53 protein-coding genes and 1 riboswitch (2 of these 54 running past the window's edge) are annotated in these 55530 nt (G+C 74.5%); of the genes, 9 read left to right on the top strand and 44 right to left on the bottom strand.

Annotated features, from left to right (window positions below; all coding sequences use genetic code 11):
• Nucleotides 1-906, top strand: the 3' portion of a protein-coding gene (locus tag OU787_RS33260; protein WP_268661634.1) for a methyltransferase. It extends 162 nt beyond the left edge of the window; only the last 906 of its 1068 coding nucleotides appear in the window; the start codon falls outside the window, past its left edge; the stop codon is at nt 904-906.
• 61 nt (nt 907-967) lie between these two features.
• On the opposite strand, the gene OU787_RS33255 is transcribed toward OU787_RS33260, so the two are convergent.
• From OU787_RS33255 to OU787_RS33210, 10 genes are read right to left on the bottom strand one after another with little or no spacing between them, the layout of a single operon-like run.
• Nucleotides 968-2332, bottom strand: coding sequence for an acetyl-CoA carboxylase biotin carboxylase subunit (locus OU787_RS33255; protein WP_268661633.1), 1365 nt, complete (start codon nt 2330-2332; stop codon nt 968-970).
• A gap of 9 nt (nt 2333-2341) precedes the next feature.
• Nucleotides 2342-2839, bottom strand: a complete 498-nt coding sequence (gene accB, locus OU787_RS33250; RefSeq protein ID WP_030461209.1) for an acetyl-CoA carboxylase biotin carboxyl carrier protein — start codon at nt 2837-2839, stop codon at nt 2342-2344.
• A complete protein-coding gene (gene accA / locus OU787_RS33245) occupies nt 2836-4524 on the bottom strand; it encodes an acetyl-CoA carboxylase carboxyl transferase subunit alpha (RefSeq protein WP_268661632.1) in 1689 nt (562 codons plus the stop codon). The genes accB and accA overlap by 4 nt, the downstream gene beginning before the upstream one ends.
• A 43-nt stretch (nt 4525-4567) precedes the next feature.
• Nucleotides 4568-4888 carry a TcmI family type II polyketide cyclase gene (locus OU787_RS33240; RefSeq protein ID WP_030461211.1) on the bottom strand — a complete coding sequence of 107 codons (321 nt, stop codon included), beginning with the start codon at nt 4886-4888 and terminating at the stop codon, nt 4568-4570.
• 5 nt (nt 4889-4893) lie between these two features.
• Nucleotides 4894-5352, bottom strand: a complete 459-nt coding sequence (locus OU787_RS33235) for an SRPBCC family protein (RefSeq protein WP_268661631.1) — start codon at nt 5350-5352, stop codon at nt 4894-4896.
• Between the two features lies 1 nt (nt 5353).
• Nucleotides 5354-5608, bottom strand: coding sequence for an acyl carrier protein (locus tag OU787_RS33230; protein WP_030461213.1), 255 nt, complete (start codon nt 5606-5608; stop codon nt 5354-5356).
• Between the two features lie 18 nt (nt 5609-5626).
• Entirely contained in the window at nt 5627-6847 is a 1221-nt protein-coding gene (locus OU787_RS33225) for a beta-ketoacyl synthase N-terminal-like domain-containing protein (protein WP_030461214.1), read from the bottom strand.
• Nucleotides 6844-8109: a beta-ketoacyl-[acyl-carrier-protein] synthase family protein gene (locus tag OU787_RS33220; RefSeq protein ID WP_268661630.1), complete on the bottom strand. Its 1266-nt coding sequence runs from the start codon at nt 8107-8109 to the stop codon at nt 6844-6846. The genes OU787_RS33225 and OU787_RS33220 overlap by 4 nt, the downstream gene beginning before the upstream one ends.
• Nucleotides 8106-8534 (bottom strand): cupin domain-containing protein, encoded by a 429-nt coding sequence (locus OU787_RS33215; RefSeq protein ID WP_030461216.1) that lies wholly within the window; start codon nt 8532-8534, stop codon nt 8106-8108. Before OU787_RS33215 ends, OU787_RS33220 begins: the two co-directional genes overlap by 4 nt.
• A gap of 46 nt (nt 8535-8580) precedes the next feature.
• A complete protein-coding gene (locus OU787_RS33210) occupies nt 8581-9714 on the bottom strand; it encodes a SchA/CurD-like domain-containing protein (RefSeq protein WP_268661629.1) in 1134 nt (377 codons plus the stop codon).
• Nucleotides 9715-9984: 270 nt separating this feature from the next.
• Between OU787_RS33210 and OU787_RS33205 the strand changes: the two genes are divergently transcribed.
• Nucleotides 9985-11643 carry an FAD-dependent oxidoreductase gene (locus tag OU787_RS33205; protein ID WP_268661628.1) on the top strand — a complete coding sequence of 553 codons (1659 nt, stop codon included), beginning with the start codon at nt 9985-9987 and terminating at the stop codon, nt 11641-11643.
• A 30-nt stretch (nt 11644-11673) separates the two neighbouring features.
• On the opposite strand, the gene OU787_RS33200 is transcribed toward OU787_RS33205, so the two are convergent.
• The 7 genes from OU787_RS33200 to OU787_RS33170 all read right to left on the bottom strand — a co-directional run bounded on the left by OU787_RS33200 (nt 11674) and on the right by OU787_RS33170 (nt 20527).
• Entirely contained in the window at nt 11674-13116 is a 1443-nt protein-coding gene (locus OU787_RS33200; protein WP_268661627.1) for an MFS transporter, read from the bottom strand.
• Between the two features lie 93 nt (nt 13117-13209).
• Nucleotides 13210-13665 carry a hypothetical protein gene (locus tag OU787_RS33195; protein WP_268661626.1) on the bottom strand — a complete coding sequence of 152 codons (456 nt, stop codon included), beginning with the start codon at nt 13663-13665 and terminating at the stop codon, nt 13210-13212.
• Between the two features lie 86 nt (nt 13666-13751).
• Nucleotides 13752-16277: a SpoIIE family protein phosphatase gene (locus OU787_RS33190; protein ID WP_030461221.1), complete on the bottom strand. Its 2526-nt coding sequence runs from the start codon at nt 16275-16277 to the stop codon at nt 13752-13754.
• A 150-nt stretch (nt 16278-16427) separates the two neighbouring features.
• A complete protein-coding gene (locus tag OU787_RS33185) occupies nt 16428-17042 on the bottom strand; it encodes a TetR/AcrR family transcriptional regulator (RefSeq protein WP_030461222.1) in 615 nt (204 codons plus the stop codon).
• A gap of 42 nt (nt 17043-17084) precedes the next feature.
• Nucleotides 17085-18686, bottom strand: coding sequence for a 4-coumarate--CoA ligase family protein (locus tag OU787_RS33180; protein ID WP_198545019.1), 1602 nt, complete (start codon nt 18684-18686; stop codon nt 17085-17087).
• 178 nt (nt 18687-18864) lie between these two features.
• Nucleotides 18865-19695: an inositol monophosphatase family protein gene (locus OU787_RS33175; RefSeq protein WP_030461224.1), complete on the bottom strand. Its 831-nt coding sequence runs from the start codon at nt 19693-19695 to the stop codon at nt 18865-18867.
• Between the two features lie 58 nt (nt 19696-19753).
• Nucleotides 19754-20527: a maleylpyruvate isomerase family mycothiol-dependent enzyme gene (locus OU787_RS33170; protein WP_268661625.1), complete on the bottom strand. Its 774-nt coding sequence runs from the start codon at nt 20525-20527 to the stop codon at nt 19754-19756.
• A gap of 167 nt (nt 20528-20694) precedes the next feature.
• Between OU787_RS33170 and OU787_RS33165 the strand changes: the two genes are divergently transcribed.
• The gene (locus OU787_RS33165; protein WP_030464659.1) at nt 20695-21441 is read left to right on the top strand and encodes a phosphotransferase family protein; all 747 of its coding nucleotides are present in this window, start codon (nt 20695-20697) and stop codon (nt 21439-21441) included.
• Between the two features lie 45 nt (nt 21442-21486).
• Here OU787_RS33165 and OU787_RS33160 read toward each other — a convergent pair whose 3' ends face one another.
• The 6 genes from OU787_RS33160 to OU787_RS33135 form a co-directional block, all read right to left on the bottom strand.
• On the bottom strand, nt 21487-22659 hold the full coding sequence (locus tag OU787_RS33160; RefSeq protein ID WP_030464658.1) for an acyl-CoA dehydrogenase family protein: 1173 nt from the start codon (nt 22657-22659) through the stop codon (nt 21487-21489).
• Nucleotides 22660-22781: 122 nt separating this feature from the next.
• Nucleotides 22782-24722, bottom strand: a complete 1941-nt coding sequence (locus tag OU787_RS33155; protein WP_030464657.1) for an ATP-binding protein — start codon at nt 24720-24722, stop codon at nt 22782-22784.
• 344 nt (nt 24723-25066) lie between these two features.
• A complete protein-coding gene (locus OU787_RS33150; RefSeq protein ID WP_030464718.1) occupies nt 25067-26665 on the bottom strand; it encodes an acyl-CoA carboxylase subunit beta in 1599 nt (532 codons plus the stop codon).
• Nucleotides 26662-28476, bottom strand: coding sequence for an acyclic terpene utilization AtuA family protein (locus OU787_RS33145; protein WP_442788662.1), 1815 nt, complete (start codon nt 28474-28476; stop codon nt 26662-26664). Before OU787_RS33145 ends, OU787_RS33150 begins: the two co-directional genes overlap by 4 nt.
• Before the next feature lie 213 nt (nt 28477-28689).
• A complete protein-coding gene (locus OU787_RS33140; protein ID WP_268661624.1) occupies nt 28690-29751 on the bottom strand; it encodes a hypothetical protein in 1062 nt (353 codons plus the stop codon).
• 64 nt (nt 29752-29815) lie between these two features.
• Nucleotides 29816-30385, bottom strand: a complete 570-nt coding sequence (locus OU787_RS33135; RefSeq protein WP_268661623.1) for a TetR/AcrR family transcriptional regulator — start codon at nt 30383-30385, stop codon at nt 29816-29818.
• Between the two features lie 183 nt (nt 30386-30568).
• Here OU787_RS33135 and OU787_RS33130 point away from each other — a divergent pair, with 183 nt between their 5' ends.
• The gene (locus OU787_RS33130) at nt 30569-31585 is read left to right on the top strand and encodes an alcohol dehydrogenase catalytic domain-containing protein (protein ID WP_268661622.1); all 1017 of its coding nucleotides are present in this window, start codon (nt 30569-30571) and stop codon (nt 31583-31585) included.
• Between the two features lie 53 nt (nt 31586-31638).
• Nucleotides 31639-32436 (top strand): HAD family hydrolase, encoded by a 798-nt coding sequence (locus tag OU787_RS33125; protein ID WP_268661621.1) that lies wholly within the window; start codon nt 31639-31641, stop codon nt 32434-32436.
• 277 nt (nt 32437-32713) lie between these two features.
• Here OU787_RS33125 and OU787_RS33120 read toward each other — a convergent pair whose 3' ends face one another.
• The gene (locus OU787_RS33120; RefSeq protein ID WP_268661620.1) at nt 32714-33421 is read right to left on the bottom strand and encodes an HAD family hydrolase; all 708 of its coding nucleotides are present in this window, start codon (nt 33419-33421) and stop codon (nt 32714-32716) included.
• A gap of 205 nt (nt 33422-33626) precedes the next feature.
• Between OU787_RS33120 and OU787_RS33115 the strand changes: the two genes are divergently transcribed.
• Nucleotides 33627-34028 (top strand): hypothetical protein, encoded by a 402-nt coding sequence (locus OU787_RS33115; protein ID WP_268661619.1) that lies wholly within the window; start codon nt 33627-33629, stop codon nt 34026-34028.
• A 35-nt stretch (nt 34029-34063) separates the two neighbouring features.
• On the opposite strand, the gene OU787_RS33110 is transcribed toward OU787_RS33115, so the two are convergent.
• Nucleotides 34064-34258, bottom strand: a complete 195-nt coding sequence (locus OU787_RS33110) for a hypothetical protein (RefSeq protein WP_030464348.1) — start codon at nt 34256-34258, stop codon at nt 34064-34066.
• Nucleotides 34259-34648: 390 nt separating this feature from the next.
• Nucleotides 34649-35650 (bottom strand): phosphatase PAP2 family protein, encoded by a 1002-nt coding sequence (locus OU787_RS33105; protein ID WP_268661618.1) that lies wholly within the window; start codon nt 35648-35650, stop codon nt 34649-34651.
• Between the two features lie 150 nt (nt 35651-35800).
• Between OU787_RS33105 and OU787_RS33100 the strand changes: the two genes are divergently transcribed.
• Both OU787_RS33100 and OU787_RS33095 read left to right on the top strand, forming a co-directional pair.
• Complete coding sequence (locus tag OU787_RS33100) at nt 35801-36433, top strand: TetR/AcrR family transcriptional regulator (protein WP_030464346.1); 633 nt, start codon at nt 35801-35803, stop codon at nt 36431-36433.
• Nucleotides 36434-36575: 142 nt separating this feature from the next.
• A complete protein-coding gene (locus tag OU787_RS33095; RefSeq protein WP_030464345.1) occupies nt 36576-37340 on the top strand; it encodes a glucose 1-dehydrogenase in 765 nt (254 codons plus the stop codon).
• Nucleotides 37341-37437: 97 nt separating this feature from the next.
• Here the strand turns inward: OU787_RS33095 and OU787_RS33090 are convergent, their stop codons facing one another.
• The 18 genes from OU787_RS33090 to tdh form a co-directional block, all read right to left on the bottom strand.
• The gene (locus OU787_RS33090; RefSeq protein ID WP_268661617.1) at nt 37438-38103 is read right to left on the bottom strand and encodes an MBL fold metallo-hydrolase; all 666 of its coding nucleotides are present in this window, start codon (nt 38101-38103) and stop codon (nt 37438-37440) included.
• 66 nt (nt 38104-38169) lie between these two features.
• Nucleotides 38170-39216 (bottom strand): nucleotidyl transferase AbiEii/AbiGii toxin family protein, encoded by a 1047-nt coding sequence (locus OU787_RS33085; RefSeq protein ID WP_268661616.1) that lies wholly within the window; start codon nt 39214-39216, stop codon nt 38170-38172.
• Between the two features lie 95 nt (nt 39217-39311).
• On the bottom strand, nt 39312-40145 hold the full coding sequence (locus OU787_RS33080) for a bifunctional 5,10-methylenetetrahydrofolate dehydrogenase/5,10-methenyltetrahydrofolate cyclohydrolase (protein ID WP_268661615.1): 834 nt from the start codon (nt 40143-40145) through the stop codon (nt 39312-39314).
• Between the two features lie 55 nt (nt 40146-40200).
• Nucleotides 40201-40283: riboswitch (ZMP/ZTP riboswitch) on the bottom strand.
• 69 nt (nt 40284-40352) lie between these two features.
• Nucleotides 40353-41318 carry a Gfo/Idh/MocA family protein gene (locus OU787_RS33075; protein WP_268661614.1) on the bottom strand — a complete coding sequence of 322 codons (966 nt, stop codon included), beginning with the start codon at nt 41316-41318 and terminating at the stop codon, nt 40353-40355.
• Nucleotides 41319-41466: 148 nt separating this feature from the next.
• On the bottom strand, nt 41467-42516 hold the full coding sequence (locus OU787_RS33070) for a phosphatidylinositol-specific phospholipase C (RefSeq protein WP_268661613.1): 1050 nt from the start codon (nt 42514-42516) through the stop codon (nt 41467-41469).
• A gap of 149 nt (nt 42517-42665) precedes the next feature.
• Nucleotides 42666-43625 (bottom strand): urease accessory protein UreD, encoded by a 960-nt coding sequence (locus OU787_RS33065; RefSeq protein ID WP_442788661.1) that lies wholly within the window; start codon nt 43623-43625, stop codon nt 42666-42668.
• Nucleotides 43626-43720: 95 nt separating this feature from the next.
• On the bottom strand, nt 43721-44377 hold the full coding sequence (gene ureG / locus OU787_RS33060; RefSeq protein ID WP_268661611.1) for an urease accessory protein UreG: 657 nt from the start codon (nt 44375-44377) through the stop codon (nt 43721-43723).
• Between the two features lie 22 nt (nt 44378-44399).
• Nucleotides 44400-45137, bottom strand: coding sequence for an urease accessory protein UreF (locus OU787_RS33055; RefSeq protein WP_442788605.1), 738 nt, complete (start codon nt 45135-45137; stop codon nt 44400-44402).
• Nucleotides 45138-45181: 44 nt separating this feature from the next.
• Nucleotides 45182-46906, bottom strand: coding sequence for an urease subunit alpha (ureC, locus tag OU787_RS33050; RefSeq protein ID WP_268661610.1), 1725 nt, complete (start codon nt 46904-46906; stop codon nt 45182-45184).
• Nucleotides 46906-47331 (bottom strand): urease subunit beta, encoded by a 426-nt coding sequence (locus OU787_RS33045; RefSeq protein WP_268661609.1) that lies wholly within the window; start codon nt 47329-47331, stop codon nt 46906-46908. The genes ureC and OU787_RS33045 overlap by 1 nt, the downstream gene beginning before the upstream one ends.
• A gap of 55 nt (nt 47332-47386) precedes the next feature.
• On the bottom strand, nt 47387-48244 hold the full coding sequence (locus OU787_RS33040; RefSeq protein ID WP_268661608.1) for a cobalamin biosynthesis protein CbiX: 858 nt from the start codon (nt 48242-48244) through the stop codon (nt 47387-47389).
• 3 nt (nt 48245-48247) lie between these two features.
• Nucleotides 48248-48553: an urease subunit gamma gene (locus tag OU787_RS33035; RefSeq protein ID WP_030463673.1), complete on the bottom strand. Its 306-nt coding sequence runs from the start codon at nt 48551-48553 to the stop codon at nt 48248-48250.
• Between the two features lie 155 nt (nt 48554-48708).
• Nucleotides 48709-49680, bottom strand: coding sequence for an urea transporter (locus OU787_RS33030; RefSeq protein WP_051817892.1), 972 nt, complete (start codon nt 49678-49680; stop codon nt 48709-48711).
• Nucleotides 49681-50038: 358 nt separating this feature from the next.
• Nucleotides 50039-50437, bottom strand: coding sequence for a type II toxin-antitoxin system death-on-curing family toxin (locus tag OU787_RS33025; protein ID WP_063759741.1), 399 nt, complete (start codon nt 50435-50437; stop codon nt 50039-50041).
• The gene (locus OU787_RS33020) at nt 50434-50565 is read right to left on the bottom strand and encodes a hypothetical protein (RefSeq protein WP_255358162.1); all 132 of its coding nucleotides are present in this window, start codon (nt 50563-50565) and stop codon (nt 50434-50436) included. The genes OU787_RS33025 and OU787_RS33020 overlap by 4 nt, the downstream gene beginning before the upstream one ends.
• Before the next feature lie 124 nt (nt 50566-50689).
• The gene (locus OU787_RS33015; protein ID WP_030463676.1) at nt 50690-51610 is read right to left on the bottom strand and encodes a LysR family transcriptional regulator; all 921 of its coding nucleotides are present in this window, start codon (nt 51608-51610) and stop codon (nt 50690-50692) included.
• A gap of 262 nt (nt 51611-51872) precedes the next feature.
• On the bottom strand, nt 51873-53072 hold the full coding sequence (locus tag OU787_RS33010; protein ID WP_030463677.1) for a glycine C-acetyltransferase: 1200 nt from the start codon (nt 53070-53072) through the stop codon (nt 51873-51875).
• A gap of 91 nt (nt 53073-53163) precedes the next feature.
• Nucleotides 53164-54195 carry an L-threonine 3-dehydrogenase gene (gene tdh, locus OU787_RS33005; RefSeq protein ID WP_030463678.1) on the bottom strand — a complete coding sequence of 344 codons (1032 nt, stop codon included), beginning with the start codon at nt 54193-54195 and terminating at the stop codon, nt 53164-53166.
• 481 nt (nt 54196-54676) lie between these two features.
• Here tdh and OU787_RS33000 point away from each other — a divergent pair, with 481 nt between their 5' ends.
• A protein-coding gene (locus tag OU787_RS33000; protein WP_268661607.1) for a fibronectin type III domain-containing protein crosses the window boundary here: on the top strand, nt 54677-55530 show its start. The gene runs 1105 nt beyond the window's last position; the window shows 854 of its 1959 coding nt (coding positions 1-854); it begins with the start codon at nt 54677-54679; its stop codon lies off the right edge, out of view.

The raw sequence follows: 55530 nt of genomic DNA, 5'->3' as shown, positions 1-55530 counted from the left end.
CAGGAGCCCGCCACCGCCGAGGAGTTGGCCGGGCGGCTGGACGTCGAGCCCGGCCCGCTGCGGCGGCTGCTGCGCGCGCTGGCCTGCTACGAGGTGTTCGCCGAGGACGCCGACGGCCGCTACCGGCACACCCCGCTGTCGCGCCTGCTGCGCGCCGACGAGCCGGGCAGCCTGCGCGACATCGCCCTGTGGTGCACCGAGCCGTGGACCTGGCAGTCCTGGTCCCGGCTGGACGACGCGGTGCGCACCGGGCGCAGCGTGTTCGGCGACGCCTTCGGCAAGGAGTTCTTCCAGTACCTGCACGACGACGCGCCGGAGTCCGCCGCGCTGTTCAACCGGGCGATGACCCAGTCCAGCCGGCAGTCCGCGCAGGACCTGGCGGGTTTCCTCGACCTGGCGGGCGTCGCCTCGGTGGCCGACATCGGCGGCGGCCAGGGCCAGGTGCTGGCCGAGCTGATGGAGCGCCACCCCGGTCTGCACGGCACCCTGCTGGACCTGCCGAAGGTGGTCGAGCACGCGGACCCGCGGCTGCTGCCGGGCGGTTCGCTGGCCGACCGGGTCCGGCTGGTGCCCGGGGACTGCCGCACCGCCGTGCCGGTGCAGGCGGACCTGTACCTGGTGAAGAACATCCTGGAGTGGGACGACGACTCCACCCGCCGGACGCTGCGCAACCTGCGCCAGGTGGCCCGGCCGGGCGCCCGGGTGGTGATCGTGGAGAACCTGGTGGACGACTCCCCCTCGATGCGGTTCACCACCGCGATGGACCTGCTGCTCCTGCTGAACGTCGGCGGCGCCAAGCACACCCTGGGCAGCCTGACCGCGCTGATCGCCGAGTCCGGCCTGCGGCTGGACGCGGTCGCCCCGGTCAACCCGTACCTGCACGCCTTCTCCTGCACCGTGCCGTAGCGGGACGTGACGGAAGGGGCCGCCCGGAGGGTTCCGGGCGGCCCCTTCCGTCACGTCCCGGTCAGTGCGCGGCGGCCTCCTCGGCGGCCATCTCGGCGACCAGTCCGGTGGTGTGCCGGCCGGCCCGGAAGCGCGGGTCGGCGAGGGTGCGGCGCAGGTAGCCGGTGGTGGTGCGGACGGTGGGGCCGTCGATCCGGAACTCGCCGAGGGCCCGGTCGAGCCGGGCGATCGCCTGTTCGCGGTCGGGCGCCCAGGCGACGGTCTTGGCCAGCAGCGAGTCGTAGTCGGGGCCGATCAGCCAGCCCGGGTAGGCGTGGGTGTCGACCCGGACGAACGGGCCGCCGGGCGGGACGAACTCGGTGAGCAGCCCGGGGGTGGGCAGGAAGCCGCGGTCGGGGTCCTCGGCGTTGACCCGGGCCTCGACGGCGGCGCCGCGCGGCCGGACGGCGTCCTGGCGCAGGGTGAGCGGTTCGCTGGCGGCGATGGTGAGCTGTTCGCGGACCAGGTCGATGCCGGTGACCATCTCGGTGACGGGGTGCTCCACCTGGAGACGGCAGTTGACCTCCATCAGGTGGAACCGGCCGTCGGGGGCGAGCACGAACTCGAAGGTGGCGGCGCCGACGTAGCCGACGGCGAGCGCGCCGCGGACGGCGGCGGCGCAGATCTCGCGGCGCAGCGGGTCGGGCAGGTTGGGCGCCGGGGACTCCTCGATCAGCTTCTGGTGGCGGCGCTGCACGGAGCAGTCGCGTTCGGCGAGGTGGACGGCGTTGCCGTGGCTGTCGCAGAGCACCTGGACCTCGATGTGCCGGGCGCCGTCCACGTAGCGTTCCAGGTAGAGCCGTTCGTCGCCGAAGACGGCGCGGGCGTGGGCCCGGGTCTCCTGGTAGGCGCCGGCCATGTCGGCGTCGTCGCGGACCACGGCCATGCCGCGTCCGCCGCCGCCGGCCACCGCCTTGAGGATGACGGGGTAGCCGACCCGGGCGGCGGTGGCGCGGGCCTCGGCGGGGCTGCGGACGGCGCCGACCGAGCCGGGCAGCACGGGCAGTCCGGCCTCGCCCATCAGGCGGCGGGCGACGGCCTTGTCGCCGAGCTGCTCCATGACGCGCGGCGGCGGGCCGATGAAGGTCAGGCCGTTGGCCTCGCAGATCTCGGCGAAGTCGGGGTCCTCGGAGAGGAAGCCGTAGCCGGGGTGGACGGCCTGGGCGCCGGTGAGCTTGGCGGCCTCGACGATGGAGGGGATGTGCAGGTAGCTGAGCCGGGCGGTGGGCGGCCCGAGGTGGACGGCGCGGTCGGCGAAGCGGACCACCGCCGAGTCGCGGTCGGCGGTGGAGTGCACGGCGACGGTGCGGATGCCCATCTCCCGGCAGGTGCGGGCGATCCGCAGGGCGATCTCGCCGCGGTTGGCGATCAGCACGGTGGAGAACACGCCGCCCCCTCAGGCCGGTTCGACGGCGATCAGCCGCTGCTGGAACTCGACGGGCGTGCCGTCCTCGGCCAGGATCTCCACCACCCGCCCGGCGGTGTCGGCCTCGACGGGGCTCATCATCTTCATCACCTCGAGGATGCCGATCGGCTGGCCGACCGCCACGGTGTCGCCGACGCTGACGAACGGCGGCGCGCCGGGCTCGGGCGAGCGGTAGAAGGTGCCGACCATCGGCGCGCGCACGTGCCGGGCGGTGCCCTCGTCGGGCGGTTCGTCCGCCGCGGGGGGAGCGGCCGCGACGACCTGCTGCTCCCCGACCGGCCATTCGACCTCGACGGCGGTGCCCAGGTGTTCGAGCCGGATCCGGCTGGGCGGGCGGGTGGTGGTGCGGGCGAGTTCGGCGACGCTGCGGCACAGCGCGGTGAGGTCGGCGACCGGGTCCGCGACGGCGCCGTCGCCGATCAGGGTGATCCGGCCGCGCTGGGCCTCGTGCTTCACCTCGACGGTCATGGCTGGCTCCAATCTGCCGCGGCCGCGCCGGTGCCGGTGTCGGTGCCGTAGCGGTGGAAGCGGGCCCGGCGGTCGGCGCGCAGCCGGTCCGGGTCCCAGGGGATCAGTTCGTGCAGGGCCGCGGTGACGGCGGCCTCCAGCAGGTCGGCGGCGGCGGCGTGGTCCTGGTGGGCGCCGGCGGGCGGTTCGGGGACGATGCCGTCGACGATGCCGAGGCTGAGCAGGTCGCCGGGGTGCAGCCGGAGCGAGGCGGCGGCCGCGGGGGCGGCCTGCGGGTCCTTCCACAGGATGGCGGCGCAGCCCTCGGGGCTGATCACCGAGTAGGTGCCGTTGGCGCAGACCAGCACCCGGTCGGCGACGGCCAGGGCGAGCGCGCCGCCGCTGCCGCCCTCGCCGATCAGTACGGCGACGATCGGGACGGGCAGCCGGGCCATCAGCCGGAGGTTCTCGGCGATGGCGGCGGCCTGCCCGCCGGTCTCGGCCTCGGGGCCGGGGTTGGCGCCGGGGGTGTCGATCAGGGTGACGACGGGGATGCCCAGTTTGGCGGCCAGCCGCATCAGCCGGGCGGCCTTGCGGTAGCCGGAGGGCTGGGCCATGCCGAAGTTGCGGCGGCGGCGCTCGCCCAGGTCGGGGCCGCCCTTGTGGTGGCCGATCAGGACGACGGGGGTGCCGGCCAGGCGCCCGGTGCCGGCCACGATGGCGGGGCAGTCCTCGGCGAGCCGGTCGCCGTGCAGTTCCTGGAAGTCGTCGACCAGGCGGCGGACGTAGTCGAGGGTGGTGGGCCGTTCGGGGTGCCGGGCGAGCCGGACGCTGCGCCAGGGGTCGCGGCCGACCAGGTCGTCGGCGGCGCGCAGGATGGCGGCGCCGTCGCCGGGCGGCAGCGGGCCGGTGACGGCGCGCAGGCCGAGCAGCCGGCCGAGGACGGGGCGCAGGCCGACCCGGGGGACGACGTCGTCGACCATGCCGTGGGCGAGCAGGAACTCGGCGGTCTGGAAGCCCTCGGGGAGTTTCCCGCCGGTGGTCTGTTCGATGACGCGCGGCCCGGCGAAGCCCATCCGGGCGCCGGGTTCGGCGAGGATCACGTCGGCGAGGGTGGCGAAGGAGGCGGCGACGCCGCCGTAGGTGGGGTCGGTGACGATCGAGACGGTGAGGACGCCGGCCTCGTCGAGTTCGGCCATCGCCTGGGCGGTCTTGGCCATCTGCATCAGCGACAGCACGCCCTCCTGCATCCGGGCGCCGCCGCTGGCGGTGACCAGCACCAGCGGGACGCGCCGTTCCAGGCTGGTGCGGGCGGCGTGGGTGATCAGGGCGCCGACGGCGCAGCCGAGGCTGCCGCCGAGGAAGCGGAAGTCCATCACGGCGACGACGCAGGGCTGGCCCTCGACGGTGCCGGCGGCGCACAGCACGGCCTCGGGCAGGCCGGTGTCGGCGCGGGCCCGCTCCAGGCGTTCGGCGTAGGGCCGGCTGTCGACGAAGCCGAGCGGGTCGTGCAGGGCGGGCACCGGTCCGATGCTCTCGGCGGTGCCCGGGTCGAGCAGTTGGTCGAGCCGCTCGGGGGCGGTGAGCCGCCCGTGGTGCCCGCAGTCGGGGCACACGTGCAGGGCGCGCGTCCAGCGTTTGCCGTAGACCAGGGCGCCGCAGCCTGCGCAGCGCACCCAGTCCGCCGGTTCGGTCCGCTCGGCCACGGCGGCTCTCCCTTCCCTGCTGCGTACGCGGTGCGTACGGGGTTCAGCGGTCCCAGCGGTAGAACTCGTGCGCCATGGCGTCCTTGGGGCTGCGCCAGGTCGCCGGGTCGTAGGCGTCGACGTAGACGGCGAGGCGTTCGCTGACGTCGCGGAACTCGGGGTGCGCGGCGTACTTGGCGACCTCGGGTCCGGCGGGGCGCTCGGACTCGATGAGGTGCAGGTAGACGTCGCCGAACTGGAACAGGCTGCGGCCGCTGACGCCGATCAGGCCGGGCAGGGCGCCGCGGTCGGAGTCGGCGAAGACGCCGGCGATGTGGTCGGCGGTGCCGGGCTTCATCCGGGCGACGATCAGGGCGCGGTGCACGTCGTTCATCCGACCGCTCCGGCGCGGTGCTCGACCTTGGCGCGGATCAGCTCCATCTGGACCTTGGAGTTCTGGTTGATCCGGTCGGTCATGCCCTGGTCGTCGACGGGGGCGGTGGGCTTCATGGCGAAGTCCTGGATCCAGCGCATGCTGGTGCCCTGCGGGTGCTCCTCGTACTCCCAGCGGATCTCCATGAACTCGAACGGGCCGGGTTCGACCCGGCGGGCCCGGACGGCGAGCTTGTCGCGGTCGGCCTCGCGCTCGGAGACCCAGCTCCAGACCTGGCCGTTCTCGTCGGGGTGCATGGTGAGCCGGAAGCGGACCAGCTCGCCCTGCCGGTCGAGGACCTCGACGGAGGCGTACTCGCTGAACAGTTGGGGCCAGTTCTCCAGGTCGTTGGTGACGTCCCAGACCAGGTCGAGGGGCGCGTTGATGACGATCGTGTTGTCGGTGTGTCCGGGCATCTCAGGCACCAGCCTTCACGGTGGAGTTGACGGTCTGCAGGAACTCGGCGACGGGGCGGCCGAGCAGGTCGGAGGAGTCGATGGAGACGCCGTAGCGGTTCTCCACGTCGGCGAGGACGCCGAGCACGCCGAGCGAGTCGACGCCGAGGTCGAGGAACATGCAGCCGGGGTCGGCGAGTTCGTCGACGGTGACGGCGACGCCGGCCCGGGTCTTGATCAGGGTGGCGAGTTCCTCGTAGGTGATCTCGGAGGCCATGTCGTGCTCCTTCGGGGGTCAGGGGCGGCGCAGCACCAGGGCGGCGTTGGAGCCCATCAGGCCGCGGCTGAGCACCAGGGCGGTGCGCAGTTCGGCGGCCCGCGGGTAGCCGGTGACCAGGTCGAGGCCGTGCGGGCAGTCCGCGGTGTGCGGGGTGGGCGGGACCAGGCCGTGTTCGAGGGCGAGCACGGCGGCGGCGGTGTCCAGGGCGGGGGCGCCGCAGTGGGCGCGGCCGAGGCCGGCCTTGGGGGCGGTGACGGGGACGCGTCCGGCGTGGTCGCCGAGGGCGTCGGCGAGGGCGAGCGCCTCGGCGCGGTCGGCCTCGGGGACGCCGAGGGCGTCGGCGAAGACCACGTCGACCTCGTCGGGGGCGCAGTGCGCTTCGGCGAGGGCGCCGCGGATCGCGTGGGCGAGCCCTTCGCGGCTCTCGCTCCAGCGGGCGGCGCCGGTGAAGGTCGCGGTGTGGCCGGCGATCCGGGCCCGGGGGCGGGCGCCGCGCAAGCGGGCGGTGTGCTCGTCCTCGACGACGAACATGGCGCCGCCCTCGGCGGGGACGAACCCGGCCGCGTCGCTGCCGAATGGGCGGTAGGCGCGTTCGGGGTCCTCGGTGGTGGACAGTCCGGGGTAGCCGAGCTGGCAGACCATCGAGTAGGGGGCGACGGGGGCCTCGGCGGCGCCGGCCAGTACGGCGTCGGTGCCGCGGGCGACGGCCCGGGCGGCGTGCGCGAGGGCGTCGAGGCCGCCGGCCTCGTCGGAGGCGACCACGCCGCAGGGGCCCTTGAAGCCGCCGCGGATGGAGATCTGGCCGGTGGAGGCGGCGTAGAACCAGGCGATCGACTGGTAGGGGCCGACGTGGTGCGGCCCCTCGGCCCACAGGTGCTGGAGTTCGCGCTGGCCGAACTCGCCGCCGCCGGAGCCGGCCGCGGTGACCACGGCGACGGCGAACGGGTCGTCGGGGTGGTCGGCCAGGTCGGCGTCGGCCATGGCGAGTTCGGCCGCGGCCATGGCGAAGTGGGTGAACCGGTCGGTCTGGACGAGGTAGCGCGGTTCGACGTACTCCTCGGCGTCGAAGCCGCGGACCAGGCCGGCGACCTTGAGCGGCAGGTTCTCGCAGCCCTCCCGGTCGATCGGGGCGAGCGCCGAGCGGCCCTCGCGCAGGGCCTTCCAGTAGTCGTCGGCGCCGATGCCGTTGGGCGCGACCACGCCGACTCCGGTGATCACCGCGCAGCGTTGGTTCATGCGGCCGCCTCCACCCTGCTCAGCACCACCGCGGACTGGAAGCCGCCGAAGCCGCTGCCGACCGACAGCACGTGGCGCAGCGGCAGTTCGCGGGCGGTGCGGGGGACGTAGTCGAGGTCGCACTCGGGGTCGGGCTCGGTGTAGTTCGCGGTGGGCGGGACGACGCCGTGGTGCAGGGCGAGGGTGCAGGCGACGAGTTCGATGGCGCCGATCGCGCCGAGCGAGTGCCCGACCATCGACTTGATGGAGCTCATCGGGACGCGCCGGGCGTGCTCGCCGAGCGAGCGCTTGACGGCGGCGGTCTCGTGCCGGTCGTTCTGCTTGGTGCCGGAGCCGTGCGCGTTGACGTAGTCGACGGCCTCGCCGGGGAGTCCGGCGTGGGCCAGGGCCCGGTCGATGGCCCGGGACATCTCCAGGCCCTCCTGGGTGAGGCCGGTCATGTGGTACGCGTTGCCGAAGGTGGCGAAGCCGCCGAGTTCGGCGTAGATCCGGGCGCCGCGCCGCTCGGCGTGCTCCCACTCCTCCAGGACCAGGACGGCGCCGCCCTCGCCGAGCACGAAGCCGTCCCGTCCGGCGTCGAAGGGGCGGGAGGCGTGCTCGGCGTCGTCGTTGCGGGCCGAGGTGGCCTTGATGGCGTCGAAGCAGGCGACGGTGATCGGGGAGATCGGCGAGTCGCAGGCTCCGGCGACGATCACGTCGGCGCGGCCCTCCTCGATGGCGAGGGCGGCGTAGCCGACGGCGTCCAGGCCGGAGGTGCAGCCGGTGGAGACGGTCTGCACGGGGCCGTGGGCGCCGATCTGCTCGGCGACGGCGGAGGCCAGGGTGGACGGGGAGAAGGCCCGCTCCAGGTGCGGCGCGGCGGGGGCGTGGTCGACGTCCCAGTGTTCGCCGCGGCCGCTGACCAGCACGTAGTCGCGCTCCAGCCGGGTGGTGCCGCCGACGGCGGTGCCGAGCGAGACGCCGATCCGCCAGGGGTCCTCGCGCGCCGGGTCGAGTCCGGCGTCGGCGACCGCCTCGGCGGCGGCGACCAGCGCGAACTGCACGTACCGGTCGTTGCGGGCGGTCTGCTCGGGGGTGAGGCCGTGGGCAGCGGGGTCGAAGTCGCACTCGGCGGCGATCCGGGAGCGGAAGCCCTCCGGGTCGAACAGGGTGATGCCGCGGGTGGCGGTGCGGCCCTCGGTGAGCAGTGACCAGAACCGGGGGACGCCGATGCCGCCGGGGGCGACCACGCCGATCCCGGTCACCGCGACCCGGCGGGTCACGAGGCCGCCCCGGCCGGTTCCGGCGGTCCCGCCTCGGTGGCGCTCTCCTCGGTGTCGACGTGCCCGAGCTCGGGGCGCGGGGCGAGCGGGCCGAGGTGGAAGACCATCCGGGCCTGGGTGGCGCCGACGTTGCGGAAGCGGTGCCGCATCCCGATCGGGATCATCAGCCCCTGGTCGGGCCGCAGCTGCCGGGTGGCGCCGTCGAGGTCGACCTCCAGCTCGCCGGAGATCACGAACACGAACTCCTCGGAGTACGGGTGGTAGTGCTCGCCGATCCGCTCCCCCGGTTCGACGATCGCCACGCCCATGAATCCGCTGGTGGCGCCGACCGCCGGCGGGGTGAGCATGGCCCGCAGGTCGCCGCCGCGCTTGCGGTTGGGGGGCGCGTCGTCGACGTGGACGATGCGTGGCATCTCGGTGGTCACGGTGGGTTCCTCTCGTGGCGGGCGTGCGGGGGGCTGGAGCGGCCGGTCAGTCCTCGGCCGAGCTGCGGTCGGTGACGAGGGCCATCGCGCACTCGGCGAGCAGGCGGCGCAGGCCGTCGGGGGTACGCTCGGCGGGTTCGGCGAGCTTGCCGAGGACGGCGGCGGCGCGCGGGCCGGCCAGGCCGAGGGCGGCGGCCGGGTCGTCGGCGGGGTCGGTGAGCAGGTCGACCAGCCGGACCACCAGGTCGTCGTGCCGGTAGACGGTGGCGCGCACCAGCGGGCCGCCGGGGTCGGCGGCGGCGTGCTCGTCCTCCTCGGCCAGCAGTTCGGCGAGGGCCGCGCCGGCGCCGGGGCGGACGGGGTACAGGTAGGCGTGCCGCTGCACCAGGCCGCTCCGGAGGGCGGCGTGGTGGTGGACGGCGGGCAGGGCGGCGCGCTGGAAGAAGTCGCGGGCGGAGAGCGGGTCGTCCAGGTCGCGGTCCTCCTCCAGGTAGGGGTTGAGCGCCTCCTCGACGGCCCGCACCCCGGGCTGCCGGGCGACGTGCCGCAGCGCGGCGGGCAGGTCGCCGGCCACCTCGACGCAGCGCACGACCCGGTTGCCGTGCATGAACAGCGAGGTGCGCAGCAGGCGGGTGGTGTCGTCGACCCGGGCCTGCGGGGAGCGGTAGCCGGCCAGCAGTTCGGCGGCCTTGGCCTCGGCGCCGGGCTTGACGGTGAAGCTGAGCGCGTGCCGGACCACGCCGTCCGGGCCGGGGCGCGGCACGCCGGGGACGCCGGGGTGGTGCTCGCCGGGGCGCAGCGGCGGGACGGTGGTGTCGGTGGCGGTGGTGCCGTGGGTCTCGCGCAGCACGCTGTAGCGCAGCGAGCGGGTGTCGCTGACGCAGCCGTGCATCGGCTTGACCATCTCGCGGTGGGCGGGGCTGTCGACCCAGGCCAGGAAGGGCTCGGCGCTCTCCCACTCGCTGGTGATCAGCCAGCGGGACGGGTCGTCGATGGACTGGCAGAGCTGGTCGCTGACGTGGCCGGGGACGGCCGAGACCTGGTAGCGCAGCAGTTCGTACGCCTCCAGGAAGCGGTCCTGGGCGCCGTCGTGGACGTCCAGCATCAGGACGACGCGGAGCCGGCCCGGGGTGGGCCGGCCCGCGGTGGTGGTCTCCTCGGGTTCGGAGAGCAGGGTCATGTCGGTGGTTCCTGTCGTCGGTTCGCGGTTGGTCCGCGGCGTGTTCGCGGTTCGGCCACGAAGGGCCCTTCGCCGGGTTCGTGGGCGGGCCTCGGGCGGCCGGGCCGGCCGGCGGAGCGGGCGGCGGTTCGCCCTCGATCGTCACGGCGGGGCGGGGGCGGCGCGAGACTTCGCGGCCATCCGGGCGACGTACCCTGCGTGGCCGCCCGCGGCGGGGGATGGATGTCGGGTCTGGCGCGTCCCGCGCCCCGCACGGATGGAGCAGAGCTGATGAACACACAGATGGCGGACCGGGTGCCGGTCCTGATCGCGGGGGGTTCGCTGGTCGGGCTGTCGGCCTCGCTCTTCCTCGGCCGGCTCGGCGTGCCGCACCTGCTGGTGGAGCGGCACGCCGAGACCTCCCGGCACCCGCGCGGCCGCGGGAACAACCTCCGCACCATGGAGCTGTTCCGGGGCGCCGGCGTCGAGCAGGACGTCCGGGACGCGGCGTCCGTGCTGGCCGGCAACCACGGCATCCTGCAGGCCGAGACGCTCTCCGGCGGGGAGCAGGAGTGGCTGTTCCGGGAGATCGACCCCGGCGGGGGGCTGGCCAGGTTCAGCCCGTCCTCGTGGTGCCTGTGCAGCCAGAACGACCTGGAGCCGGTGCTGCTGCGGCACGCCGCCGAGCGCGGCGACGTGCGGTTCAACACCGAGCTGCTCTCCTTCGCCCAGGACGCCGACGGGGTGACGGCCCGGCTGCGGGACCGGGCCACCGGCGAGGAGCGGGAGGTGCGGGCCGATTACCTGCTCGCGGCGGACGGGCCGCGCAGCCCCGTCCGGGAGCGGCTGGGCATCGGGCAGTCCGGGCGCGGCGACCTGTTCCACAACGTCTCGGTGACCTTCCGGGCCAAGCGGCTGGCCGAGGTGGTCGGCGACCGGCTCTTCATCGCCTGCTACCTGACCGCCCCGGACGGCGCGGGCGCGCTGCTGCCGGTCGACAACCGCGAGCAGTGGGTCTTCCACCTGCCCTGGCACCCCGAGCGCGGCGAGGCCGTCGAGGACTTCACCGACGACCGGTGCGTGGCGCACATCCGGGCCGCGGCCGGGGTGCCCGACCTGGACGTGGAGATCACCGGCCGGGCGCCCTGGCACGCCGCCGAGCGGGTCGCCGACCGGTACCGCACCGGGCGGGTCTTCCTGTGCGGCGACTCCGCCCACGAGATGCCGCCGACCGGGGCGTTCGGCTCCAACACCGGCATCCAGGACGCGCACAACCTGGCCTGGAAGCTGGCCGCGGTGCTCGGCGGCTGGGGCGGCCCGCGCCTGCTGGAGTCGTACGAGGCGGAGCGGCGGCCGGTGGCCGTGCAGACCGCGGCCCGGGCCGCGGCGCGGTCGGTCGAGCACCAGCACCCCGGTTTCGACGCGGCGCCGGCGGGCGGGCCGCGCACCAACGTACTGGCGGTGGCGCTCGGCTACCGGTACGCCGAGGGCGCGCTGGTCGGGGCGGACGCCACCGCCGGGGTGATCCCGGAGCGCTTCGCCGCGACCGGCGAGGTCGGCACCCGGGCCCCGCACCTGTGGCTGCGCGACCGGGACGGCGCCCGGCTCTCCACGCTCGACCTGTTCGTGCGCGAGCCCGTGCTGCTGGCGCCCGCGGCGGGTGGGGAGCAGTGGCCGGCCGCGGCGCGGGCGGTGGCCGAGGAGACCGGGGTGCCGATCCGCTGCCTGCTGCTCGGCGAGGGCGGCGACCTCGTCCCCGAACCGGTGCCCGACGCCCCGGCCGGCCGGGGCCCGGCCGGGCCGAGCGGCTGGCCCGCCGTCTACGGCCTGCGGCCGGGCGGCGCCGTGCTGGTCCGCCCCGACGGCTTCGTCGGCTGGCGCGCCGCCAGCTCCGTCGGCGACCCGGTCGGCGCGCTGCGGGTGGCCGCCCTCGGCGTGGCGGGGCGGTAGGCCGGGCGGGCCCGGCCGGCCGCGCGCCGGTCAGGCCCGCCGTTCCCCGGACTCCCCGCGGGGCCGCTCGGTGAAGGGCTCGGCCGCGGCGAGGAGGGCGAGCAGGATGAAGGCGAGCACGACGGCGAGGCTGAGCTGGAAGGCCGTGGGGTAGTCGGCGGGGGTGCGGAGGTGGCCGAAGAAGGTGGCTCCGACGGTGGCGATGCCGGCGGCGGAGCCGATCCGCTGGGCGGTCTGCAGGACGCCGCCGGCCGAGCCGGCCCGGGCGACGGGGACTTCGTTGAGGGTGAGGGCCTGGTTCGGGGAGACCACCAGGCCGCTGCCCAGGCCGGCCAGCAGGAGCGGCAGGGCGGTGGCCCAGCCGATCCCGGGGCCGTCGAAGAAGTGCACGGTGAGGGCGGCGAGCGCGAGGCCGACGGCGACGGTGGCCAGGCCGACCGCGATCAGCCGGCGGCCGTAGCGGGTGACCAGGCGGCCGCCGACGGTGGAGGCGACCGCCGAGGCGAGCGCGAACGGGGTGATGGCCAGGCCGGCCTGGAGGGCGGTGTAGTGGCGGCCGGACTGCAGGTAGAGGGTGAAGACGAAGAAGACCGCGGTGAACCCGGCGAAGTAGAGCAACGAGACCAGCGCGCCGTAGGTGAAGGAGCGGGTGCGGAACAGCGCGGGGTGCACCAGGGGCTCGCGGTGGCGGGCGTAGTGGCCCTCCCAGCGGGCGAAGGCGGCCAGCACCAGGGCGGCGGCGGCCAGCAGCAGCCACTTGCGGGCGCCGTGCCACTGGGACTGGACCAGCGGGAGCAGCAGCAGGACGGTGCCGGTGCCGAGCAGCAGCACGCCGACCGGGTCGAAGTCGCGGCGGGCGCAGGTGTCGGGGGTGGGGGCGGGCAGCAGGCGGCGGGCCAGCGGGAGGGCGGCGAGGCCGATCGGCAGGTTGACGTAGAAGACCCAGCGCCAGCCCTCGGCGGTGCCGAAGGCGGCGATCAGCAGGCCGCCGAGCAGCGGGCCGACGGCGGTGGAGAAGCCGATGGTGGTGCCGAGCAGGCCGAAGGCGCGGGCCCGTTCGGCGCCGCGGAAGAGCTGCTGGATGAAGCCGGAGACCTGCGGGACCAGCAGCCCGCCGGACATGCCCTGCAGCAGCCGGGCGACGACCAGCCAGGTCTCCCCCTGGGCGGCGCCGGCCAGCGCGCTGGTGGCGGTGAACAGGGCCAGGCCGGCCAGGAAGACCGGGCGGCGGCCGATCGCGTCGCCGAGCCGCCCGGCGGGGACCAGGACGAGTCCGAAGGCCAGCGAGTAGCCGGAGAGCACCCATTGGAGTCCGGCCTCGGACATGTGCAGTCCGCTGCGCACGGACGGCAGGGCGACGTTGACGATCGACACGTCGAGCAGGGTCATGAAGCCGGCGACCAGGCACACCGCGAGAGCCCGCCAGCGGCGCACTTCCTCGGTGGCGGCGCCGGCTGTCGTGGGCTGGGTCATCCGGGTTCCCTTCCGTCCGGCGTCCAGTCTCGGAGGAGGGGGCGGCGGCGGGCGGGCGGCGCGCCGGGGGTGGGCCGGTCGGCTGACGCCGGGTCAGGGGGCGGGCGGCAGGTCGAGCGGGATGCTGCGGGCGTCGGCGGCGGCGGGCGGGGTGGCGCCGAGGTCGGTGAGGGTGGTGATCACCACGGCGTCGGGGCCGGGCAGCCAGTTGCTGGTCTTGGACTGGACGGTGACGGTCTGGGTCTGCGGGGTGCCGTCGCAGACCACCAGGGTCGGCGAGGTGCGGGTGGAGCCGAAGGCGATGGTGGCGGGGTCGTCGGGGTCGGTCTGCTCGACGGAGGTGTTCAGCGAGCGGGGCCGGTCGGTGGGCGCGCAGGTGTAGGCGAGGGTGACCCGGGCCCGGCTGGGGACCTTCGGGTCGATGACGGCGCCGGTGATCGAGATCGTGGTCGCGGCGGGGGTGCCGGCGGGGTCGTCGGCGGCGGTGGCCGGGGCGGCGGTGGTGAGGGCGAGCAGGCCGACGGCGGCGGTGAGGAGGCGGACGGGCACGGGGGGCCTTTCGGTCGGTGGCGGGATTGCCTCCGACTGTCCGTCAGTTCCGCGGTCCGGGCGAGCGGTCGGCGCCCGGGCGGGTGTCAGCCCGCCCGGTACGGGAGTTCGATCTCCGCCCAGACCACCTTGCCGTGCCGGGTGGGGCGGCTGCCCCAGCGGTGCGCGAGCTCGCTGATCAGGTGGATGCCCCGGCCGCCCTCGTCCTCCTCCGCGGAGCTGCGCAGCCGGGGCGGCTGGCCGCCGGCGTCGGAGACCTCCAGGGTGAGGGTGCGGTCGCGGAAGATCCGCAGCCGGCGCGGGGCGTCGGCGTGCAGCAGGGCGTTGGTGACGAGTTCGCTGACCACGAGTTCGGCGTAGTCGGTGAGCCCGGACAGGCCCCAGGTCTCCAGGGTGGCGCGGGTGAAGCGGCGGGCGCGGGCGGGCAGCGGGCCCTCGCTGGGCAGCAGCAGGGTGGCGATCCGGTCGGCGGGGACGGGCAGGACGCGGGCCATGATCATGGCGATGTCGTCCTCGGTGCCGTCGGTGACCAGGGCGGAGAGCGCGGCGTCGCAGCTCTCCTCCAGGGTGCGGCCGGGGGTGGCGAGGGTGCGGGCGAGCAGGTCGATGCCCTCGTCGAGGTCGCGGCCGCGGCGCTCGACCAGGCCGTCGGTGTAGAGGGCGAAGGTGGAGCCGGGCGGCAGGGTGAACTCGATCGACTCGAAGCCGCCGCCGCCGACGCCGAGCGGGACGCCCGGCGGCAGCTCGATGACCTGGGCGGTGCCGTCGGGGTCGACCCGGACCGGCGGCAGGTGGCCGGCCGAGCAGACCACCACGCTGCGGTCCACCGGGTCGTACACGGCGCACACGCAGGTGGCGAACTGGCCCTCGCCGATCGCGGAGGCGGTCTCGTCGAGCCGGCCGAGGACCTGTTCGGGCGGCAGGTCGAGGGTGGCCAGGGTGCGGGCGACGGTGCGCAGTTGGCCCATGGTGGCGGCGGCCCGGATGCCGTGGCCCATCACGTCGCCGACCACCAGGGCGACGCGTCCGCAGGACAGCGGGACGACGTCGAACCAGTCGCCGCCGACCTCGCTGACCACGCTGGAGGGCAGGTAGCGGTGGGCGATCTCCAGGCCGAGGGTGCGGTGGATCTCCTGCGGGAGCAGGCTGCGCTGCAGGGTGAGGGCGGTCTCCCGCTCGCGCCGGTAGAGCCGGGCGTTGTCGATGGCCAGCGCGGTGCGGGCGACCAGTTCCTCGGCGAGCGAGACGTCGGCGGCGCCGAACGGCTCGGGGTTGCGGGTGCGGACGAACTCGGCGCCGCCGAGCACCATGCCGCGGGCGATCAGCGGCACCAGCAGGTACGAGTGGATGCCGGCGGCGACACCGGAGGCGACCCGGTCCGGGTCGGGGACCAGGCCGCGCAGCACCTCCTCGTCCACGTGCGGCTTGAGCAGCGGGCGGCCGCTGCGCAGGCACTGGGTGTAGACCCGGTGCGCGCCGTACTCGGTGGTCTCGCCGACGGTGTCGGAGACGGTGGTCAGCCCGGAGCCGTACGCCTCGCCGACCGCGACGGCGCGGACCTGGATGGACCGCTCGGGCTGGATCGGGGCGGGCTCCTCGCCGCGCAGCACCGGCTCCAGCAGGTCGACGGTGGCGAAGTCGGCGAACTTCGGGACGATCGCCTCGACCATCTCCTCGGCGGTGCGCTTGAGGTCGAGGGTGGTGCCGATCCGGGCGCCGGCCGCGGCGAGCAGGGTGAGGCGCTCCTGGGCGCGGGAGGCGCGGGCCTCGGCCTGGAAGCGCTCGGTGACGTCGATGATCGAGGAGGAGACGCCGAGCACCTTGCCGGTGGAGTCCTCCAGCCGGAAGTAGGACGCCGACCAGGCCCGGTCGCGGCGCGGGTCGCCGGGGACGCGCCCGTACGAGCGGGCGTCGACCACCGGTTTGCCGGTGGCGATGACCTGCCGCATCACGTTCTCGATCTCGGCGGCGTTGATGCCGGGCAGCACGGCGGAGATCCGGCGGCCGAGGTGCTCCTCGGCGCTGAGGCCGTTGATCCGGGCCAGCGCCTCGTTCAGCCGGACGAAGCGCAGGTCGGTGTCGTAGACGGCGAGGCCGATCGGGGACTGGTCGAAGAAGCCGTCCAGGACGGCCAGGTCGGACTCGACCTCGTGCAGCGCGTCGGTGTCGGAGGCGGTGGCCAGCAGCAGCGGGCGGCCGTCGGGGCCGGCCACCGGGTAGGTGTGGAACTCCAGCTCGACGGTGGAGCCGTCGCGGCGGCGCACGGGGTGGGTGCCGGACCAGCCGCGCCCGGCGACCAGCCGGTCGAACAGCTTCTCGGCGGCGGCCCGCTCCTGCTCGGGCAGCAGCAGCCGGACCGGGTGGGCGCCGATCGCCTCCTCGGCGCTCCAGCCGGTGAGCGCCTCGGCCTCCTGGCTCCAGTGCAGGATCCGGCCGTCCTCCTGGACCAGCGCGGTGGCCAGCGGGACCAGGCGGTGCCCGGCCAGGCGCGCGGAAGCGGCGCCCGCCGCGTCGCGGCCGGGCTTCTGTTCGAACCCGTGCGTGCTCAGTTGGCCACCTGCCCGGTACCTTCCCCGGTTCTGCCGGTAGTTCCGGCTTCCACCAGACTGCACGGCCCGCCGCACGCTGGCGACTGGTGGTCGTGCGGGCGGTCGGACCGAAGATGCGAGTGTGCTCGATCCGGACCGGTTCGGGCAAGGGTGCGACTCCCAACTGCCGGTCGGGGCCCGGTCCGAGCCGCAGGTGCGGGCCGGTGGGCCGGTTCAGCCCGCCAGTGCGGCGTCCAGCAGCCGGGACCACTGGCGGACCACGCCGGCCCGGCGCGGCCCGTCGTCGGTGAGCAGGTTGGCCAGGCCCAGGCCGCGGGCCAGGTCGAGGGTGGCCTGGACGGTCTCCCGGACGCCCGGGGCGGACTCGTCCGCGCCCAGGCACTCGACGGCGGCCCGGTGCGCCTCCCGGCCGATGTGGTTCTCCAGGCCGGTGATCCGGCTGCGCAGCGGCTCCTCGGTGGCGGCGGCCACCCACAGGTGCAGGGCGGCGCGGAACAGCGGGCCGGTGTAGAGGTGCACGATCATCTCCACCACCGCCTCGGTGCGGGCCGGGCCGGGCGGCGGCAGCTGTTCGACGTGCGCCAGGGCGGCGGCCAGCCGCTCGGCGGCGACGTGCTCGACGGCGGCGGTGAACAGGTCCTCGCGGGTGCGGAAGTGGTGCTGGGCGGCGCCGCGGGTGACGCCGGCCCGCTCGGCGACCACCAGCACCGTGGAGCCGTTCCAGCCGACCTCGGCCAGGCACTCCACCGCCGCCTCCAGCAGCCGTCTGCGGGTGGCGCGGCTGCGGTCCTGCCGGGGCGTGCGGGCGGCGGGGGCGCTGGTCGTCATCGGCGGCTCCTGGTCGGCGCGGGCGGGCTCCGGGTGCCGATCCTATGCACCGCCGGCCGGGATCCGGCCCTGCTGCGCGGCCCTGGCCCGCAGTTCGCGGCGCAGCACCTTGCCGCTGGCGGACTTCGGCACCGCGTCCAGGAACTCCACCTCGCGCACCTTCTTGTACGGGGCGACCCGGCGGGCCACGTACTCGATCACCTCCTGCTCGGCCAGTTCGCAGCCGAACGCGGGCACCACGTACGCCTTGGGGTGCTCGGCGCCGTGGGCGTCGGGGACGCCGATCACGGCGGCGTCGGCGATGCTCGGGTGGGTGAGCAGCACGGCCTCCAGTTCGGCGGGGGCGACCTGGTAGCCCTTGTACTTGATCAGCTCCTTCACCCGGTCGACCACGAACAGGTAGCCGTCGGCGTCGACGTGGCCGACGTCGCCGGTGTGCAGCCAGCCGTCCGGGTCGAGGGTCGCGGAGGTCTCGGACTCCCTGCCGAAGTAGCCGCGCATCACCTGCGGGCCGCGGAACAGCAGTTCGCCGTCCTCGCCGGGGCCGAGGTCGTGGTGCGGGGCCGTCAGGGAGCGGATCCGCAGTTCGGTGCCGGGGACCAGGCGGCCGACGGTGCCGGCCGGCGGGTTCGGGTCGCCGGGCGGGACGACGTGGGTGACCGGGGACAGCTCGGTCATGCCGTAGCCCTGCAGCAGGTGCGGCAGGCCCAGGCGGCGGGCGCAGGCGGCGGCCAGCTCGGCGTCCAGCGGGGCGGCGGCGCTCAGCACGTAGCGCACCGAGGACAGGTCGAAGCGGTCGACCAGCGGGTGCCTGGCCAGCGCGAGGACGATCGGCGGGGCCACGTACACCGCCTCGATCCGGTGGCGCTGGATGGCGGTCAGGAACTGCTCCAGGTCGAAGCGGGGCAGCACGACCACGGTGGCGCGGGCCCGCAGCGGGCGGTTGAGGAGCGCGGCCAGGCCGTAGATGTGGAAGAAGGGGAGCACCGCCAGGACGCGTTCGCCGGGGCCCGGGCCGAACAGCGCGTCGGTCTGGGCGAGGTTGGTGGACACCGAGCGGTGGGTGAGCATCACGCCCTTGGGCAGGCCGGTCGTCCCGCTGGAGTACGGCAGCACCGCCAGGTCGGCGGCCGGGTCGATCGGCGGGGCGGGCTCCGGGGCGGAGCTCGCCGCCAGGTCGGCCAGCGAGCGGTGGCCCTCGGCCTCGTCGCAGACGAAGATCCCGGCGACCGGGTGCTCGGCGGCGGCCTGCCGGGCCACCGGCAGGAACGCGGCGACGGTGATGATCCAGCGGGCCCCGGAGTCGCGCAGCTGGTCGGCCAGCTCCCCCGCGGTGGCCAGCGCGCTGACCGGGGTCACCGTCGCGCCGGTGCGGGTGGTGGCGTAGAACGCCAGCGGGTAGGCGATCGAGTTCGGGCTGAACAGCGCCACCACGTCGCCCCGGGCGACTCCCGCCTCGGCCAGGCCCGCGGCGACCCGGCGGCTGCCCGCCTCCAGCTCCCGGTAGCTGACGCTGCGTCCGGTCAGCCCGTCCACCAGGGCCGGGCGGTCGGCGTGCTCGCCCGCGGCGCAGCCGTCCAGGACGGCGGCGTGGATCGGCAGGTCGAGCGGGGCGACGGGCGGGTAGTCGCTGTGGAACACCATGCGGGCCTCCGGGCGGCTCGGCGGTGGCGGCCCCCGGGCCCGGGCGCGGAGCGGATCCGCTGGACCGGTCCGTGGGACCGGTCGGTGGGTGGATCCGGGTGCGGGGTGCGGTCGCGGGGTGCGGCCGCGGTGCAAGCGTGCCGGGGGCGGGGGGTTGCCGCCAGGGCGCGTGGCGGGCTTACCGGCGTACGCCGGTGGTCTCCTGACGGGTGATCAGGTCGAGCAGGAGGGCGTGGGTCCGTTCGTCGGCCGCGGCGATCAGGCCGCCGTCGCCGCGGTGGACCGGCCCGCCGCGCAGGTCGGTGACGGTGCAGCCGGCGGCCTCGCAGAGCGCGATGCCCGCCGCGAAGTGGACGCTGCCCTCGAGCCGGCCGTCCGTCACGTACCCGGCGCGGCGGCCGGCGGCGACCCAGGCCACCGCGAGGGTGCTGGACACCACCCGGGGGCGGAAGGCCCGTTCGAAGTCTGCGTCGGTGAGCAGGCGGGCGACGCGCAGCGCGGGGGCGTTCGGGTAGGGCGGGTCGAGGTTGAGGTCGACCAGCCGGGACGCCGGGGACGGCTCCAGCGGGGTGTCCGCCCCGTCGCGGCGCAGCCGGGCGCGGGTGCCGTCCGTCCAGTACGTCTCGCCGGTGTACGGGTCGGCGGTGGCGGCGGCGGTCGTCCGGCCGTGCTCCTGGAGGGCGACGTTGACGCCGACCAGGTGGGTGCCGACCGCGAAGTTGAGCGTCCCGCACAGCGGGTCGACCAGCCAGCGGCGGGCGGCGTCGGGCGCGCCGGTGCGGCCGCTCTCCTCCGCCGTGAACGCGTCGTCCGGGCGGGCGGCGCGGAGCAGGCCGAGGACGGCCCGCTCCGCCTCCACGTCCACGGCGGTGGCGAAGTCTCCGCCGCCCTTGTCCTCCCGTGCGACGCCCCGCCAGTCCCGGCTGCGCACCACCTGCGCGCCGAGTTCGGCGGCCCGGCGGGCGAGGTCGGCGTCGCTGGTGGGGCTGACTTCGCCGGCGTCGCTCACGTGGGGCCTTTCGGGGGCGGGGGCAGGGAGGGGGTGGGGCGGGGTGGGGCGGGGGTGCTCAGGCTTCCGGGTCCCAGTCGTAGAGCTGGTGGAAGAGCTCGGCGTTGCCTTCCAGGTGGAGGGCCTCGATGGGGGTGCGGCCGTGGAAGACGGCGAGCAGTTCGGCGGCGGTGCCGCGGATGGTCCCGTCCGGGGTGGCGGTGCCCGGGGTGGGGGTGGTCGGGGTGCGGGTGGCGTGGGCGCCGTTCGCGGAGAGGGTGAGCTGCCAGGTGGGGCCGTCGGTGGCCTGGAAGGCGAGGACGGCGGGGGTGTGCGGCCAGGCCACGGTGGTGGAGCAGCAGGTGAGGAGGAACTCCTCGGCGCTGTCGAGGGCCACCTCGCGGGGCACCTCGGCGGCGACACCGGCGGCGAGCTGGGCGTCGTAGGCGTGGACGGCCGTCTCGTTGAGGCGGCGGCGGACCGCGCCGGTGGTGTTCCGCGGGGACTGGGCGAGCTCCCACCAGCCCCAGCAGGGCGCCTCGGGGCCGGCCTCGCGCAGCGCCGCCAGGAGCTGCTCGTTGGACTCGGCGAACCAGGCGATCAGGGCCTCCCGGTCGGTCGGGGCGGCCCCGGTCGGACGCGGCGGGGGCGTCTCGGAGGCGCCCGCGGCCACGATCGCGGACCAGAAGCGCTGGCCCTGGCCCAGGTGCTGCGCCAGGTCGTACAGCGTCCACTCGAGGCAGGTCGGGACCTGGACGTCGAGGTCGGGCGCGGCGGCCAGGGCCTCGCGGAAGGCCGTGGAGCGGTCTTCGAGCAGGCTCAGCAGGGTCGGGAAGTCAAGATCGATAGGCACCTTGACTGTCTATCATCAAGGTTTCGGTGGACGGAAACGATTTGTTCAAGGCGGTGGGTGGGGGCGGCGGCGGGTGGGGCGGCGGCAGGTGGGGCGGCGGTGGGAGCGGGTAGGGGCGGGGGAAATTCGGGGGACGGGGGTGGTCGTCCTCGGGATACTGGTCGGTCATGGATGAGGTCGAAGTCGTCGTCGCCCATTCCGAGCGTGCGACCCTGCGCGTCGGTGGCGTGTTCCTGAAGGTGGACGCCGATCAGGCGCGCGTCGACGCCGAGGTCGAGGCGATGTCCCTCGCTCCGGTGCCGACGCCGGAGGTCCTGTGGCACCGGCCGCCCGTGCTCGCCGTGGCCGCGCTCCCCGGGGCGACGCTGGGGCGCCTGGGCGGGCCGTCGACCGGGTCGGCGGCGGCGTGGGCCGCGGCGGGTGCCGTCATCCGGCGGTTGCACGACGCGCCGCTGCCGCCCCGGCTCGGGCGGGCCGGCCGGAGTGCCGACGCGTTGGCGGCGGAACTCGACGGCGAGTGCGAACTGCTGGTGGCGAGCGGCGTCCTGCCCGCCGACCTGGTCGCCCGCAACCGCCGGGTCGCCGAGGCCGCGTTCCGGCCGTGGACCCCGGCGTTCACGCACGGCGACCTGCAGATCGCGCACGTCTTCGTGGAGGGCGACGAGGTCACCGGCATCATCGACTGGTCCGAGGCGGGCCGGGGCGACGCGCTGTACGACCTCGCCACCTTCACGCTCGGGCACGAGGACCGGCTGGCCGACCTCCTCGCCGGTTACGGCGCCGAGGTCGACCTGGACGTGATCCGCGCGTGGTGGTCGCTGCGCAGCCTGCTGGTGGTCCGCTGGCTGGCCGAGCACGGCTTCGACCCGTACGCGCCGGGGTGCGAGGTCGACGTGCTGAGGTCCCGGATGTGAGGCCGTGTGGGACCGGGGGCCTCGTGCCGGCGGCGGGTGGGGCGGTCAGTAGGAGCGGGGCAGGCCGAGGGTGTGCTGGGCGACGTAGTTGAGGATCATCTCCCGGCTGACCGGGGCGACCCGGCCGACCCGGGTGGCGGTGATCAGTGCGGCCAGGCCGTACTCCTGGGTGAGGCCGTTGCCGCCGAGGGTCTGGACGGCCTGGTCGACGGCCCGGCAGGAGGCTTCGCCGGCCGCGTACTTGGCCATGTTGGCGGCCTCGCCGGCCGCCAGGTCGTCGCCCGCGTCGTAGAGCTGGGCGGCCTTGCGGGTCATCAGGCGGGCGAGTTCGACCTCGATGGCGCACTGGGCGAGGGGGTGCGCGATGCCCTGGTGGGCGCCGATCGGCCGGTCCCAGACCGTGCGGGTGCGGGCGTAGGAGACGGCGGTGTCCAGGGCGTGGCGGGCGATGCCGAGGGTGAAGGCGGCGGTCATGATGCGTTCGGGGTTGAGGCCGGCGAAGAGTTGCAGCAGGCCGGAGTCCTGGTCGCCGACCAGAGCCTCGGCGGGCAGCCGGACGTCGTCCAGGAAGACCTGGAACTGTTTCTCCGGGGCGGTGAGTTCCATCGGAATGGGCCGGTACTCGAAGCCCGGGGTCTCGCGCGGGACGACGAACAGCGCGGGCTTGAGCTTGCCGGTGCGGGCGTCCTCGGTGCGGGCCACGAAGAGGACGGCGTCGGCCTGGTCGATGCCGGAGACGAACACCTTGCGGCCGGTGAGCAGCCAGTCGTCGCCGTCGCGGCGGGCGACGGTGGAGATCCGGTGCGAGTTGGATCCGGCGTCGGGTTCGGTGATGCCGAAGGCCATGACGGTGCTGCCGTCGGCGAGTCCGGGCAGCCAGCGCCGCTTCTGCGGGTCGGTGCCGAAGCGGGAGATGACGGTGCCGCAGATCGCCGGGGAGACGATCAGCATCAGCAGCGGGCAGCCTGCCGCGCCCAACTCCTCCAGGACCACCGCGAGTTCGCTGATGCCCGCGCCCCCGCCGCCGTACGCGGCGGGGAGGTTGACGCCGAGGTATCCCAACTTGGCGGCTTCCGACCAGAGTTCGCGGACGGGCTCCCCCGCGCGGGCCTTGCGCTGGAAGTAGTCGCGGCCGTAGCGGGCGGCGAGGGCGGCGACGGCCGCGCGCAGGTCGTGCTGGTCCTCGGTGTCGGTGAGCGGGGTCAGCGGTGCGGACATGGCGGGGTCCTGTCTGTCGTGGGCTGCTGCTGTCGGCTTTCGTGGGCTGCTGCGGGCTTTCGCGTTCGTACTCGCAGGAGGGGCAGGGTGGGTGGGGTTTCGGGGTTTCGGGGTTTCGGGGGTCAGTGGTAGGGGGTGACGACGGCGAGGACGGTGCCGGTCTCGACCTGGCGGCCCAGGGTGGCGGGGAGGTCGGTGAGGGTGCCGTCGGTGGGGGCGGTGACCCGGTGTTCCATCTTCATCGCCTCGATGGCGAGCAGGACTTGGCCTGCGGTGACGCGTTCGCCGGGGCGGGCGTCGAGCCGGACGACGGTGCCGGGCATCGGGGCGAGCAGGGTGCCGGGGGCGAGCGGGGCGGTGGGGACGGGGTGGCGGTCGACGGCGGCCAGGGTGTGGTGCTCGGTCGGGGCGTCGACGAAGATCCGGTCGCCGTGGCGGGCGATCCGGTAGTGGCGGCGCAGGGGGCCGACCGCCAGGTCGACGGATTCGGGTGTGCTGCGCAGGAGTTGGACGTCGGGGTGATCTTCGGCGCGCAGCCCGTCGCGGGTGAGCAGGTAGCGGACCTCGTGTTCGGCGCCGTCGGCGGCGCGGTAGCGCTTGACCTGCGGCTGGGAGGGCAGGTTGCGCCAGCCGGAGGGGAGTTCGCGCAGTGGGCCGCGGCGGTCGGCGGCGTCGGCGAGGGCGGCGGCCAGGGCGGCGAGGGGCGCGGATTTGCCGTCGGAGGCGGTGAGTTCGGCGTGGTGGTCGGCGAGCAGAGCGGTGTGGACGCGACCCGCCAGGAAGTCGGGGTGGCGCAGGGCGCGGACCAGCAGGTCGCGGTTGGTGGTGGGGCCGTGCAGGCGGGCGCGGGCGAGGGCGTCGGCGAGGCGGCGGGCGGCGGCGGTGCGGGTGGGGGCCCAGGCGACGACTTTGGCGAGCATCGGGTCGTAGTGGACGGTGACTTGGTCGCCCGCCCCGACTCCGGCGTCCAGGCGCAGTCCGGACGGGGTCGGGGCGGTAGTGAACTCGACGTCCGTACCGGGGAGTTCGAGGAGGTGGAGCGGACCGGTGGCGGGCTGCCAGTCGCGGGCCGGGTCCTCGGCGTACAGGCGGGCCTCGATCGCGCAGCCGCGAGTGGGGGGCGGGGCGGCGGGGAGCTGTTCGCCTTCGGCGACGGCGAGTTGGAGGGCGACCAGGTCGAGTCCGGTGACGCACTCGGTGACGGGGTGTTCGACCTGGAGGCGGGTGTTCATCTCCAGGAAAGCGAGGCGGCCGTCCGGGGCGAGCAGGAACTCGGCCGTCCCGGCGCCCTGGTAGCCGACGGCACGGGCGGCCGCGACCGCGGCAGCGTGCAGGCGTTCGCGCAGTTCGGGGGTGAGGCCGGGGGCGGGGGCCTCCTCGATCACCTTCTGGTGGCGGCGCTGGAGCGAGCAGTCGCGGTCGCCGACGGCCCACACGGTGCCGTGGGTGTCGGCGAGCAGCTGCACCTCCAGGTGGCGGCCGGTGGGCAGGTACGGTTCGCAGAACACCTCGTCGTCGCCGAACGCGGCAGCCGCCTCGGCGCGGGCGGCGGCCAGCGCGGCCGGGAGTTCGGCCAGGGTGCGCACCACCCGCATGCCGCGTCCGCCGCCGCCGGACGCGGCCTTGACCAGCAGCGGCAGGTCGGCCTCGGCGGGATCGGGGCCGACGGTGAGGACGGGGACGCCCGCCTCGGCCATCAGGCGCTTGGCGGCGGTCTTGGAGCCCATCGCGGCGATGGCGGCGGGCGGCGGGCCGATCCAGTGCAGCCCCGCATCGAGCACCGCCTGCGCGAACTCGGCGCTCTCGGACAGGAATCCGTACCCCGGGTGGACGGCGTCGGCCCCCGCGTCGAGCGCCGCACGGACCAGCAGGTCGGCGCGCAGGTAGGTGTCGGCGGGCGCGGCACCGGGCAACCGGACGGCGGTGTTGGCCTCCTGGACGTGCCGGGCGTCGGCGTCGGGGTCGGCGTACACGGCGACGGTGGCGATGCCGAGGGTGCGGCAGGTGCGGAAGACCCGGCGGGCGATCTCGCCTCGGTTGGCCACCAGCAGGGAGGTGATCATCCGTCAGTTCGCTTTCTCGCGGCGGGAGGGGAGGGAAGGGAGGGCGGGAAGGGAGGAAGGTGGGGGCGGGGCGGGGTGGGGCGGGGGCAGGGTGAGGGCGAGGTCGGGTGAGAGGGGCAAGTGAGCGTGAGGGGGTGGGCGAGCGCGAGGGGGTCCAGTGGGCGTGAGGGCCATTAGCAGGCGTGAGAGGGTCTAGCGATAGCTAGTGGGTGCAGCGGGAGCCAGGAGGGCAGGTGGGGGCAGAAAGGGTTAACGGGAGTTAGAGGGTGTAACGAAAGCGAGAGGGCCTGCCGGGAGCGGGGAGGCGAGCGGAAGTTAGGGGGTGTAACGGTGGTGAGTGGGCGTCACATGCGGAAGATGCCGTAGCCGCGGGCGCCCTCGATCGGGGCGCTGTGGATGGCGGAGAGGCAGAGGCCGAGGATGGTGCGGGTGTCGCGGGGGTCGATCACTCCGTCGTCGTAGAGGCGGCCGGAGAGGAAGATCGGGAGGGATTCGGCTTCGATCTGCTGCTCGACGGCGGCGCGGATGGTGGCGTCGGTTTCCTCGTCGTAGGGCTGGCCCTTGGCGGCGGCGGATTGGCGGGCGACCAGGGAGAGGACGCCGGCGAGTTGCTGGGGGCCCATGACGGCGGATTTGGCGCTCGGCCAGGTGAACAGGAAGCGGGGGTCGTAGGCGCGGCCGCACATGCCGTAGTGGCCGGCGCCGTAGGAGGCGCCCATCAGGACGGACAGGTGGGGGACGGTGCTGTTGGCCACGGCGTTGATCATCATGGCGCCGTGCTTGATGATGCCGCCCTGTTCGTACTCCCGGCCGACCATGTAGCCGGTGGTGTTGTGCAGGAAGAGCAGCGGGCGGTCCAGCTGGTTGGCGAGTTGGATGAACTGGGCGGCCTTCTGGGACTCCTGGCTGAACAGCACCCCCTGGGCGTTGGCCAGGATGCCGACGGGGTGGCCGAGCAGGGTGGCCCAGCCGGTGGTGAGGCTGGTGCCATAGCGGGGTTTGAACTCGTCGAAGTCGGAGGCGTCGACGATCCGGGCGATCACCTCACGCGGGTCGAAGGGGGCCTTGAGGTCGCCGGGGACGATGCCGAGCAGGTCGTCCTCCGGGTACTTCGGCGGTTCGGGGCAACGCGCGGGCGCGGGGCCGGACTTGCGCCAGTGCAGGCGGTGGACCACGCGGCGGGCCAGGCGGAGGGCGTCGGGCTCGTCGAGGGCGAGGTGGTCGGCGAGGCCGGAGGTGCGGGCGTGCATCTCGGCGCCGCCGAGCGACTCGTCGTCGGACTCCTCGCCGGTGGCCATCTTCACCAGCGGGGGGCCGCCGAGGAACACCTTGGCCCGCTCCTTGACCATGATCACGTGGTCGGACATCCCGGGCACGTACGCGCCGCCCGCCGTGGAGTTGCCGAACACCACGGCCACGGTGGGGATTCCGGCCGCCGACAGCCTGGTCAGGTCGCGGAACAGGGCGCCGCCCGGGATGAAGATCTCCTTCTGGCTGGGCAGGTCGGCGCCGCCGGACTCGACCAGGTTGATCAGCGGGAGCCGGTTGCGCAGGGCGATCTCGTTGGCCCGCAGGGCCTTGCGCAGCGTCCACGGGTTGGACGAACCGCCGCGCACGGTGGGGTCGTTGGCGGTGATGACGCACTCGGTGCCGGCCACCGTGCCGATGCCGGTGACCAGGGCCGCGCCGACCTGGTACGGGCTGCCCCAGGCGGCGAGCGGGGAGAGTTCGAGGAACGGCGAGTCGGGGTCGAGCAGCAGCTCGATCCGTTCGCGGGCCGCGAGTTTGCCCCGACTGCGGTGGCGTTCCAGGTACTTGGGGCCGCCGCCGGCCAGGGCCTTGGCGTGTTCGGTGTCCAGTTCGGCGAGTCGGGTCAGCATCGCGGCGCGGTTGGCCGCGTACTCGGGGGCGTCCGGGTCGAGCCGGGTGGGCAGGACGGTCACAGCGGGGCCTCCGGGGGCTCGGGCCGGACGGGCGGGGTGGTGGGGAGTTGCGGGGCGGAGGTTGGGGTGGCGGGGAGTTGCGGGGCGGGGGGTGGGGCCGGCGGGAGGAGGGCGGCGGGGAGGTCGAGGTGGCGGGAGCGCAGCCACTCCCCCAGCGCCTTGGCCTGCGGGTCGAACCTGGCCTGGGCGGCGACGCCTTCGCCGAGCAGGCCGTGGAGGGTGAAGTTGACCGCCCGGAGGTTCGGGAGCAGGTGCCGTTCGATCTCCAACTCTGCTGTTTCGGGGAGGAGTTCGCGCAGCCTGGCGGTGGTGAGGGTGTGGGCGAGCCAGCGCCATCCGGCCTCGTCGCGGGCCCAGACGCCGAGGTTGGCGTCGCCGCCCTTGTCGCCGCTGCGGGCTCCGGCGATCAGGCCGAGCGGGGCGCGGCGGGTCGGTCCGGGCTCCGGAGGTGGTGGCAGTTCCGGTGCGGGCAGCGGGAGTTGGCGGTGGAGGGTGGCGGCCGGGGGCGGGACGGGGACCGGGGTGCCGGTGGGCAGGTGGGCGGTGTGGTCGACCGCCTTCTGGTTCAACTCCCTTGCCTCGAACACGCCGTAGGGGCTGGGCCGGGCGGGCGGGGCGGTCAGGTGGAAGCCCGGGTAGCCGGCCAGGCCGAGTTCGACGGCGGCGGCGGTGAGGGCGCGGCCGACCTTGTGCTCCTGCGGGTCGCGGGCGGTGAGCCGGAGCAGGGTGCTGGCGCGCTCCTCGGTGTCGGCGTCCGGGTGCTGGGTGCGGGTCTCGGTCCAGCGCAGCGCGGCCGGCGGGTCGGCGGCCAGGGCGCGGGTCAACTGCCGTTGCACCAGGGCGGATTTGGCCTCGACGTCCAACCCGGTGAGGACGAACACCAGCTCGTTGCGGTATCCGCCGAGCCGGTTCAGCCCGACCTTGAGGGTGGGCGGCGGGGCCTCGCCGCGCACCCCGTCGATCCGGACCCGGTCGGTGCCCTGGGCGGTGAGCGTCACGGTGTCCAGGCGGGCGGTGACGTCCGGGCCGAGGTAGCGCGGTCCGCCCGTCTCGTACAGGAGTTGGGCGGTGACGGTCTCCACGGTCACCGCGCCGCCGGTGCCCGGGTGCTTGGTGATCACGCTGCTGCCGTCGGCGTGCAGTTCGGCGATCGGGAAGCCCGGGTGGTCGACGTCGTGCTCGGCGAAGAAGGCGTAGTTCCCGCCGGTCGCCTGCGCCCCGCACTCCAGGACGTGGCCCGCCACCACCGCCCCCGCCAGCGCGTCCAGGTCGTCCGGGGTCCAGCCGTGGTGGGCGATGCCCGGTCCGACCACCAGGGCGGCGTCCGTGACCCGTCCGGTCACCACCACGTCCGCTCCCGCGCGCAGGCACTCGGCGATCCCGAACGCGCCCAGGTAGGCGTTCGCGGCCAGCAGCGGGCGGCGCGGGTCTTCGCCCGTCCAGCCGAACTCGTGTGCCCTGGGCAGGAGTTCGTCGCCGGTGACGTGGCCGATCTTGGCCCGGAGGCCCTGCCGGGCGGCGAGTTCGCGGAGCGCCTCGGCGAGTCGGGCGGGGTTGAGGCCGCCCGCGTTCACCACGATCCGCACGCCGCGGTCGAGCGCCTCGGCGAGGCACTGCTCGGCCTGCTGCAGGAACGTCCGCGCGTAGCCCCGGGCGGGGTCGCGCAGCCGGTCGCGGGCCAGGATCAGCATGGTCAGTTCGGCCAGGTAGTCCCCCGTGAGCACGTCCAGCGGGCCGCCCGTCAGCATCTCGCGGAACGCGTCGAACCTGTCCCCGTAGAACCCCGACGCATTGCCGATCCGCAGCACGATGTCTCCCCAACTCCGCTGTTTCCGGCCGCTGTTGGTGGTGGCGGCGGCCGGGGGTGGCGCGTGTCCGGTCGGGGTCGAGCCTGGCAGCAACCCGGGGACAAATCAAGCACGCGTGCTTGTTTTTGGCCGGTGGGGGGATGGGGGGTGTGGGGCAGCGCGGCGGGGTGCGGGGCAGCGCGGTGGGGTGCGGGGTGCGGGGCGTAGGGGGCGGGGCTACGGTCGGCGGGTGGTTCGCAGGGCGTGGGCGGCGGTGGCGGCGGCCAGGGCGGCGAAGGCCAGGGTGGCCGTGCCGAGGACGGTCCAGGTGAGCGGGCGCCAGGCGGGTGCGGCGGTGCCGTGCAGCCAGCGGATGGCGAAGTTGGCGGTCGCGGCGGTGGGGAACGAGTAGACCCAGACGTTGGGGTGGAACGAGCGCTGCCACAGCTGGGGCAGCAGGAACGCGACGAGCAGCAGGCTGAAGGCGACCAGGCCCGCGAAGCCCTGGCCGACCGCGTCGACCGGGCCCGGGTGCGCGGCCAGCCAGGCCAGGCCGCCCACGGTCGGCGGGATGCCGAGCACGGCGAGCGTCGGCCGGGCGGGGCCGGGCAGCGCCGGGTTGGCCACCAGGCTGCCGAGGACGACCGTGCCGAAGGCCAGCCAGTACAGCAGGCCGACGGCGAAGGCCGCGGTGGCAACGCCCGGGAGGTGCAGGGCCGTCGCGGTGACGGCGGCGACGAACGGGCCCGAGGAGATCGGCAGCAGGTAGCCCGGGTGCAGCGGGACGGCGCTGAGACCGCCGGTCAGCCAGTGGGCCAGCAGCCGGGCCGCGATCACCGCCGTGGTGGCGGCGAACAGCGCGTACGCCCAACGGGCCGCCACCGGGTCGAGGCGGGCGAAGTGGGCGGTGCCGAGCATCCCGACGATCGGGAGGTAGGAGAGGGCGAAGCCGTGGCCGGGGTGGCGCAGGTCGCCGAGCAGGTTCGACCGACGGGCCCCGCCGTGGCGGACGTACCCGGCCAGCAGCACCAGCCACACCAGGGCGCTCAGTGCGAAGAACGCGTCGCTGACCGCGAGGGGCGCGCCTACGGTGGCTGTCGCGGACTGCCAGGCGCCGCCGAGGCCGGCGGTGCCGAGCGAGACGGAGAGCAGCCCGAGGCGTCCGGCCCGGCGGTGCCGGCGCGGGTCGTCGTCGGGGGCCGCCGCGCGGGCGGGCGGGGCGGGCTGGTCGGGCTGGTCGGGCGCCGGGGTGGACGCCGGAGCGGACGCCGGGGCGGGCCCGCTGGTCAGTGCGGTCATCGGGGCTGCCCGGGCGCTGTGGTCGGGTGCGGCTGCGCGGGCGGCTGCGCGGGCGGCTGCGGGTTCACGCGACGAGGGAGTCGAAGACGTCGAAGAAGTTGTCCAGCGGGGCCCGGTCGCGGGTCACCTTGGCCCGGAGTACGGCGCCTTCCCAGGCGTTGACCAGGAACTGGCCCAACTGTTCTGCGGCGACGGGGCTCTTGAGGGCCCCGGCCGCACGGGCTTCTTCGAGGACCCGGGTGACGGCGGAGGTCCAGGCGTCCAGGCGTGCGTCGACCTGGGTGCGGACGGTGTCGCTCTGGTTCGCCAGCTCCGTGCCGAAGTTGCCGAACATGCAGCCGCGGGCGTAGGAGAAGCGCTCCAAGTCCGCGGCGAGGTAATCGAAGTGGGCGCGCAGGCGCGGGACGGGGGCGAGTGCCTCGTCGTGCAGCAGTTCCAGCTTGCGGGAGGCGGCGTAGCGGTCCATCACCTCGCCCGCCAGCGCCTCCTTGCTGTCGAAGTGGTTGTACACCGAGCCCTTGGGAACGCCCGCGGTGCGGGCGATGTCCTGGATGCCGGTGCCGTTGAAGCCGCGCTCGTGGAAGCACTCCACGGCGGCCTCGACCAGTTGTTCACGGACGCTGGGCCTGGGCATGTACGACTCCTTCGCTCTCCTTCCTCGAAGAATATGAACGGTCGTCTTGAGCGTCAAGCCGGGTGGGCGGTGCGGCGGGACGGGGCGACGGGGAGCGCTTGCGCCGGTTAAGACGGTCGGTCATATTGGAAAGGCGCGGCCGGCGATCAGCCACGGCCCGCCGACCATCCGAGGAGCAGCGACATGACCACCTACCGGGCCGTCCAGGTCACCGGCACCCGCGACTTCCGCCTCGTCGACCGGGAGCTCGTCGAGCCCGCGCCGAACCAGGTCAGGGTGCGGGTCGAGTACTGCGGCGTCTGCCACACCGACGTCCTCGCCGCCGAGGGGCTGCGGGCCGATCCCGGGCAGCCGGTCGTGCCCGGGCACGAGATCGTCGGGGTGATCGACGCCGTCGGGGCGGGTGTCGGGGCCTGGCGGGTCGGGGAGCGGGTCGGGATCGGCTTCCTGGCCGGTCACTGCGGGGAGTGCGACCCCTGCCGGCGCGGCGACTTCGTGAACTGCCGGTACCAGGAGCAGACCGGCACCACCGTCGACGGCGGTTACGCCGAGGTCGTCTACGCGCGGACCAGCGGTCTGGTGCGCGTCCCCGACGAGGTGCCGCCCGCCGAGGCGGCGCCGCTGCTGTGCGCCGGGCTGACCACGTTCACCGGGCTGCAGCGGATCGGCGCCCGGCCGGGTGCGCTGGTCGCGGTGCAGGGCATCGGCGGGCTGGGGCACCTGGCCCTGCAGTACGCGCGCAGCCTCGGCTACCGGGTCGTGGCGATCGCCCGGGGCCGCGAGAAGGAGGCGCTGGCCCGCGAGCTCGGCGCGCACCACTACGTCGACAGCACCGAGGGGAACGTCGCCGACGCGCTCCAGGCCCTCGGCGGAGCGGCCGCGATCCTGGCGACCGCGGCCAGCGGCGCCGCGATGAACCCGCTGGTGGCGGGGCTGGCCCCGCGCGGGCGGCTCGTCGTCCTGGGGGCCGCGCCCGACCCGATCGAGGTCGGCACCGCCGACCTGCTCTTCGGCACCCGCACCATCCAGGGGCACCTCACCGGCACCCCGATCGAGAACGAGGACAACCTGTCCTTCAGCGCGGCCCACGGGATCACCCCCCGGATCGAGCTCTTCCCGCTGTCCGAGGCCCCGAAGGCGTACGCCCGCATGCTCTCGGGCGGGGCCCGCTTCCGGGCGGTCCTGGACGCGCGCGGCTGAGAGCCCCTGCGGGGGGTACCGGGGCGGGGCGGCCCTGCGGGATGATCATCCGCATGGTGGATGTGGTGTTCTTCGATCTGGACGGAACGCTGGTCGATCACCGCCGGGCGGCTTTCGCCGCGATCGGCGGGATCGTCGGGGGCGCGACAGGGGCGGCGGAGGCGGTGGGATCGGCACGACCGGCAGGGTCGGCGGGACCGGCAGGGTCGGCGGGACCGGCAGGGTCGGTCGCGGAGCTGGCGGCGGAGTGGTGGGCGTTGGAGGCCCGCCACATGTGGGAGTACCTGGACGGGGAGTGCTCGTTCGCCGAGCAGCACCGGCGACGGGCCCGGGCCTTCCTGCCGTTGCTGGGTGAGCCGGTGTCCGAGGACCCGGCGGCGCTGGACAGGTGGATCGCCGAGCGGTACCTGCCCGCCCTCCAGGAGTCCTGGCAGTGCTACGCCGACGTGCTGCCCTGTCTGGAGGCCCTCGGACGGATGCCGGGCCGCCGGCCCCGGCTGGCGGTGCTCACCAACGGGGACCCCGGGCAGCAGCGGGCCAAGCTGGACCGCTTCGGGCTCGCGGGGCACTTCGAAGCCGTCCTGACCCCGACCGAACTCGGCGCCGCCAAGCCCGCGGCCTACGCCGCCGCCTGCCGCCGGATGGGAACCGTCTCCGAACGGGCGGTCAACGTCGGCGACATGCTCCCCACCGACGTCACGGCGGCCGCCGTGGCCGGGCTCACCGGGGTCTGGCTGGACCGCGGCGTCGACTTCGTCACCGGCGGCCCGTCGCCCGTCGCGGAGCCGTCGGTGCTGCGGATCGAGCGGCTCACGGAACTGCCGGATCTGCTGGCACAGATGGGGAGTTGACGGGAACGACGGACGGACGGGCGGGCGGGCGGACGGGCGACCGGCCGACGGCCCGCCCGCCGTCGCGGGGTCGGCTGCGCTTCGGGCCGAACGGCTCGCCGGGCTGCCGGATTCGCCTGCCGGGGAGGGCAGTTGACGTGCCGTCCGTTGTCGCGCCGGTCGGCGGCGCTGCCCGTCGTGGGGCTGTCGGCGTGGTGGGTCGAGCAACTCGCCCGGCTGCCAAGGGTGCTGGGATGGGCGGGTGCGCGGCGAGTGAGCAGGGCGGGGCGTGTCGAGGTCAGAAGAGGGGCAGCAGGTCGGTCAGGGAGGTGATGGTCGGGACTCCGGCGGAGGCGGGGACGGAGGCGGGGGTGGGGACGGGGGTGTCGCGGGAGAGGGTGCGGCCGGTGTAGCCGAGGGCGAGGGCGGCGGCGACCAGCGTCGGGTCGTCGTCGACGAACAGGCAGTGGTGCGGGGCGAGTCCGAGCGCGGTGCTGGCGTGGTGGTACATCCGCGGGTCCGGCTTGTTGCAGCCGAGGACGGCGGAGATCGCGTACGCCTCGAAGAAGCGGTCGATGCCCAGGCCCGCGTGCAGGGTGGGGAGGTTGGGCCAGGCGTCGGAGACCACGGCCATCCGGACGCCGCGGCGGGCGAGTTCCTCCAGGGTGGGCAGGACGTCGGGGTAGGTCTCCAGGAGGGCGGCCGGTGGGAGTTCGCGGCGCAGGTCGGCGAGGAGTTCCGGGGTCGGGGGCACGTCGAGGTGGTGGAGCAGCAGGCGGTGGTAGTCGTCGGTCGCCGGGGTCGACGAGGTGGCGGCGAGGAAGCGGTCGCCCGCGGCGATGGCGGCCGCGAACCGTTCGGGGGTGGTGGCGGGTGCGTGGGCCAGGACGGTCGGTTCGAAGTCCGCGCGGGGGTTCCAGCGGCCGCCGATCGGGCGCATCAGGACGCCGCCCGAGTCGAAGAGGACCGCGCGGAGGTCTTCCCGGGAAGTGGGTCGTGTCGTCATCCGGCCCAGTCTGCTCGACGGGTGTCCGGCGGTCGACCCCCCGGCACGGGCGGGAGAGGGCCGGGCAGGCGGCGGTATCGGCGTCAACTCCTGTCCGTCCGGCGGTAGTTGCGGAGCTCACCGGAGTACGCCGAGGTGGAACCGGTCGGGCCCCGGCGGCCGTGTTGTCGGTGAGGTGCGGCATGCTCCACGCATGCTTCACGCGATGACCGAGCGCGGACTGTCGATGCGCGACCCCGGGCCGGCGGCCCTGAGCCGGCTGGTGGCGAACATGCAGCGCGGGGACTCCCACCTGATCGTCGAGCGGTTCGGTGCGGACGAGCCGGAGGGCGACTGGTACGCGCAGGTGCGGCTCCAGGAGAACGGCGTCTACCAGTTGGAGTACCGCGACGGGGTGCCCGCCGAGCACTACCGGACCCTGACGGTCTCGCTCTCGAAGGTGGTGAACGCGCTGGTCGGCTGGTCGCAGGGGCGGACGGCGTGGCGGGCCGAGTTCGACTGGAGCAACGTCGGCGCCGAGTTCACTGAGCACGTCGGGCACGTCGCGCACGTCGAGCGCGTCGAGTCCGAGAGCCGCGGCGGGGGCAGTACGGCCGACGGCCGCTGAGTCCGCGCGGGGCCGGGCCGGGGGCGGGGCCGGGGTCAGAGCATCCAGAGGCCGAAGCCGGCGACCAGGATGCCGGTGGCGATCAGCAGCGGGCCGAGCAGGTGGTCGCGGGGGCGGTCGGTGCCCGGGCGGATCCGGATGGTGGAGGCCAGGCCGACACCGGAGAGCAGGACGCCGAGCGGGGTCAGGACCGCCCAGAGGGCGGGTACGGCGAGGTGGCCGGAGATCATCGGGCCGTCGGCCGGCCGGCGGGTCGGGGGCGCGCGCCGGGCGCTGACGGGGCGTGGGGTGCGGCCATGGTGGGTCCTCCTGCTGGGTTCCGCACGACGCTACCGGGGTGCGGAACAAGACTCCGCCACGGATTGGCAAAGCCTTCACCGCTCCCGCCCGATCACCCCGGAACGACCATCTCTGACGGGCCGTCAGGTTCACTCGGGCGGCCCACCAGCCCGAACACGGGAAGGTTCGATTCCCAGTGAACGCCCAGCGAGTTCCCGGAATTCGTTCATCGGCTTCCGGACGGCCCGCGGGAGCCGCCGCCGGGGACGCAAGAGGCCCCGGTTCCGGCACCACCTTGCCGGGACCGGGGCCGGGGCCCGCGGGTGGGAGGGAGCTCGTCCTCAGCCGACCGGGACGGCCGGTTCGGCGGCCGCCGGGACGGCTGCGGTCTCCTTCGCGGCCCGGGCCGCGGCGCGGCGGGCGACGAAGCGGTTGACCAGGGTGACCATCGCCCAGGCGTAGGCCCAGCCGACCAGGATGTCGATGATGAAGTGCTCGGCGCCGTAGACCAGGGTGAAGGCCATCGCCAGGGGGTACGCGGCAAGCAGGACGCGCAGTCCGCGGCTCGCCCGGGGCCAGAAGACCAGGGCGATCATCATCGGGTAGGCGGCGTGCAGCGAGGGCATCGCGGCGACGTCGTTGGCGAACTTGCTGCCGTTCTCGAAGATGGTGCCGGCCCGGTGGAGGCCGCTGCTGTCGAGGACGGTGGACACTATCCGGCTGACGGCCGGCATGTGGTTCTCCAGCGCGGCCAGCCACGGCGGGTCGGCCGGGTAGAGCACGTAGGTGACGAAGCCGATCGCGGTGATCGCCAGGTAGCAGCCGAGGAAGTGCCGGAACCGGGCGTGGTTGCGCTTCCACAGCACGGCGAGGATCACGAACACCGCGAAGAAGTGCGTCATGTAGACGGTGACGGCCGCGTAGTCGTACCACTGCGGCCGGCCGGGGTGGTACAGCCAGTCCTGCAGGCGGACGGTCCAGGTCTCGCCGAAGCCGAGCACCTCGTCGAAGGCGATCTGCGGGGCGTAGTGCGGTTTCCAGGGGGTGTGCGCGCCGTAGCCCCGGAGCAGGGAGTACGTCCAGACCACGGCCATCACCGGGACCCAGTCCCGCAGGACGTGCAGCCAGCCCTTGCGGCCGCCGCTGTGCACGGAGGCCGCGACCAGGGCGGCGATCAGCCAGAGGAAGACCACGTCGTTGGCGTACGGCAGGCCGTACACCACCAGGTAGCGCCAGAGCGCCACCGCGAACAGCGGCCAGGCGAGGTGTCGGAGTCTGAGCCGGGACAGCAGGTGGAGCGCCAGGGAGCGTGACCGGGCTGCCAGGTGGGACGAGTCGATCATGCGTCACGAAGCTAGCAAGGGCGGCTTGGAGATTCCTCCTGCCGCGCGCCGGGGTTCCCAGCCAGCTCCCAGGCGCTACCCGGACGGGCGCAGCCCCCGCCAGCTGCCCTGATGCTCGACATTAATAATGGCGAGCATTAATGTGGAGGCATGGCAACGAAGTCGACCGGCGGTGACAGCGGCTCCACCCGGGCACTGCTGATCCGTTCCGCCGAACGGGCGTTCGCGGCGCGGGGCGTGCACGGCGCGCAGCTGCGCGAGGTGGTGCGGGGGGCCGGGCAGGCGAACCCGTCCGCGGTGCAGTACCACTTCGGTTCGCGCGAGGGGCTGCTGGACGCGGTGATGGCCGAGCGCCAGCGGCGCACCGAGCAGGCGCTCGCCGAGCGGCTGCCGAAGCCGGAGGGGCGTTCGCTGGGCGAGCTGCTCCGAGCGCTGGTCGACGCGGAGTCCACCGAGCTGCGCACCGAACGCGGGCGGGACTGCCTGCGGATCTCCACCCAGGTCAGCCACCGCAGCGGCATCCGCGAGCGGCGCCCGCACGCGGGGCTGGCCGGGACGCTGTACTGGCGGCTGATCCTGGCGCTGGAGACGCCGCTGATCCCGCTGGCCCCCGAGCCGGTCCGGCTGGAGCGGATCGACCTGGCGCTGACCCTGATCGGGGCCGCGCTGGCCGAACGCGCCCGGCAGCTGGCCGAGGGCGAGCCCACCTTGAGCGACGACCGGGCGTACCTCGCCGACCTCGTCGCCGTCTGCACCGGCCTGCTGACCGCGCCGGTCCCCTGATCCCCTCCACCCCGCACCCGGCCGACGCGACGGGTGCGGGGCCGCCGGTGTCCGCGGGCCGGATGCCGGCGGGGGACGTACCGATGGAACAACGAGGGCCCACGAGGCCCGTGCCCGCAGGGCGAGTACCAAGGAGCAAGTCATGAGCGAGCTGTCCGGCAAGACCGTCGTCATCACCGGCGGGGCCCGGGGCCTGGGCGCGGAGACCGCCCGGCAGGCGGTCGGGGCGGGGGCGAACGTGCTGATCACGGACGTCCTGGACGCGGACGGCGAGGCCGTCGCCGCGGAGCTGGGCGAGCGGGCCCGGTACCGGCACCACGACGTCACCTCCGAGCAGGACTGGGCGGACGTGATCGCCTACGCGCAGGCCGAGTTCGGGGCGGTGCACGGGCTGGTGAACAACGCGGGCATCTCCACCGGGAGCTTCCTGGCCGAGGAGTCGGTGGAGCACTTCCGCAAGGTCCTGGACATCAACCTGACCGGTGTGTTCATCGGCATGAAGACGGTGATCCCCGCGCTGCGGGCGGCCGGCGGCGGCTCGGTGGTGAACATCTCCTCGGCGGCCGGCCTGATGGGCCTGGCGCTGACGGCGGGCTACGGCGCGTCCAAGTGGGGAGTGCGCGGCCTGACCAAGATCGGCGCGGTGGAGCTGGGCGTGGACCGGATCCGGGTGAACTCCGTGCACCCGGGCATGACCTACACCCCGATGACGGCGTCCACCGGGATCCAGCGCGGTGAGGGCAACTACCCCAACACCCCGATGGGCCGGGTCGGCGAGGCGCCCGAGATCGCCTCGGCCACCGTCTTCCTGCTCTCCGACGCCGCGTCCTACATCACCGGCGCCGAGCTCGCGGTGGACGGCGGCTGGACCACCGGCCCGACCGTCCGGTACGTGATGGGCCAGTGAGCGCGGGCGGTCCGCGGCGGCTCGGGCCGGCCGCGGACCGCCGGGGGCCGGGGGCCGGGGGCCGGGGGCCGGGGGTCAGGAGGTTGAGGGGCCCGGTTCAGTCCAGGACGGCGGACTCGCCGAGCGCGATCCGGGCGTAGCGGGTGGCGGACTCCCCCTCCAGCCAGCCGTCGAAGTTCTCGGCGCCGATCGGGCTCAGGTTGGCGTCGTGGATCGGGAAGGCGCGCTCCGGGCAGACGGCGCGGACCATCTCGATCGCCTCCCGCAGGCTCAGCCACGGGCCGGAGGCGGGGAGCAGCAGGGCGCGGACGTCCTCGGCGCGGCCGTCGTGGCCGCGCGGGACGTGCAGGGAGTCTCCGGGGTGGTAGACGCCCTCGACCAGGTAGCCGAGGTTCGCGCAGTCCGGGTGGGCGTCGATGACCTGGGCGTGCCGGCCGCCGACGGCGCGCACCGCGAAGCCGCCGGCCTCGAAGGACTCCCCCGTGCGGACGGCGGTGGGCGCGGGGCCGGCCAGGGCGGGGTGGGCGGCGAGTTCGGCCGCGAGCTCGGGGTGGGTGTACACCTCCAGCTCCGGGTCGGCGGCGCGGGCGGCGGCCAGCAGGTCGGGGTCGAGGTGGTCGGCGTGCGCGTGCGTGTAGAGCACCGCCCGGACGCCGTCGAACGCCTTCGGCTCCGTCCAGCACCCCGGGTCGATCAGGACGGAGCGGTCTCCGTCGGGCGAGTCGATCCGGACGCAGGCGTGGGCATACTTGGTCAGACGCATCCGGCCAACGTAACGCCGGGGGCGGCGCGGGCGCTTCCCTTTTTCGGTGCGTCAGTTGACGGGGCGTCAGTGCGGTGCGGCGGTGGCAGCGAGCGCGGTGCGCAGGCGGGCCAGCCAGTCGGCGGCGGTGCCGTGGATGCCGGGGTGGGCGGCGCACAGGGCGTCCCAGTCGGCGGGCGGGGCGGCGGGGCGGAGGGTGCCGGGGTCGCCCGGGTGGCCGGGGTGGCCGGGGTGGTTCGGGTGGGCGGGGTGGTCCGAGTGGCCGGGGTGGCCGGGCTCGCGGGCGAGGACGCGGTGCAGCAGGGCGGGGTCGAGGGTGTGGGCGCAGAGTTCGGCGAGCAGGACGGCGTCGTACAGGTCCTTGGCGCGGGCGCGGGTGCCGTCGGCGTGCAGCCAGAGCAGTTTCCAGGCGAGCGAGAGTTCCCGGCTCGCGGTCCGCACGGTGGTCGCGCCGGTGCCGTCGCCGCGCGGGACGGCCGTGCGGACGGGCGGTTCGGACAGCCGCTCGTCGCGGGCGAAGTCGACGGTGACCTCGCCCTCGACGGCGGCCCCGCCGTCGCCGCCGCACTCCGCCGTCCAGCGCAGGGCGACCCGTACGCCGGGGCGGCCGTCGTCGTACGCGTAGGCCCAACTTCCGTTGGTGCGGACGGAGTCGGGGTGGAGGGTGATGCCGGGGGCGGGGTGCGGGTGGCGGGTGACGAGCCGGCGGAGCGTCTCCTCCGGTCCCTCGTCCTCGGGTTCGTCCTCCAGCACCCAGGCGAGGCCCTCGGGCGGGAGGCGGACCCGCAGGCCGCGGGTGTCGAACTCCTCGTGCCGCCAGATCTCGTACCCGCCCGCGCCGTCCGCGGCCTCGGGCCACTGCTGGGCGGCCGCCAGGTCGGGCAGGTAGGGGTACGGGTCGAGCTCGTCGACGGGGACGAGCCGGGACGGCAGCACGATCCAGTCCAGGTCGGCGGGCTCGCGGGCGGCCGGGCCCACCCAGGCGGGCATCACCATGCTGCCGCGCAGCACCAGCGCCTCGGCCCACGGCGAGCCGGCGATCAGCGCGAGCAGGTGGTCCAGCACGGCCCGCCGGGCGGTGCGCTGCTGCGGGGTCTCGCCGTTCACCGTCACTCGTCCGTCTCCGCCGGGGGTTCGTCGGGGGCGACGGTAGCGGGCGGGTCGGACAGCCCTCGGGCCGGGCGGGGCCGGGGGCTGTCCGAACGGGATCAGTCGAGGCCGAGTTGGCGGGTGGCGGCCCGGACGGTCTGGGCGAGCAGGACGGCGATGGTCATCGGGCCGACGCCGCCGGGGACGGGGGTGATCAGGCCGGCGCGTTCGCGGGCGGACGCGAAGTGGACGTCGCCGGTGTTGCCGGGGTTGTAGCCGGCGTCGACGACGACCGCGCCGGGCTTGAGGTGCTCGCCGCGGATGAAGTCGGGCTTCCCGACAGCGGCGACCAGGACGTCGGCCTCGCGGAGCAGGGCGGGCAGGTCGCGGGTGCGGGAGTGGCAGTAGGTGACGGTGGCGTCGCGGCCGAGCAGGAGCAGGCCGGCCGGTTTGCCGAGGATGGCGCTGCGGCCGACCACGACGGCGTGCTTGCCGCTCAACTCGACCCGGTACTCGTCGAGCAGGCGCATGATGCCTCCGGGAGTGCAGGAGACGAAGCCGGGCAGGCCGAAGCCCATCGCGGCGAAGGAGTGCGTGGTCACGCCGTCGACGTCCTTCGCGGGGTCGATCGCCTCGAAGGCGGCGCGTTCGTCGAGGTGCGGGCCGACGGGGTGCTGGAGCAGGATGCCGTGGACGTCCGGGTCGGCGGACAACTCGCCGATGGTGTCGACGAGTCGGGCGGTGCTGGTGGCGGCGGGGAGGGCGAGGTGGCGGGAGCGGATGCCGGCCTGCGTGCAGCGGTTGCGCTTCATCCGGACGTAGGTGACGGAGGCCGGGTCCTCGCCGACCAGGACGGTGGCCAGGCAGGGGGTGGTGCCGGTGCGCCGGTGGAGGGCGGTGGCGGCGGCGGTGGTCTCGTCGGTGAGGCGGCGGGCGAGGGCGGTGCCGTCCATCAGGCGGGCGGGGCGGGGGGATCCGGTCTACGGGTGCGGCTCCTGGGGCTCGGGGTGAGTTCGCCCAGGCGCGCGGCAGCGGTTGGCTCGGCCGCTCCCCGGTGGTGCTCCACCCGTGCGCCAGTCACGGCCTGCGGGCATCGTAGCCGAGCCGCCCCGCCCGCGGGTGCGGGCGGGGCGGGCGGAGAGACGGGGGACGGATGTCGGTCAGGCGGATCCGGATTCGGATTCGGATTCGGATTCGGATTCGGATTCGATGCGGTTGACGATGAGTTCGCAGAGTTCGTGGGTGCGCAGGGCGTCGGTGGCGTCGAGGGTCTTGCCGACGCGGAGGGCGTCGAGGAAGTGCAGGACGACCTGTTCGATGCCGCGTTGGCGGGCTACGGGGACCCAGTCGCCGCGGCGGCGGATGGTGGGCTGGCCGCGGTGGTCGATGATTTCGGCGAGGTTGTGGACCTCGCGCTTGGAGTCGGCGCCGGAGACTTCGAGGATCTCCTCGGTGGAGCCGGAGACGCGGTTCATGATGCCGAGGGCGGTGAAACCGCGGCCGGCGAGGGTGAGGACGACGTGTTCGACCAGGCCGTCGCGGGTGCGGGAGCGGACGTCGACGTGCTCGATCTCGCCGGGGACGAGGAAGCGCAGGCTGTCGACGACGTGGATGAAGTCGTCGTAGACCAGGGTACGGGCGCGTTCGGGGAGGCCCTCGCGGTGCTTCTGCAGGACGATCAGGTCGCGCGGGCGTTCGGCGGCGAGCAGGTAGCCGGGGGCGTGGCGACGGTTGAAGCCGACCAGCAGGGAGCGGCCGGTGTGGGTGGCGAGGTCGGCGAGGCGGCGGGCGCCGTCGAGGTCGTAGGCGAGCGGTTTGTCGACGTAGACGTCGACGCCGTGGGTGAGCAGTTCCTCGACGATCGGGACGTGCTGGTCGGTGGCGGCGTGGACGAAGGCCGCGCGGATGCCGGAGTCGATCAGTTCGCCGAGGTCGGTGGTGCGGAACGGGATGCGGTGGGCGTCGCCGATCCGGTCGAGCTTGGCCCGGTCGCGGGTCATCAGGCGCAGGTCGAGGCCGGGTTGGGCGGTGAGGACGGGCAGGTAGGCCTTCTGCGCGATGTCGCCGAGCCCGATGACGCCGATCGGGATCGGGGGCGTGCTGCGGTCGGTGTCGTGATCGCTCATCGGGCACTCCTGCGAGGGTGGGTGGTGGTCGTCCCTGACCACCCGGCAGCATATGCCAGGACGGGTGTTGAGCAGTCAGGACGCGGGGGATCGGCCGATTCGCGTCGGTGCGGGGGCGAGCGGGGGCGGGCGGGGGTGAGGTGGGGGGTCAGGCGGTGAAGTTCTGGTCGATCAGCAGGTGCAGGACGTTGACGTGGAAGTCGGGGAAGTCCATCGGGACGATGCCGTAGCGGGCGGGTCGGCCGGCGTGGGCGGTGAGGTAGGGGTACACGGACTGGTCCATCAGGGTCTGTTCGGCGCTCTTGGGCCAGTAACCGCCCGCGTAGCTGAGGAAGTTGACGTACATCTGGGGCGAGCCGGGGTCGGCGGCGGCGGTGTCGAACTGCTGGGTGATCGCGCGGCCCTTGACCCGGAGCGGGAAGAGCTGGTCGGTCTGCCAGAGGTCCTGGGTGCGGAAGTAGGCGTTGCTGCCGCTGGACCACTGGATCACGCCCCAGTCGTTGGCGAAGTCGGCGACCAGGACGATCCGGCCGCGGGCGGTGCCGAGGGTGGGCCAGCCGGAGAGGTGGAACAGCGGGCGGTAGCCGAGGTCGTCGAGGTAGTGGTTCACCCGGCGGCGGAACTCGGCGGGGTCGAGCGCCTGGCCGCCCGCGTTCTCGTTGCGCAGCCGCATGACGACGGTCTCGCCCCGGTGGGCCGTCAGGAAGGCCCGGCACTGGTCGAGGACGTCCTGGAGGCGGACGTACTGGTAGGCGTCGGAGTGGTAGACGCCGAGCTCGTCGGCGGTGCCCTGGAGGCCGTTGCAGCGGATGTCGAGGAAGCGGACGCCCTGGGCGAGCTGCTCGGGGACGCCCCAGTTCTGGGTGTGCGACCACTCGGTGCCGTGGGCGGGGTCGGTGCAGCAGGAGTCGTGGGTGCCCGGGACGGTCAGGCCGAGCAGCGGGCGGGCGGCGTCGAGGCGTCCCATCCAGTCGGCGGTGGGCTGCCCGCCGGGGGTGCTGCCGGTGACGGTCGCGGCCGCGATCCCGGGCACGGCGCGGGGCGCGGCTGCGGCCGCGGTCCGGGTCTCGGTCCGGGTCGCGGTCTCGGTCCGGGTCGCGGTCGCGGCGCGGGCGGTGGCCGGGAGGGCCAGGGCGCCGAGTGCGCCGGCCAGGGTGGCGGCGGTTCCGGTGAGCAGTGTGCGGCGTGCCACGGTCATGGGTGCGCTCCCCCGGTCCGGCCGGTGCGACCCGGCCCGAATGTTGTCCGGTTCATGCCCTGATTGCCGGACGGGCATGCGCCCCGGCCCGGGACGGCGGCCGCCGTGCCGAGGGAACGGCCGGGGGCTACGCCTTGCGTAGGTCCGGGCTACGCCTTGCGCAGGTTCGGGGCCGGGGCGTCGATCAGGAGACGGCGGACGGCGTCCCAGGCGGCGTGGAGGGCGGCGGTGCAGGTGCGGGTGTCGGGGCCGAGCAGGCGCAGCCAGGCTCCGCTGTCGGCGGGGAGGGTGGAGACGCCGTGCAGCAGGTCGTGGGGGGCGAGGGCCTGGTGCAGGGTGTCGGCGATCCGGGCGGCGGGGGCGAGCGGGCTGAGGACGTGGAGGGTGGACATCACGTCGTGTCCGGCCAGGACGGCCGGTCCGGTGACGCCGCCGCCGGGGGTGCCGGTGGGGATCAGCCGGACGGTGTCCAGGGCCAGCAACTCGCCGTCCGGGCGGCGCACTTCCAGGTCGGAGGCGAGGACCTGGTAGGCGTGCCGTTCGCCGCGGGCGAGCCGGCCGGCCAGGACGGTCTCGCCGGCCAGCACGGTGGCGGACGGGTCGACGGTGAGAACGGTGCGCTGGTAGAGGCGGGAGTCGACGAACGGGATGACCGGCTCGGGCAGGTACTCGACGTAGGCGCGCGGGCCGGCCGTCAGGTTGACCAGCTGCGTCGCGTAGTCGTGTTCCATCCGGTAGACCTTGGTGGCCGCCTGGGTGGTCAGGTGGACGGCCGTGTCGGCGCCGCAGTGCAGGTCGGTGCGGAGCCGGTCGGCCTGCAGGATGCCGCCGCCGGTGGACATCAGGAAGGTGACGGCGAGGTCGGGCCGGACCGGGTCGAAGTACAGCGGGCGCATGATCTGCAGCGGCGACTTCTGGTAATGGCCGGTGAGTTCGGTGCGGCCGCCGACCTGTTCGAAGGCCAGTTCCAGCAGGCCGACCTTGCCGGGGCGCCCGACCGCGAGGGTGTCGGGCGTCCCGGCGTAGCGGCGGACCTCGGGCGGGACGCGGGCCGGCTCGTAGTGGCGGGGGTCGAGCCGGGACGGTGCTGGGGGTGGCACTGCGGGCAGTGCTGGGGGTGGCACTGCGGACGGTGCTGCGGGTGGCGCGTCGTGCAGTGCTGCGGGCGGTACTGTGGACGGGGCCGCGGGCGGCCGGGTGGGCGTCACGCGGCGGCCTTGCGGAAGGTCTCCAGGAAGGCGGCGATCTGCTCCAGGCCGTCGCCCGTCAGGCAGTTGGTGAGGGCGACCGGGCCGCCCTCGCGCACCCGGTGGGCGTCGGACTCCATCACGCCGAGGTCGGCGCGGACGTACTGGGCGATGTCGATCTTGTTGATGACGAGCAGGTCGGACTCGGTGATGCCGGGGCCGCGCTTGCGGGGCATCTTCTCGCCCTCGGCGGTGTCCAGGACGAACAGGAAGAGGTCGACCAGCACCGGGCTGAAGGTGAGGGTGAGGTTGTCGCCGCCGGACTCGTAGAGCAGGGTGTCCACGTCGGGGAAGCGTTCGAGGAGTTCGGCGCCGGCGGCCAGGTTCATCGTCGGGTCGTCGCGGACGGCGGTGTGCGGGCAGGCCCCGGTCTCCACGCCGACCACCCGTTCCGGGTCGAGCACGCCGGCCAGGGTGCGGCGCACGTGCTGGGCGTCCTCCTGGGTGTAGATGTCGTTGGTGATCACGGCGGGACGGTGGCCGCGGGCGATCAGCACCGGCACCAGCGCCTCGATCAGCGCGGTCTTGCCGGAGCCCACCGGGCCCCCGATGCCGACCCGCAGGACGTTGTCGGTCGCGTTCTCGGTCGCGTTCTCGGTCGCGTTCTCGCTCAACTTCTGCTCCTTCGTGGTGGTTTCAGCTCATGAACAGCCGGGCCTCGGCCCGTTCGTGCCGTCCGGACATCGCGTCGGCGACCGGCACGCAGCCGCCGAGGTCCGCCAACTCCCGTACCAGGGCGGCCTCGACGGTCTCCCGGATCACCGGGGCAGCGCCGCGCAGCAGTACCTGGGCCTTGCGGTGGTCGGTCAGCCGCAGCCGCAGCGCGGCACCGGCGAAGCTGGTGCAGAACGCGAACAGGTCGCTGGTGACGGCCCGTTCGACCGGGACGCCGGCCGCCGCGTGGGCGACCCCGGCGGCCACCGGCTGGCAGCCGGGGGCGCGCTTGGCGGCGACCAGGACGGCGTACCGCTCCAGCGCCTCGCCGCCGATCGACTCCCTTGCGATGTCCAGGAGTTGGCGGCCGGTCCGGGTGGCGGCCAGCCGTAGTTCGCGGTTCAGCCGGGTGGCGTGCAGCCGCCGGTCGGTGGCGGCCAGCAGCTCCCACTCCCCCGCGGCGGCGGCCCGGTGGGCCAGGACGAGGGCGGTGGCGTCGGACGGGCCGACGCCGTGCCGCAGCAGGTCGGCGAGCAGGTCGGGCAGGGTGTCGGGGGTGACGGCCTTGGCCTGTGCGTAGCCCTCCAGGCCGTGCGAGAGGGTGTAGAAGCCGCTGGGGAAGGCGGAGTCGGTGAGCTGGAGGCAGACCAGCAGGGCGTCCAACTCGGCGGCGGTGGCGGTTGGGGTGGCGGCGGGGGCGGTGGGAGCGGTCTCACCCACGCTCGCGCCCACGCTCGCGCTCGCGCTCGCGCTCGCGCTCGCGTTCACGCGAGGTAGAACAGGTGGTTGAGCGGCAGTTCGCGGGCGGGTTCGATGGTGGCGGGCTCGCCGTCCAGGGTGACCTTGTAGGTCTCCGGGTCGACCTCGATCCGCGGCAGCGCGTCGTTGCGGACCATGTGCTGCTTGCCGACAGAGCGGCAGCGGCGCACCGGCAGCACGGTGCTGCGCAAGCCGAGTTCGGCGGGGACGCCGAGGTCGACGGCGGCCTGCGACATGAAGGAGACCCGGGTGGCCTGCCGGGCCCGTCCGTACTGGCCGAACATCGGCCGGTAGTAGACGGGTTGGGGGGTGGGCAGGGAGGCGTTGGGGTCGCCCATCAGGGCCCAGTTGATCATGCCGCCCTTGATCACCATCTTGGGTTTGGCGGCGAAGGAGTTGATCGGCCAGAGCACGATGTCGGCGAGCTTGCCGGGCTCCAGCGAGCCGATGTGGTCGGCGGTGCCGGAGGCGACGGCCGGGTTGATGGTGAGCTTGGCCAGGTAGCGCAGCACCCGGAAGTTGTCGTGCCGTTCGCTGTCGCCGGCCAGTTTGCCGCGCTGGTCCTTGCAGTGGTGGGCGGTCTGGAAGGCGCGGGTGAAGGACTCGCCGATCCGGCCCATCGCCTGCGAGTCGGAGGAGAAGATCGAGATCACGCCCTCGTCGTGCAGCACCGTCTCGGCGGCGATGGTCTCGGCCCGGACCCGGGAATCGGCGAACGAGACGTCCTCGGGGATGCTGTGGCTGAGGTGGTGGCAGACCATCACCATGTCGAGCAGTTCGTCCACCGAGTTGACGGTGTAGGGCAGCGTCGGGTTGGTGGACGAGGGCAGCACGTTGGGCTCGCCGGCGATCCGCATGATGTCGGGGGCGTGGCCGCCGCCCGCGCCCTCGGTGTGGAAGGTGTGGATGGTGCGGCCGTCGATCGCGGACAGGGTGTCCTCGAAGTAGCCGGACTCGTTGAGCGTGTCGGTGTGGATCGCCACCTGCACGTCGTACTCGTCGGCGACGCTCAGCGCGCTGTCGACCGCGGCCGGGGTGCTCCCCCAGTCCTCGTGCACCTTGAGGCCGCAGGCGCCCGCCTCGACCTGTTCGCGCAGCGCGCCGGGCAGCGCGCCGTTGCCCTTGCCGAGCAGGCCGACGTTGACCGGCAGGTCCTCGACGGCCTGGTACATCCGGTGGAGGTTCCACGGGCCGGGTGTGCAGGTGGTGCCGTTGGTGCCGTCGGAGGGGCCGGTGCCGCCGCCGATCAGGGTGGTGATGCCGTTGCTGAGCGCCTCCTGCACCTGCTGGGGGGCGATGAAGTGGATGTGCGTGTCGATGCCGCCCGCGGTGGCGATCAGGTGCTCGCCGGAGATCACCTCGGTGCCGGGGCCGATCACCAGCCGCGGGTGCACGCCGCCCTGGGTGTGCGGGTTGCCGGCCTTGCCGACGGCGACGATGAAGCCGTCCTTGACGCCGATGTCGCCCTTGACCACGCCGAGCACCGCGTCCAGCACCACCACGTTGGTGATCACCAGGTCGAGCGCGCCCTGGACGGAGGTGGCCGCCGGGTCCTGCGCCATGCCGTCGCGGATCGCCTTGCCGCCGCCGTACACGGCCTCGTCGCCGTAGTGGCCCTGGTTGAAGTCCTGTTCGACCTCGACGACCAGATTGGTGTCGGCGAGGTGGAAGCGGTCGCCGACGGTCGGGCCGAACAGGTCGGTGTACTGCTTGCGGGAGAGGATGGCCATCAGCGGTCGCCTTCCTGGCGGTCGGGGGTGGTGCCGGGGGTGGTGCCGGAGGTGGTGGAGCCCTTGAAGCCCTGTTCGGCGGCCCGGCGCAGGGAGCGGTCGCGGGTGGCGGGGGCGGTGGCGCCGCCGTCCACCAGGTTGGCGAAGCCGACCAGGCGGCGGTGGCCGCCGAACTCGGCCAGCACGACGTCCCGGGTGTCGCCCGGCTCGAACCGGACGGCGGTGCCGGCCGGGATGTCGAGGTGCTTGCCGAAGGCGGCCGCGCGGTCGAAGTCGAGGGCCCGGTTGGCCTCGAAGAAGTGGTAGTGCGAGCCGACCTGGATCGCCCGGTCACCGGTGTTGCTGACCGTGACGGTGGCCTTGGCGCGGCCGGCGTTGATCTCCACCGGGTCGTCGCCGTACAGGTACGTGGCGCCACCAGACATGGCTGCCCTTCCTCTCTGCCGGTTCACTGCGGGGGTGTCGGGGGTGTCGGGGGGGTCAGTGGGTGTGGGACGGTTCGCCCGGGCCGTGGCTGTGCGCGTGGCCGTGGTCGTGGCTGTGCGCGTAGCCGTGGCCGTGCTCGGCGTCCAGGCCGGCGGCGGTGCCGTCCTCGCCGTGGCCGAGCAGGTACAGGGCGTCCGCCGTCCGGGCCGCGAGCACCCCGGCGACGGCGGACGGGCGCAGCAGCGGGCCGCCGTCGAGGACGCCGGGGACGGGGGTGCGCAGGGCCGGTCCGAACGCGGCCGGGACGGCGGTGACGGTGCGCGCGCCGAGCAGGCGGCAGCGGGCCGCGCCCTCGGCCGGGTCGGGGTCGCCGCCGTCGAACGCGACCTCCACCCAGCGGTGGCGGCCGAACTGCCGGGCCAGCCGGGCGATCCGGAACAGTTCGGCGTCCTCGAACGGGCCGGCCGCCGGGGCGGTGACCAGCAGCGCGCCGTCCGGGGTGGCGGGGGCGGTGCGGGCGGCGGCGCGCAGCCAGCCGACCAGGTGTTCGGCGGCGGCGAACGGCGCGGTCAGCGCGAGCCGTCCGGGCCGCTGCCCCTGCTCGGCGGTGAGTCCGCGCAGGGTCCGGGCGGTCTCGGCGACCAGTCGCGGGTCCCGGCCGAGGGTCATCGGGACGACGCACACCGGGTGGCCGCCGGGCGCGGCCAGGGCCGCGCGGACCGCCTCGGCGAGCGGGCGGCCCGCCGGAGCGGCGGCGTGCACCGTCGGCCTCGCGCCAGCGTGCACCGTCGGCCCGGCGGCGGCGTGCACCGTCGGCCCGGCGATGGCGGCGACCAGGGGGGCGAGGTCCCGTCCGCCGTCGCTTTCGTGGCCGCCGGCCAGCACCACGACGGCGTGCTGAGGGCGCGTCATGGGTCAGGCGCCGACCGGGTCGTGGCAGGAGACCAGCTTGGTCCCGTCGACGAAGGCGGCCTCGACCTGGAGCAGCGGGAGCATCTCCCGCACGCCCGGCATGACGTCCTCGCCGCGGACCGCCTGCTTGCCGATCTCCATGCACTCGGCGACGGTCCGGCCGTCCCGGGCACCCTCCATGACGGCCTCGCTGATCAGTGCGCAGGCTTCGCTGTAGTTCAGCTTGACGCCGCGGTCGCGGCGTTTGCGGGCCAGGTCGGCCACGACGTAGATGTACAGCTTGTCGATCTCGCGGGGGGAGAGATTCACGGGAGCCACGCGTCCTTTCCGGGAATCCGGTCGAAATGCCGGGCGGGCGTTCGGGCAGCGCCGAGTGCCGCCGGGCGGCGGGGTGGGAAGTGTCCGAAGTGTCGGGGGTTCCGGGGTGGTAGGGCGGGGAGCGGTCGGCGGTCGGCGGTCGGCGGTCAGCGCCGGTGCAGTCGGGGCACGGCGGGGACGGCGGCCAGGAAGAGCAGGGTGGTGAGGACGAACGGCCAGGTGAGGGCGTGGCCGCCGAACGGGGCGGTGACCGCGCCGAGGGCCGGGGTGAGCAGGGTCGCGGTGGCCGCGCCGGCCAGGGCGTACCCGAGGCTCCACCCGCCCGGGGCCAGGAACACCCCGTACAGGGCGAGGGCCGTCAGCACGCCGCTGTAGCCGAGCAGGCCCTGGCCGATCTGGTCGCCGGGCGCGCCGAACGCCCAGGCGGTGAGCAGGGCGGTGGCGCTGCCCGCGCAGGCCGCCAGGCCGGCGAGGCGGCCGGCGGCGAACAGTCCGGCCAGGAACAGCAGGCCGGCGTACCACTGCGGGAGGAAGAAGACCTGGCCGATGTTGGCGAAGAACCCGTGCCAGAGGTCGCCCCAGCCCGGCGCGGTGGTGCCGGTCGCGGGGGCGGGCAGTGCGGCGGGCGCCGGGGCGCCGTGCCACAGCTGCCGGAAGCCCGGGGCGGCGGCCGTGAGGGCGGTGGCGACCAGGCAGAACGGTGCGGTCAGGACGGGCAGCGCGGCCTTGGCGAGCAGTGCGGCGAGGCCCGCGGTGAGTACCACCGCGACCGCCGCGCCGAGCACCGCGACCGCGAGGGTCGCCGGGTGGCCCGCGCCCAGGAACACGGCGCAGGCCAGCGCCACCAGGCACCCGTTGTAGCCGTGCAGCCCCGCCCCCACCGCGGTCCGGTCCAGCCCCAGCCCGTACGCCACCGCGGTGGCGACGGCGCTGCCGAGCAGCCCGTAGAGGCCGTACTGCGGGCCGGCCGCGAACAGGGCCGCCGTGAAGAACAGCCCGCACACCGCGGACGGCATGAAATCGACCTGCGCGACCCCGCGCAGGACTTCCGCCGGGAACCGGCCGAATACCGGCCGGATCGCCGCGGCGGCCTTCTCCCCGCCCCATTGCTGACCCATGACTGCGCACCAATTTCCGGTACGGCCGGCCTGCCTGGAAGTTGGCCCCGGCGATTCCTCCGGAACCGTACTCCTGCGGATTGCGAATTCCATCAGGAACGGGGAGTCACGCCAAATCCACGGAGCGTCACCACCCGGCCACTGAGCTGCAACAATCTGTTGAATCAGCAGCTCAGCGGCACCGCCGAGAAGGGCATCCTTTGCCAATTTTTACCGGCTCGTGACGCCCCGTCGGTTTCGGTGACAGCCGCGTGTTCGACGCAAAGCGGTCCGAGGCGGACAATTCGGTCGGTCAAGCGGTGGATGATCGGTGAAACGCCCCCGCATTGTGGCGGAACCGTGAATGCGGGTAACGCGCTCAGGCGGCGTCCGCACCGAGCATCCGGCGGAAATCGGCCACCGCCGCGTCGAAATGACCGTGGTAGCCGCCCTGGGCCAGCCGCAGCACGAAGGCCACGGCGTCGTCCGGGTGCGGGTCGGCGTACGGCTGCCCGTTGTAGTCGAGGAACAGCAGCATCGACTCGAAGGCGGTGCGCTTGTTCCGGTCCGTCATCGGGTGGTTGCGGGCGAGGGACTCGCCGAGCGCGACCGCCTTGGCCCACGCGTCCGGGTACGCGTCCGCCCCGAACGCCGAGGCCCGCGGACGGCCGAGCGCGGAGCGCAGCAGCGAGCGCTCGCGCACCACCGCGACGCGGCCCAGCAGGTACGCGATGTCGTCCTCGTCCAGGTGCGCGGCGGCCTCGTGGCGGGCGCTCACAGCTCGGCCAGCCTCTCCAGCGTCTCGGCGTTCGCCGCCCGGATCCGCGCCACCAGCGCGGCGCGGCGCGCGGCGTGCTGCTCGGACTGCCGGTCCTGCTCCTGCCGGTCCTGTTCCTGCTGCTCCACCTCGGTGCCTCCTCCCGGACGGGTTCGATCCCCCGGGGTGGAAGCTAGCGGGCGGGGCGCGGCGCGGTCGATCGGTTATTCGACCGGCGGGCGGCGGACAGCGGGGGACGGCGGGGGACGGCGGTCAGGCCGGGTGGTCGAGGTGTCCGGCGGCGGTGGCGAGGGCGGTGAGGACGGGGCGGATCAGGGGGTGGAGTTCGGCGCCGGCCCGGGTCGCGGCGAAGACCCTGCGGGTGGCGAGGGCGCTGTCGACGGGGCGGACGGCGATCGCGTCCGACTCGGTGCCGCGCAGGGCCGAGCGCGGGACCAGGGCCACCCCGGCGCCGGCCGAGGCCAGGGCGGTGACGGCCCGGAAGTCGTCGGAGGAGTGGACCAGCCGGGGCTGGAAGCCCGCGTGCTCGCAGGCCAGCAGGACCACGTCGTGGCAGGGGTTGCCCGGGTAGGGGCCGATCCAGGGCTCGGCGGCCAGGTCGGCGACCGCGACCGGGCCGGTCCCGGCGGCGAGCGGGTGGTGCAGCGGGAGGACGGCGTCGAAGGGTTCGGCGTACAGCGGCAGCCGGGTCAGCCGGCGGTCGTCGGCGCGCGGGGCGCCGCGGTACTCGACGGCGACGGCGATGTCGGCGCGTCCGTCGAGCAGCATCGGCAGGCTGGCGTCGCCCTCCGCGTCCAGGACGCGGACCCGCAGGTCGGGGGCGCTGCCGGCGAGGGCGGCGACGGCGGGGGCGAGGACCAGGGCGATGCCGGTGGCGAAGGCGGCGACGGTGACCTCCCCGGCCGCGCCGGAGCTGTAGGCGGCGAGGTCGGCCTCGGCGCGTTCGAGCTGGGCGAGGACGGCGTCGGCGTGGGTGAGCAGGATCTCCCCGGCAGCGGTGAGCCGGACCCCGCGTCCGGCCCGGACCAGCAGGGTGTGCCCGGTCTCCTGCTCCAGCGCGGCGAGCTGCTGGGAGACCGCGGAGGGGGTGAGGTAGAGCGCGGCCGCCGCGGCGGTCACGGTCCGGTGGTCGGCCACGGCCCGGAGGGTCCGCAGCCGTCGTGCGTCGATCACGGGTCAATTCTGCCAGCGCGGCGGACCCGTCCGGGACGGGGGCCGGACCCGGGACGGCACGGGGCCCCGGACGGACACGGCGCGCGACGGCGCGGGGCTCGGCGCAGCGCGGGGAAGGGCCGTACGGGGCCGGGGAAGGGGTGGCGCGGGGAGCCGGGAGTGACTCCCCGCGCCGGTGGGCCGTCCCCGGAAGGGGGGTTGGGGGACGGGCCCCGGTGGGACGCGGTTGAGGGTGCCCGCGCCCTGGTCGGGAGGGGTGGGGTCAGGCGCCGGGGGCGTCCAGCGCGGCGCGGGCGTCGATGAAGGCGGCCACGGCGCGTTCGACGTCCGCGGTGCTGTGGGCGGCGGAGAGCTGGACCCGGATGCGGGCGGCGCCGTGCGGGACGACGGGGTAGGAGAAGCCGATCACGTAGACGCCGCGTTCGAGGAGGAGTTCGGCGAGGCGGCCGGCCCGGGCGGCGTCGCCGACCATGACGGGGGCGATGGCGTGCTCGCCGGGCAGGATCTCGAACCCGGCCTCGGTCATCTTGGTCCGGAACAGCTCGGTGTTGGCCCGCAGCCGGTCGCGCAGGTCGTCGCTGGTCTCCAGCAGGTCGAGGACGGTGAGCGAGGCGGCGGCGATCACCGGGGCGAGCGAGTTGGAGAACAGGTAGGGGCGGGAGCGCTGGCGCAGCAGGGCGACGATCTCGCGGCGGGCGGCGACGTAGCCGCCGGACGCGCCGCCGAGGGCCTTGCCGAGGGTGCCGGTGATGATGTCGACGCGGTCCATCACGCCGTGCAGTTCGGGGGTGCCGCGGCCGGTGGGGCCGACGAAGCCGACGGCGTGCGAGTCGTCGACCATGACCATCGCGTCGTAGCGGTCGGCGAGGTCGCAGATCTCGGCGAGCGGGGCGATGTAGCCGTCCATCGAGAAGACGCCGTCGGTGACGATGAGGCGGCGGCGGGCGTCCTGGGTGTCCTGGAGCTGCTTCTCCAGGTCGGCGAGGTCGCGGTTGGCGTAGCGGTGGCGGCGAGCCTTGGAGAGGCGGATGCCGTCGATGATGGAGGCGTGGTTGAGGGCGTCGGAGATGACGGCGTCGCGCTCGTCGAGCAGGGTCTCGAAGACGCCGCCGTTGGCATCGAAGCAGGAGGAGTACAGGATGGTGTCCTCCTGGCCGAGGAACTGGGAGAGGCGCTGCTCCAGTTCCTTGTGGACGTCCTGGGTGCCGCAGATGAAGCGCACCGACGCCATGCCGTAGCCCCAGCGGTCGAGGGCGTCCTTGGCGGCGGCGACCACGGCGGGGTGGTCGGCGAGGCCGAGGTAGTTGTTGGCGCAGAAGTTGAGCACCTGGCCGCCGTTGCCGGAGGTGACGGTGATCTCGGCGGACTGCGGGGTGCCGATGACGCGTTCCGGCTTGAACAGGCCGGCTTCGCGGATCTCGGCGAGGGTGGCGGCGAGGTCGTCGCGGACGTTCTCGAACACGGGGGTGTCGCTCCTAACGAGGGGTCAGCGGGCGTACGCGGGTGGCGAGGTGCAGCGTCGTCCGGGCGAGTTGCAGTGTCGTCCGGGCGAGTTACAGCGTCGTCCAGTCGAGGATGACCTTGCCGCAGTTGCCGCCGGCGGCCTCGTCGAAGGCGGCCTCGAAGTCCTGGGCGGCGTGCCGGCCGGTGATCACCGGGGTGAGGTCGAGTCCGCCCTCCAGCAGCACGGACATCGCGTACCAGGTCTCGAACATCTCGCGGCCGTAGATGCCCTTGATGGTGAGCATCGAGGTGACCACGTGGGCCCAGTCGACCGGGAAGTCCTCGGCGGGCAGGCCGAGCATGGCGATCTTCCCGCCGTGGGTCATGTTGGCGATCATCGACTGCATGGCCTCGGGGCGGCCGGACATCTCCAGGCCGACGTCGAAGCCCTCGCGCAGGCCGAGCTGGTGCTGGCCGTCCTCGATGGTGTGCTGCGAGACGTCCAGGGCGAGGGTGACGCCGAGCTTGCGGGCCAGGTCGAGGCGGTACGGGGAGACGTCGGTGATCATGACGTTGCGGGCGCCGGCGTGCTTGGCGACGGCGGCGGCCATGATGCCGATCGGGCCGGCGCCGGTGACCAGGACGTCCTCGCCGACCAGCGGGAAGGACAGCGCGGTGTGCACGGCGTTGCCGAACGGGTCGAAGATCGCGGCGACGTCGAGGTCGACGGGGACGCGGTGCACCCAGACGTTGGAGGCGGGCAGCGCGACGTACTCGGCGAACGCGCCGTCGCGGTTGACGCCCAGGCCGATGGTGTTGCGGCACAGGTGGCGGCGGCCGGCCAGGCAGTTGCGGCACTTGCCGCAGACCAGGTGGCCCTCGCCGCTGACCAGGGCGCCGACGGTGATGTCGGTGACGGCGGCGCCGACCGCGGCGACCTCGCCGACGAACTCGTGGCCGATGGTCATCGGGGTCTTGATGGTCTGCTGGGCCCAGCCGTCCCACTTGCGGATGTGCAGGTCGGTGCCGCAGATGCCGGTGCGCAGGACCTTGATCAGGACGTCGCCGGGGCCGATCTCCGGTTCCGGGACGTCGGTCATCCAGAGTCCGGGTTCGGCGTTCAGCTTGACGAGTGCCTTCACGGCGAGCGCTCCTGACGCGGGGTTCGGGCGGGCCTGCGGGTCGGCAGGCCCGGGTGCGGGCGTGCGGCGGTGCGCAGGCCCGGTGGGGCGGCCCGGTGTGCGGCGGTCACCGGCCGGGCAGAGTGAAATCTGCCTGGTCACGGTGGGTGCGGTCCATCGAGGAATTCTTAACGGGTGCCACAGCTGGGCTGAACGATCGTGCCCGAGCTGCTGCTCGGGTCCGGTTGCGGCATGCCGCAAGACACCCGGACGGAGCAGCGGGGAGCGGCACGACGGAGGTGCGGGAGGGGCACGGCGGGGGTGCGGGAGGGGCACGGCCGGGGCGCGGGAGGGGCACGGCCGGGGCGCGGGAGGGGCGCTGACGGGGGGTCAATCGGGTGTCCGGGTTTTGACCTAGCCTTGACATTCGGGATTGGTCCAGTCCATTTTGTTGTGCGCGCTCCCTACGCACCTCCGCCCCCATCCCCCACTGGAGGTACCCGTGCACGCCCCCAACCGCCGCGCCACTGCGGTCGGCGCGGCCGCGCTGCTGCTGGCCACGGCCGCCGTCGCGGCCGTTCCGAGCAGCGCGAGCGCTGCCAACATCCTGACCAACCCCGGCTTCGAGACCGGCACGCTGAGCGGCTGGTCCTGCTCCGGCGGGCTCGGCTCGGTGGTCTCCACCCCCGTCCACGGCGGCTCGAAGGCACTGGCCGGCGCGGTCAGCGCCTCGGACAACGCCAAGTGCACCCAGACCGTCGCGGTGCAGCCCAACACCACGTACTCGCTGTCGAGTTGGGTGCGCGGCAACTACGTGTACCTCGGCGTCACCGGCGGCACCTCGACCTGGACGCCGGCCGCGGCCGACTGGAAGCAGCTGACGGTGAGCTTCACCACCGGCGCCGCGCAGACCAGCGCCGAGGTGTACCTGAACGGCTGGTTCGGCCAGGGCACGTACTACGCGGACGACATCAGCCTGGACGGCCCGGGCGGCGGCACGCCGGACACCCAGGCCCCGACCGCGCCGGGCAACCTGACGGCCACCTCGACCGCGGCCACCCAGGTCTCGCTCTCCTGGGGCGCCTCGACCGACAACGTCGGCGTCACCGGCTACGACGTGTACAAGAACGGCACCCTGGCGACCACCGTCACCGGCACCACCGCGACGGTCACCGGCCTGAGCGCGGGCACCGCCTACACCTTCACGGTGAAGGCGCACGACGCGGCGGGCAACGCCTCGGCCGCCTCCAACTCCCTTGCGGTGACGACGCCTTCGGGCGGTGACCAGCAGGCGCCGACCGCGCCGGGCAACCTGGCGGCGACCGCCACGGCGGCCACCCAGGTCTCGCTCTCCTG

The organism is Kitasatospora sp. YST-16 (genome assembly GCF_026802215.1).
Classification (GTDB): domain Bacteria; phylum Actinomycetota; class Actinomycetes; order Streptomycetales; family Streptomycetaceae; genus Kitasatospora; species Kitasatospora cineracea.
The sequence above is the reverse complement of the archived record's forward strand: the minus strand, read 5'-3'. Positions and strand labels throughout refer to the sequence as shown.

What these genes read in the sequence shown, in the direction of transcription:
- OU787_RS33090 (WP_268661617.1), bottom strand. Translation starts at nt 38,103, where the DNA reads ATGCGTCTGACCAAGTATGCCCACGCCTGCGTCCGGATCGACTCGCCC.
- accB (WP_030461209.1), bottom strand. Translation starts at nt 2,839, where the DNA reads ATGACCGTCGAGGTGAAGCACGAGGCCCAGCGCGGCCGGATCACCCTG.
- OU787_RS33185 (WP_030461222.1), bottom strand. Translation starts at nt 17,042, where the DNA reads ATGACGACCAGCGCCCCCGCCGCCCGCACGCCCCGGCAGGACCGCAGC.
- OU787_RS33235 (WP_268661631.1), bottom strand. Translation starts at nt 5,352, where the DNA reads ATGCCCGGACACACCGACAACACGATCGTCATCAACGCGCCCCTCGAC.
- ureC (WP_268661610.1), bottom strand. Translation starts at nt 46,906, where the DNA reads ATGGCCATCCTCTCCCGCAAGCAGTACACCGACCTGTTCGGCCCGACC.
- OU787_RS33125 (WP_268661621.1), top strand. Translation starts at nt 31,639, where the DNA reads ATGGTGGATGTGGTGTTCTTCGATCTGGACGGAACGCTGGTCGATCAC.
- OU787_RS33030 (WP_051817892.1), bottom strand. Translation starts at nt 49,680, where the DNA reads ATGGGTCAGCAATGGGGCGGGGAGAAGGCCGCCGCGGCGATCCGGCCG.
- OU787_RS33225 (WP_030461214.1), bottom strand. Translation starts at nt 6,847, where the DNA reads ATGAACCAACGCTGCGCGGTGATCACCGGAGTCGGCGTGGTCGCGCCC.
- OU787_RS33130 (WP_268661622.1), top strand. Translation starts at nt 30,569, where the DNA reads ATGACCACCTACCGGGCCGTCCAGGTCACCGGCACCCGCGACTTCCGC.
- OU787_RS33180 (WP_198545019.1), bottom strand. Translation starts at nt 18,686, where the DNA reads ATGGTGTTCCACAGCGACTACCCGCCCGTCGCCCCGCTCGACCTGCCG.
- OU787_RS33040 (WP_268661608.1), bottom strand. Translation starts at nt 48,244, where the DNA reads ATGACGCGCCCTCAGCACGCCGTCGTGGTGCTGGCCGGCGGCCACGAA.
- OU787_RS33105 (WP_268661618.1), bottom strand. Translation starts at nt 35,650, where the DNA reads ATGATCGACTCGTCCCACCTGGCAGCCCGGTCACGCTCCCTGGCGCTC.
- OU787_RS33045 (WP_268661609.1), bottom strand. Translation starts at nt 47,331, where the DNA reads ATGTCTGGTGGCGCCACGTACCTGTACGGCGACGACCCGGTGGAGATC.
- OU787_RS33070 (WP_268661613.1), bottom strand. Translation starts at nt 42,516, where the DNA reads ATGACCGTGGCACGCCGCACACTGCTCACCGGAACCGCCGCCACCCTG.
- OU787_RS33210 (WP_268661629.1), bottom strand. Translation starts at nt 9,714, where the DNA reads ATGACCCTGCTCTCCGAACCCGAGGAGACCACCACCGCGGGCCGGCCC.
- OU787_RS33165 (WP_030464659.1), top strand. Translation starts at nt 20,695, where the DNA reads ATGGATGAGGTCGAAGTCGTCGTCGCCCATTCCGAGCGTGCGACCCTG.
- OU787_RS33075 (WP_268661614.1), bottom strand. Translation starts at nt 41,318, where the DNA reads ATGAGCGATCACGACACCGACCGCAGCACGCCCCCGATCCCGATCGGC.
- OU787_RS33160 (WP_030464658.1), bottom strand. Translation starts at nt 22,659, where the DNA reads ATGTCCGCACCGCTGACCCCGCTCACCGACACCGAGGACCAGCACGAC.
- OU787_RS33155 (WP_030464657.1), bottom strand. Translation starts at nt 24,722, where the DNA reads ATGATCACCTCCCTGCTGGTGGCCAACCGAGGCGAGATCGCCCGCCGG.
- OU787_RS33100 (WP_030464346.1), top strand. Translation starts at nt 35,801, where the DNA reads ATGGCAACGAAGTCGACCGGCGGTGACAGCGGCTCCACCCGGGCACTG.
- OU787_RS33135 (WP_268661623.1), bottom strand. Translation starts at nt 30,385, where the DNA reads ATGCCCAGGCCCAGCGTCCGTGAACAACTGGTCGAGGCCGCCGTGGAG.
- OU787_RS33115 (WP_268661619.1), top strand. Translation starts at nt 33,627, where the DNA reads ATGACCGAGCGCGGACTGTCGATGCGCGACCCCGGGCCGGCGGCCCTG.
- OU787_RS33230 (WP_030461213.1), bottom strand. Translation starts at nt 5,608, where the DNA reads ATGGCCTCCGAGATCACCTACGAGGAACTCGCCACCCTGATCAAGACC.
- OU787_RS33205 (WP_268661628.1), top strand. Translation starts at nt 9,985, where the DNA reads ATGAACACACAGATGGCGGACCGGGTGCCGGTCCTGATCGCGGGGGGT.
- OU787_RS33095 (WP_030464345.1), top strand. Translation starts at nt 36,576, where the DNA reads ATGAGCGAGCTGTCCGGCAAGACCGTCGTCATCACCGGCGGGGCCCGG.
- OU787_RS33110 (WP_030464348.1), bottom strand. Translation starts at nt 34,258, where the DNA reads ATGATCTCCGGCCACCTCGCCGTACCCGCCCTCTGGGCGGTCCTGACC.
- OU787_RS33140 (WP_268661624.1), bottom strand. Translation starts at nt 29,751, where the DNA reads ATGACCGCACTGACCAGCGGGCCCGCCCCGGCGTCCGCTCCGGCGTCC.
- OU787_RS33080 (WP_268661615.1), bottom strand. Translation starts at nt 40,145, where the DNA reads ATGGACGGCACCGCCCTCGCCCGCCGCCTCACCGACGAGACCACCGCC.
- OU787_RS33200 (WP_268661627.1), bottom strand. Translation starts at nt 13,116, where the DNA reads ATGACCCAGCCCACGACAGCCGGCGCCGCCACCGAGGAAGTGCGCCGC.
- OU787_RS33120 (WP_268661620.1), bottom strand. Translation starts at nt 33,421, where the DNA reads ATGACGACACGACCCACTTCCCGGGAAGACCTCCGCGCGGTCCTCTTC.